This window comes from Phyllobacterium sp. 22229, assembly GCF_052056495.1.
Lineage (GTDB): Bacteria > Pseudomonadota > Alphaproteobacteria > Rhizobiales > Rhizobiaceae > Phyllobacterium > Phyllobacterium myrsinacearum.
This window is the reverse complement of sequence record NZ_JBQEPA010000024.1, coordinates 1-56330: the sequence shown is the minus strand read 5'-3', so window position 1 is coordinate 56330 and position 56330 is coordinate 1. Positions and strand designations below refer to the sequence as shown.

The window sequence follows — 56330 nt, the reverse complement described above, 5'->3', positions numbered from 1 at the left end:
GTGCATATGCTGCTGAGGATATCAACAGCCCGCGGCATCCGATGCGGATTGCCATCGTGCGTGAGGCTGAACATCAATGCGATATATGCATTTGGTTCAATTGAACCCATGACACCTGCGTTCCTGGAGGGACAAGGCGAATTGCGAGCCCGTACAATTATTTGGGCCTCCACAAACCATTCAAGCCAAATCAGAATGTCGAGAAGGCTGTTGCGCGGGTTAAGCCTATGCTCAAAGATTTCTTTTCTGAAATGAACGTTGATCCGACCATCGTTGATCTTGCATATGCATCGACGAAAACGACCGATCTGACATCAAAACAAGCTACGGATTTTCGTTTGGTCACAGAGCCGGGTGACGTGTTCAACCTGATGGCGGTTGATGTTTGCAAGCAAGTGCCTTTGCCGGAGAATTGCACTACTCGTACCGGTAAATGATTTTCAAATGCCACGCTCAGGCTAAAGTTATGATGCCGTAAACTCGGTGCTGCAGTTCTATGGCCTTTTACACATGATGACGGTCATGTGAGCGTATGGTTTGGACAAATCTTGTCGTCGCCCGGTTAAGCGCAGTCAAGTTGTGTTAAGTTGGGTAAAATTCCACTGCCTGCGCGCGTTTGCGCCTTATGGGTGGTCGGCATGAATGACGGATGGAGTGTCATGAACAAGGTCCTCCTCATCGACGATGATGTTGAGTTGACGACGCTGCTCCAGGAATACCTGGTGGAAGAGGGGTATGACGTCGTGACAGGCACGGATGCTGGCACAGCGATTGCTGCCGCCGCGCGCAACTCGGTTGACCTGATCGTGCTCGATATCATGATGCCCCGGATGACCGGGATCGAGATCCTGCAACGGATCAGAAGGCTGAGCCAGGTCCCCGTGCTGATGCTGACGGCGAGAGGCGACGACGTCGACCGGATATCGGGCCTGAACCTCGGTGCCGACGACTATGTGACGAAGCCCTGTTCGCCAGGAGAACTCGCGGCCAGGGTGCGCGCGATCCTTCGTCGTGCGAACCAGCGTGCGGCCTGTGCGGCCACCGATACGTTAAGAGCCGGGCGGTTGGTGGTTCATCCAGGCAGCAGAACCGCCGAATGGAAGGGGCAGCCGCTGGTGCTTACCGGCACGGAGTTCGGCCTGCTTGAAGTTCTCGCTCGCAATGCCGGCCAGTTGGTATCGAAGCAAGAGATTTCGAAACGGGCTTTTGGAAAACCGCTGACCCCGTTCGATCGCCGCATCGACGTCCACATCAGCAGCGTCCGTCAGAAGCTTGGCCTAAGGGAAGACGGACAGTCATGTATCCAGTCTGTCCGCGGCCAAGGCTATCAACTCCTTTTGGATTGACATGCCCCGGCTGTTTAACAAGTTCTTTCTGATAATCTGGCTGACGCTCGCCACGTCTGTCGCAATCATAATTCTGACGCTCAACTTCTTTGAGACGCTTCCTTCCGCTTCGAAACTGGAACGTCAGAAGCAGGAAGTCGTCCTCAAATTGACTGAAAGCCTACTTGTTAATGACGGTGAAGATGCAGCCCGGGGGCTAGCTCGCGCAAGCGAGGGTGCGGTACCGGTCGGCCTCACGATCTCCAAGATCGCGAATCCCGGCGCTTGCGCCGATAAGAGCGCGGCGGAGACAAGAACAGTCCTGAAGGACGGGATTTGCTACCAGATATCATTGCCGCAGCAATACAGTGTTATTCCAGACACACTTGGTCCGCTCGTACCAGCGCTCGGTATTCTGATTTCGAGTGCGCTATCGGCGGCTGCACTCGCCCGATATTTGGTTCGCCCTGTTGTGCATCTTCGCGATGGCCTGAGCGCGCTCGCCCAAGGCCGTTTCGATGTCCGCATCGGACATAAGATGGCGGGTCGGAAGGATGAGGTTTCAGCACTCGCGCACAATTTTGATTCCAGCGCCGCTCTGTTGCAGGAATTGCAGGATGCACAGCAGAGACTTTTCCACGACGTGTCCCATGAATTGCGCTCCCCGCTGTCACGTCTGCAGGCTGTTGGGGGTGTCCTTCGGCAGAATCCGGCGAAACTCAACGCCATGCTGGACCGCATGGACCGGGAGATCGAACGGCTCGATGTGCTGGTGGGCGAAGTGCTGACTCTCGCTAGGCTAACAGCCAGTTCCCGTCTCCCGTTGAAGACACAAACGCTGGACGTGATTGATCTCCTGAACGAAATTCTGGGTGACGCAGCGTTCGAAGCTCAGAAACGCGAGGTTTTGATCACCACCAGTGTTGACGATAGTTTCCTTGCCGAGGTCGAAGGCGAGCTGATCTACCGGGCGCTGGAAAATGTCATTCGCAACGCCGTCAAATACACAGCCGAACATTCGCAAATTACCGTGCAATGCGCAACGACAGACGATCTCCTGAAGGTGTGCGTCGCAGATCAGGGGCAGGGTGTCGGGCGTGACGAACTCGAACAAATCTTCCAGCCATTCTCCCGCGGGAACGACGCGGTGGCGAAGGGCGGGTACGGTCTTGGTCTTGCGATTGCCAGGCAGGCCATCGAGCGTCACGGCGGGCGAGTCTACGCGTCGCTACCGGACGTCGGTGGCTTGGCCATCATGATGGAGATCCCCCGGCAGCCGGCAATGTACAGTCTGGGGAACGCCCTCGGCTGATCGCAAGTTTTACGCAACTTTACACTGCCTTTACCGCCATTAACGCTGGCATTGCTAAAGCTGAATCGTGATTCCGGTTCTTCAAATGCGAGAGAGTGGACCAATGTCAGTAACCACGGCGGTGTTTCAGCAAGGCAAGAGGGTGCGGTTCCTCTGGCTGGCCCTGCCAATGCTCTTGACGCCAATCCTATTGTCGCAGAGCGCTTGGCCACCAGAGACTGTTCTTCGCCAGGGCATAGAATTTATGGGCTCCTCATTTATCATCATATGTATCGCCGGGCGCTGCTGGGCATCGCTGTACGTAGGCGGACGCAAGAATAGACAACTCATTACGGACGGCCCTTATCAATTCACCCGCAATCCGTTGTACTTCTTTTCTTCGCTGGGGCTTGCCGGCATTGGCCTGACTTTCGGGTCATTCGCGATTGCGGCCTTCTATTTCCTGTTTGGGTATCTGGTATTTGCTTATGTCTCAGCTCGCGAATCGGTCGCTCTGGACGGGCTTTTCGGCGACGCTTACCGGGAATATCGCCACAAGGTTCCCGCCTTCTTCCCTCGCCTCAGACGAAGCGCCTGCAATGTCGCGCATCAGTTGCCTATGACCTTCAACCCTGTTGCACTGAAGCGTACGGCTATCGACAGTTCGTGCTTTCTCCTGGCAATCCCCGCGTCCAAGCTTATAGAGTCATTGCAATTGGCAAGACTCCTTAAGCCGGTATTGCATCTCTTTTGATAGCTGCTGTCCGCCTGGTGAAACAGTTTCGTTGAGCCTGCGTGCGGTTGTTGCCGCGCCATCAGGCCGGCGCTTCGGGACAGCCGGCGCTGTACACGCCGGCTGAAGACCGAGACAGACCGCAGGGTTTACCGAACTTTACACTGCCTTCACCGCCAATAACGCTGAAGCCGTTAAAGCTTGGGCCCGTGATCCCGGTTCAGGCGATTTGACAATGATCTTGAAGCTTCGACAACTTGCAAGGCGGCGGCGGGCAGCGCTCTGCGTGGCCCTATTCTCATGGTTGTCCGCTTGTACAAGTGTTCCTTTGCCCGAGGGAAACTCTCTCAGTTCCCATGCAGGAATGAGCCCATCGCGCGGTACCCTCATGCCAGCAAAATTGCGCGTGGATTCGACGGCGGTGCTTACCGCACAGACGGTGCGCATCGTACCGACCTCGACACAGATCGACAGTCGTGCCTTCGATCCCAACGACCTGGCGCTCGTCACCAATGCGATCGACCGCGCACTCTGCACTGATCTTAGCGATCGTTTCAAGATTGTGGCCATAAACCAGCCGGCGGACCTCATCGTCCACGCGACGGTTACAAACATCGTTGCGACGAACCGGTCAGCAGCGGCGACTTCCACCGTTGCTTCGCTTGGTGGTTCGGCAGCGCTCGGGATTCCGATTCCACGCCTTCCCATCGGCCTCGGCGGCCTGGCCATCGAGGCCGAGGCGGTCGGCGAGGATGGTTTGCAGAGGGCGGCAATGCTCTGGTCGCGCGGCGCTAACATGATCACGACAAGGGCCCGGGTGTCTGCTGTCGGGGACGCATACTCCCTCTCCTCAGCCTTCGCCACCGCCTTCAGCCGCATGCTTGTCACGGGCAAGGACCCGTTCAATAGAATGCTGGCGATACCGTCGATGCAAAGATTGCGGGCCTCGCTCGGCGGCGATCCGAAATACGATGCCTGCAAGGCGTTCGGAACGGCTCCCGGCATCCCGGGAATCGTCGCCGCCCGATTTGGTCTGCCACCCGCCTGGACCGACAAGGGTGCGGGATTACCCTCGCGGCGTGGCGCAGCGCATTGAGGTTGCCCCTGTTGCGCGCGCCTATCGGACAACTTCCGTTCTGCAACCGATTCCAATCTGGATTTTGAGGTCTTCGTTAGGGATGCCTGAAGCGAACAGGCACTACGAACCATCCTGGCCACTCCGCGCACGCAGCAGACGATTTTTGCCGCCGTGGCGGTGCATGCCCCCGGAAACCGGTCTACTGCATGGATAGTTGGGGATACTTGCGCTTCCGGCGCGGGTCGGTTAATACTGAACTATATGGTTCTGTATTTAAGTTCTACCCTCGATCTATCGTTTGCGGCGCTGTCCGATGCAACCCGCCGCGGCATCATCGATCAGCTGGGGCGAGGGGACGCGTCGATCACCAGTCTTGCGGATAAGTTCCAGATGACGCTGACCGGCATGAAGAAGCACGTCCAGGTTCTCGAGCGGGCGGGGCTCGTCGTCACGCAGAAGGTCGGACGGGTGAGAACCTGCAAGCTTGGGAACCACGGTCTCAAGGCGGAGGCCGAGTGGATCGAGGCGCATCGCAGGCTCTTCGAAATCCGCTTCGAAGCACTGGATGAAATCATCGGCGAAATGAAACGGGAGGACAGCGATGAACCAGAAAATTAGCAGTGCAGATGGTGTGCAGAACCGCACGACAGTCGAGCGCCGAGGTGATCGCGAACTCGTCGTAACGCGGATATTCAATGCGCCGCCGAGCATAGTTTACAGGGCGTGGAGCCAGCCCGGGCTGTTCCAGCGCTGGTGGGTGCCAAAATCGGTATCCGGCGTTTCGCTCGTATCGTGTGAAATGGACGTCTGTACCGGCGGCAGATATCGGCTGGAATTCGGTGCCGGTGGTTCGGACACCATGGCCTTCTACGGGAAGTATCTGGAGGTGGTACCGAATGAGCGCATCGTCTGGACCAACGATGAGGGCGAAGAGGGCGCGATCACGACCGTGACCTTCGAGGACCAGGGCGGGAAGACACTGCTGAATTTCCACGAAGTCTATCCATCCAAGGAGGCGCTTGAGGAAGCGCTACAGGGTTCGGCGGCCGCATTGCCGGAGCAGTTGGAACAGCTCGACCAATTGCTTTCCAGTATAGGCGGATAGCGCAGGTCGGGGGAAACTGGCCTTGAGGGAACACCCGCTTTTGGGAAGTGACTTCCCCAGCCTTTCTGGCCGGAGTGGGAGGCAAACCCCCAGATAGCCGCCAATCACCAACTATTTTCAATCGAACAATGGTAAGTTGCCCGTTCCGGTTGTTCGCGTCGAGGATTGGTGGGATCGCGTGCCGCTCATCGGAACTCGCCCCCGTGTCAACCGGTGAAGAGCATCAATCTTCGCCGCGCGCTTTCCAGCGCGTAAGCGCCTGTTCCGTCGCATCGCCGATCATCCCGTAGAATTCGGCCATTTCGGCGATGCGTCCTCGCGGGCCACCCTGTTCTGAGCGCTTGCGGAGAAGGTCGGCCAAGGCAGTGACCAGCCTGATCTGGCCGGTCATTATCCCTTCGTAATTGTCAGATGCTTCATAAAGGGCACGCTTGCTGCCCGCTTCGCCCCGGCGGCGCGCGAGGGTATATTGCTCGAGAAGACGTGCGGCGACGCTGGCACTGCTCTTGCTCATCCCAAGTTCGGCGGCGATGCAATCGAGGCTCGCCGGTTCGGGACGCAACAGCAGGTAACCATAGAGGCGCGCGGCGGTCTGCGGCACGCCCCAGGGAACGAGCAATCCGGCCACATCCTCGATGAAGGTATGATCGCGGTCAGCCAGACCTTTGTTTGACATATTCGACATATTTCGAATATAAAGAATACGCAGGATGGGGTCCAGACGAAATTTGCGGGCGCTGACATATCTATGCCCATCCGTTGCCGAGGCGTCGACAGGAGCAAGGCATGATCCGCTATGTGTTGCAGCTTCTGGCCTGGATGGTCTTCATGGCTGCCGTGATATTGTGGCCGGCGGGCACGCTCAATTATCCCGCCGCGTGGGTTCTGATCGCGATCTTCACGCTCGGCGGCGCGGCGATGGTTCTCTGGCTGGGCAAGCATGATCCGAAGTTGCTGCGCGAGCGCATGGCGTCGCCTGTGCAACGCGGGCAAAAGCCGTGGGACCGCATCTGGCTAACGCTCTTCATGCTCGGCTTCTGCATCTGGCTGCCACTCAGCAGCTGGGATGCGGCGCGCTCCGGTTTCACGGCGGTTCCTTTCTGGTTGCAGGCGCTCGGCGCCGTCTTCATTCTGATCGAGGGCGCCGGCATCTGGTGGACCTTTCGCGAGAACAGCTTCGCGGCGCCGGTAGTGAAGCTGCAAGAGGGGCAGCGAACGATCGATACAGGTCCCTACGCCATCGTCCGCCACCCAATGTATGCAAGCGCCTTGTTTCTGTTCCTGGGGGTACCACTGCTGCTCGGTTCGTGGCTGGGACTGGTGTTTGCAACTCTCTTTGTCTTCGCGATTGCATGGCGCGCCGTGCATGAAGAAATGGCGCTCCGCGCCGAACTCGACGGCTACGAGGCCTATGCAAAGCGCGTGCGCTATCGGCTTCTGCCGGGCGTCTGGTGATAACCACGCTTCGACCTACCACGCCGCGATACCCAGCAGTGTGGCGCCCACGGTCCGGACCGGATACTCCGCTGTCTTGATCGGGTTTCGATCTTCGCATTGCGAGGGATCAACTTGGGACCAGCCAGGGTTCGATGGCAAGCTCCCCCGCGCGGCAGCCATGTTCGTCCACCAGTTTCCAGTGCGCCAATGGAGCTGCGTTGTCGCCGCGCGTTGCAACTACTTGCTGTTACCCACACCGCCAGTGATTACAGGTGCTGGACTTCTTTCCCGCATTGCAGCCTTGGCTCGTTGGCATGCAAGCTTGTCGCAGCACGCATTGTTGGACTATTCATGCAAGAAACCCTGATCCTAGACTAAGGAATCATGGTGATACGTTACTATTGATCGCATTCGGTGCAAGCGTGAGCGCTCGATCGAAGAATGCCGGGACTTCTTCGCCGAGTTGCTTCAGAAATTCGGCGCGATCGAAGCCGGGCGGATTGGCGCTGATGTCGCCATCCAATGTCGGGATCGGTGCGCTGGCGGGATTCATGAATGCGAAGTGCCCGGCATTGGCGACAATGCGATAGGTTGCGCCAGGAAGGTTCTGCCCGATCCATGCCGCGTGAAAGCGTGGCGGCAGCCAGCGGTCCCTTTCCGCGGCATAGATCAGTGCCGGAACGGTGATGGTCTTCAGGGATTGCTCCGTGAACATGACGCCAACGGGTGCCATGGCAACGATTGCGCGGACACGCGGATCGGTGGTCGACTCGAGTACAAGCGGCGTATGCATGTGGTGAACGTCGCGGACCATGCTGCAAGAGATCGGGTCCTGCGCGGCGTCTTTCGCGCAATGCGTGCCCATCCGGGATAGATCGACCCGCCCTCCCGCCAAGGCAACCACCGTGTAGCCGCCGGCCGAATGCCCGGCGGCACCGATCCGCGGACCTTTGGCATCGGTCGCGATGCGGTCCTTCCATTCGGGATCCGCAAGCAGCGCATCAATCAGGCGCGAGACCTGGCGGGGCCGCTCTGTGAAGTAGGCGCCCAGTGGTTTTTGCCACAGCGAACCGTCTTGGTAATTGTCGCCCGGGTGACGCAGCGCCGCCACCAGATAGCCGTCCCGCGCGAGAGCTTCGGCCAAGCTGCTTTGGCCGAATTCCGAACCGCCTGTTCCGTGGCTGATCACGATGAGGCCTTTGGTCTTTGCCTCGGGAGCAGCCATGGGGGTCGCGTGGATCGTGAACGACCCCACCATGATTGAGCGCATGGGCTCCTGGGTCGGGTAGAACAGAGCGACCGGGATCTTCTCGGCGTTGATGTTGGAGGGCGGGACCTCGTAGAGCCGCCAGCCTGCCTCGGCGGCGCTCGCAGCGCCAAAGAGCAGACCCATTACCACCTGTGTGCTGCAGAACAGCAAGGCGGCCGAGTGGAGCCGCTTGGAAAACGCGAATGTCATTGATGCACCTCCTATGAACCGCTATCCTGTTAGCTAAGGGCAACCGAGCAGGTCGAGCCCGTTTTCGCGAACGGTAGGGTTTATTCGCCAGTGACCATTCCCGGCATCCTCCCGGCGGGTGCGCCCCTTCAATGGCACCGTCCCGCCGCCCTCTTGCTCCCGCTCGTCGTCGCGACGGCGCTCGCCGTAACGGGTGCGTTCGGCACCTATGTCAGCATGACGCTTGCGCTCCGCTTGTTGCATTTCGTCGGGGTTGCCATTGCCATCTACGCGATCGTCTTTGCGCTCTGCGAAATTGTTCAGCGATTTTGGTTCGGCGGCACATTGCCGTTTTGGGCGATGCTCGCCATTGGCGTCATCACGGCTCCGGCTGGCGGCTGGATCGTTCTCGAAGCCTTGGGCTTATCGGCGCCGCGCGCGCTTTCGCACGTCACCTATCCTGAGCTGACCACTCAGGTGCTGGTGTCCAACCTCGCGATCGGAAGCCTCGTCTGGACCTTGCTCCGGCAATCCCGCACACGGAGTGCCGCATGCGAGGCGCAGCGTCAGCCGCGTTCGAATTCCGGCCAAGCGTTGCGCGTGAAGCTTCCGCTCGGAATCCGCAACGCTGCTATCCTCGCCCTCAGCGCCGAGGACCATTACGTGAGAGTACGGACCGACCGTGGCGATGCCCTGATCCTGATGAATCTCGCGGCCGCGATTGCAGCACTCGGCAAGGAGGCTGGCGTGCGTATCCATCGCTCGCATTGGGTGTCGCGCCAGTTCGCTGAAAAGGCGTCGATGCGAGGCCGCCTGCGCGGCGTCCGCCTCAATGACGATACGGTGCTGCCGGTCAGCCGTTCGGGCCGGAAGCTTTTGAACGAGGTCTGGACGAGCTAGTGGACTCCGGCTGGAGTTACGGCGCTCTTTTGAGCATCGTCCTTGCGAGCGGCTGGAACGGGGAACCGGCATGCAATCGCTTGACATAATTTCGGTTCGTGCCAATTTACTATGCATGGGGATTGCGATCTCCCCACGAGGCGTCAGCCCAAGTATCGCGTCCAATAAACCCGACTTTAACGGAAGGACGCGACATGTCTTCGACCACAACTATTGCACATGACAAATTGGCACGGCTGATTGGAACACCCGGCTGCCCGGTACTCATTGACGTGCGGATCGATGAGGATTTTGACCTCGATCCGCGATTGATCCCCGGCGCGCGCAGGCGATCCCACAGGGATGTTGACGTCTGGGCAAATGAGCTTCACGGCAAACGATCAGTCATCATCTGCCAGCAGGGCAAGAAATTGAGCGAGGGCACCGCTGCCCTGTTGCGGTATCATGGCGTCGCCGCTGAAAATCTGGTCGGCGGCCATGAAGCCTGGAGCAATGCCGGGCTTCCCGCCGTTCCCCTGGCAAAACTCCCCGCTCTCAATCCTCTGGGAAGGACGGTATGGGTCACACGGGCACGGCCGAAGGTGGACCGGATTGCCTGCCCCTGGCTGATCCGCCGCTTTATTGATCCGGATGCGGTCTTCCTGTTCGTCACGCCTGCAGAAGTAGAAGCGGTTGCCGACCGGTTCAACGCGGCAGCCTTTGACATTGAGAATGTCTTCTGGAGCCATCGCGGCGCGCTTTGCACCTTCGACGTGATGATCGAAGAATTTGGGCTCAACACGGAGCCGCTGTCTCGGCTGGCGGCCATTGTGCGGGGGGCAGATACGGCCCGTCCCGATCTTGCACCGGAAGCACCGGGGTTGCTGGCAGCTTCACTTGGTCTGTCGCGCCTTTTCTCCTACGATCTGGAGCAGCTTGAAGCCGGCATGATACTCTACGACGCATTCTACCGGTGGTGCCGGGATGCCACCGACGAAACGCACAACTGGCCCAACAGAAGGCCGGGAGCGTGAGATGGTCCAGATTGTCGGTGCCGAAAGGGAGGTTGCTTCTGCAACCTCCCGAGACCACGATATTTCCTTTGCTGAAGCGGTCCGTGTCTGGGTGCGCATTGCCGCGTTGAGCTTTGGCGGACCGGCCGGGCAGATAGCGATGATGCATCGCATCCTCGTTGATGAGAAACGATGGATCGGCGAGGGCCGGTTTCTGCATGCGCTCAATTATTGCATGCTGCTACCCGGACCTGAAGCCCATCAACTTGCCATCTACATCGGATGGCTTCTGCACAAGACCAAAGGCGGACTTGTCGCAGGCATTCTATTTGTCCTGCCGGGCTTTCTGTCGATACTTGCCCTAAGCTACATCTATGTCATCTTTGGCAATGTCGGTGTCATCGAAGGATTGTTCTTCGGCCTGAAAGCGGCTGTCCTTGCCGTCGTGTTGCAGGCGGTCGCGAGGATCGGCAGGCGGGCACTCAAGAATGAAGTGATGGTGCTTATTGCCGTCGCGGCGTTTTTGGCAATATTCGCATTCCGTGTGCCGTTCCCGCTTATCATTCTGGCGGCTGCAATCATCGGTTATTTTGGCGGCCGCTCGGGATCACAATGGTTTCAGCTGGGCGGCGGACATGGACGTTCGGGTCCCGGACTTGCGGACCGGGATTCTGTCCTTGGCGAAGAGACACCGGCACATGCGCGCCCAAACCTTCTCTGGTCGTTGAAGATATCGGCCGCCTTTTTGCTCCTCTGGCTCATCCCCGTGGCAGCTCTTCTATTGATCCTCGGGCCGGACAATGTGTTCAGCCAGATCAGTATCTTTTTCAGCAAGATGGCGATGGTGACGTTCGGCGGCGCTTATGCGGTGCTGTCCTATGTGGCACAGGAAGCTGTTCAGAACTATGGCTGGCTCAAGCCGGGCGAAATGCTCGATGGTCTTGGTATGGCCGAAACCACGCCGGGGCCGTTGATACAGGTCGTGCAATTTGTCGGATTCATGGGCGCATTCAGGAACCCGGGGACGTTATCACCACTGATGGCTGCAACCTTCGCTTCCGTCCTGACGACGTGGGTGACCTTTGTTCCGTGCTTTCTCTGGATATTTCTTGGGGCACCCTTCATCGAAGGCTTGCGCGACAACAAGGCGTTGACGGGAGCCATGTCAGCAATCACGGCAGCAGTTGTTGGTGTGATCATGAACCTGGCAATCTGGTTTGCCCTTCACCTGCTGTTCAACAAACTCATCCACTGGCAGGCATATGGTATCGAGCTGGACGTTCCCGTAGCAAATTCAATCCATGTACCGTCACTGCTGCTGACACTTGCCTCCATCGTTGCGATCTTCCGCTTCAAGCTCGGGATGATCCCGGTGCTGCTGATGTCGTCATGTGCCGGAATCATCTGGAACGCAGTGACGTGAAATATCTGAGGTTGAGTGTGGAGAGGCCAGGGCCTGGCCGGGTGCCGCTGCATCGCTTTTACAACAAATGGGGCTGCGTGCGGCAGCTTCCGGCTTGAAGTTCGGATCAAGCATCCCCACGTGATTCATAAGTGAAATCAGCGCGTTTGCTGGTTTTACAGACAACGACCGAAACGCAGAAAGGAGCGAGACGGTGCGTATGAAACGACGGGCTGTCATCCTTCCGGTATACTGAGCGCAACAACGCGCCTGCTGCCGGATCGGGTTCGGCCAGGAGGTGCGTTATGAAGCGCATTCACATCCACAGAACGATTATATCCGTGCTTGCGGCAATGTTGATTACTGCGAGCGGTACCATTGCCAATGCACAGGACATCGTCTGTGCAAAGCATGCCCTGATTGTCGAGTATTTGAAGGGTGAGTTCCAGGAACTTCAAAGGGCTTTCGGGCTGGTTGGAGACAAGGCAATCCTTGAGCTGTTTCTTTCACCCCATGGGGCCACCTGGACCATCGTTATCACAGATGTTTCAGGCAGGAGCTGCATTCTTGCAGCCGGCGATTCCTGGGAGCAGAGGCTTGAGGTTCCGGAATTGAAGACGTGAGGGTGGCCGCTGAAACCTATGACAGGTTTGTCCAGGGAGCGTGCGCATATGATTGATCCGTTTGAAAAGCGGCCCGATGGGTTATCGCACTTCTCCATATAATCCGATCACTTCCGTGATAGGTGGATTGTCAAAGGATATTGACGATCTGTGCGCGCCGACGGAGTGATAATGGCTGCTGAATTTCCACACTATTGTCAGGCGGTGATACGCATCCATGTCTAAGAGAACGATAATCAACATTGCGATTGCGTGTCTCACTCTTTCGCCCGCATTGCCCGTATCCGCCGATACGGTCAAAGGCCCCGCCCGTTGGATTGGCAGAACAGATATTGCTTCAAAGCGTTTTGCTTGGCCGGGCAGCGGTGTTGAACTGCGCTTTATTGGAACAAGGGCCGAGATCACGCTTATCGATGATGGCAACAACAGCGTTATGGTCGAGCTCGATGGTCAGGCGAACCGGCTCGATCTCGCCAATGGGCGCAAGACATATGTGCTGGCAGAAAACCTTGAACAACGCGCGCATACTATCAGGCTCACACGGCGCACTGAGGGGCAATTGGGACCGACGCAGTTCGTCGATGCAATCACTGATGGTACTTTTGTCGGGGCAGGGACACCTGAAAAGCAGATTGTCGTCATCGGCGATTCCATCTCGGCAGGCTATGGTATCGAAGGCAAGAGCCACACATGCGCATTTTCGCCTGATACTGAAAACCAGTATCTTACCTATGCTGCGATTGCGGCGCGCAGTTTTGGTGCGGAAATTACAACGCTCGCTGCCTCTGGCCGCGGTGCAAGTATCAATGCCGACGGCACGTTAAATGGCACTTTACCACAACTGATGGACCGGACGATGCCTTTCGATGACGCCCCATTGGCTAACGCCGAAGAGGCTGGCAGGCCCGATGTAATTGTCGTGCATCTCGGCACGAACGATTTTGGTAACAAAAGGCGGCCAAGAACTTTTGAGAAAGACTATGGGTACCTGTTGACCAAGCTTCGCGCAGCACACCCTGATGTGATCATTTATGCTGCCATTGGCCCCATGCTGGATCAATATGATTTTCCGATTGCGCGCGATTCAATCGCCGAAATTGTATCGGCACGGGTCAATTCGGGAGACAAATCACTTCACAAGCTCGTCTTTGAACCTGGCATTGGTGGGATTGGTTGCGACTGGCATCCTGACACGGAAGCAAACATAGAGATGGCCAGGCAACTTGAGGCAGCTATCATCAGGGACCTCGGTTGGAATATCCGATGATTTTACCCAGCTTGACAGGCCAGGAGCTTTCGAAACTCTTGCCCTTCCTGACGCGAATACTCCGGGCCATCCAATATTAATATGGATCGACTTACCACTTACACGCGATTAAACAGGAGCTAGCACCAAGCTGGGGGATAGCGTGAACAACAAACCAATGCAGCTGAAATCATTGCAACAGGGCCGTGGGTTAGCGGCGATGGCGGTCGTTGCCTTTCATCTTTCCTTGTTGCTGCAGGAACCCCGATACCTCGGCAAAGCAATCCTTCTCGACTTTACCCATCGTGGCAATCTGGGGGTCGACTTCTTCTTCGTTTTGTCGGGCTTCATAATCGTCTTCGCCCACCAAGGAGATATCGATCACCCCCGGCGGGTCGCCGACTATTTAATGAAACGCTTGATCCGCCTTTTTCCGGTGTATTGGCTTTACACGGCAATTTTCTGCACATTGGTAGGACTTGGATTTGGAAGCGCGGCAATTTTTCCGGAAACGTCCGGCAACTGGATTTCGACGATCTTTCTGATCCGTCTCGACAGTTTTGAATTACCCATCACGCCAGCATGGACACTGATCCATGAGGCAGCCTTCTATCTTGTCTTTGCCACTCTGATATTCAATCGAAAACTGGGTGTTCTGGTTATGGTTGCGTGGATCATTGCCGGCGGCATCGTATTCCAGTATCCAAATGAGGGTTTTAGATCGCCGTTAACGACATATTTCTCGCCCCTGAATTTCAATTTCATAATCGGCATGGCCGCATTCTATCTCTGGAAAACGTCGCGATACCAAGCCCTCAAAATCGCCTTTCCAGCAGGACTGGCGCTCTTGGTCATAACTTATGTCATTGAAAGTAACTGGCTTCCCTACGAATACGTCCAGATCGCTTATGCTGTATCGTTCGGTCTGCTGATTGCAGGCGCTGCAGCATGGGAGGCAAATGGCTTTCCGGCTTCCCGTTTTCGCCTACTCAGCTTGATTGGCGATGCTTCCTACACAATTTATCTCACCCATCTCGCCTTTCTCGGGCTCATAGCCAAGTTTCTGACCAAAGTATCAGGCCTTGTCCCGATAAATTCATATGTTTTCTATTTCGTCGCATTCGTAGCCGCGGTTTTCAGCGGCTGCATTCTCTACCTTTTTGTAGAGCGTCCATTGCTGAAGGCCTGCAGAAAATATTTACTTGGCGACAAGCCAGCACCGTCCCTTGCAACCAAAGTTGTCTCGCCCAACTCTCCTTGCGCGCGTTAGCGCAATGGATATGGATTGATTGTTGCTTCCCATTACATGAAATATTGCGACGTATGGCATAGTGATACTAGTCAGGCTTTGACACTATTTGCACGCGGGCCTGCAGCCGCAAACCAAATACAGAAAACATAAGGGCAAACCACAAAGGGCTACCGCTCTGGAAAAACAGGCTTTCCACACAGGCCGTATAAATAGCATAGAGCCAAATTCGGACGAACAATCTTGTAACATCAGGGTTATTCGAGGAGGCATAAGCTTTCGAAACATCGATCAAAGGAAGAAGCCAAAGCCATAAAAGCGTCAAGACCAGCCCAGGCACCCCCGCCGAAAGAAGTGTTTCCACGTAAGCATTGTGAGCACTGGTTGCGTTGACTGCCCATGTTTCCAGCCGCCCTCCACTGTAGACTAGGTCGGACGTTTGCCAGAACGCCTGAAGGCCATAACCGGTGATCGGCTTCTTGGCGATGGCCGAGATTGCGAACTCCCATATGTCCGACCTATTGGTGAACGTCGTGTCCACGCCTAATGATTTGACGAAAGAACGGATTGGTTCGTTGACAACAGAACCAAGGGTGACGGCGTTGACTGCGACAATCCCTCCCACAGCGATTGGTATCCGGCTCCATCGCCATTTTTCAAACCACCATGCAATTATCAGGATCGCGGGCAAGGCCGCGCTGGATGTTTTACCGCCGGTATTGAAGAGGAATATCGCGGACAGCAGAACGACAGCAATGCCAAGCAAACGCATTCCGGAACTGTAGACAAACAGCCCAAAAAACACCCCTACAACCATTATCGCAGCGGCTGCATTCTTGTGAATAAATTGGCCGCGCCAGAAGCCCGCCAACATTGGTTCTCGTATATCCGAGGCCTGATGGATACCAATGTTCGGGATAAAGATAACCCCGAAATAGGCAACGACAAGCATGATAAGCGCACCAGCTCCAAGCAGCTTAGCAAAGTGAGCATCAGACCGCGGAAGGAGCAAAATAACACCTGCATTTATGCATGTCATGAAGGCCAGGACAACGCGCTTGACGGCGATATCTGAATGCGCGGAGAGAACTGACACGATCAGGTACCAAGAGAAGAGCAAACACAGCAGAATGCGTGGTTGCAGAATGGTAGAGCGCAAAGGACTGCGAAGACCAACAATCAGCAAACTGCCGGAGAGCAATAATGTGACGATCTGGTTGATTAAGTTGGAATTGCCCGCGAGAGGATCGGCGCTCGACGTGTTCAGCGATACTGAATAAGGGCTTGTCGTAACCCAAAAGAAAAGGAATAGGGCGATGAACAGAAAAGCGCTTGTTTTTCCTGGTTGCTCTACGCTTTCGTAGGTCTCATTTCCAAATGTAGACAAACATACCGCCTGATGTGCCCCCCAGAAATACATTGGCGCAAGGGGTTTACCCGTCAATGCAATGAGAACAAGATAAGCCGCAATTTTATATCCATTTATCAATGATGATCATTGATAAATGGATTTTGAGCCACATTAAAGCCCCCCAAACTGGACCATGCGCGTTTGTAAGACCAAGCCAACCGCTTGGCAAGTTGAGCTTCAAACCTGTTCCGCACAAAAGAGCCCGCGGCAACCCAGGCCGTCCAATGGGCGCTGTTATCTTGTCTTGGGTTGAACGAATTGTTGCAACTGATCAGGGGGTGAAACAGCGCATTGCCGCAACGTTCGAGATGCTGGACGCCAGCGATGCGATAACGCTTTCTCATGGAGCCATGCAATGTACTTATTTGCTGTCATGCCCGGGTCAAAGTACCGTTTTGCACCGGCCAATGCTCACTCAGTCCAAGTCGAGGCCGTGATAACAATCAAGGGGAGAGGCGGAAATGAAGCATCGCTTAACAGGTCGCATACTGACTTTGTCGCTGGTGGCGCTTGCGCTGCTTTGTTCGAATGCTGTGCGAGCGCAAGATGCGCTTTCGGTCATGAGTTTTGGTGGCGCTTACCAGGAGGCGCAACGCAAGGCGGTGTTCGAATCCTATACCGCCGAGACCGGGGTCAAGATCGACGAGCAGGAGTACGGCGGCGAGATCGCCAAGATCAAGGCGATGATCGAATCCGGCAACACCACCATCGATGTCGTGGATGTCGACGCGCCAACGCTTCTGCAGGGATGTGACGAAGGGATTTTCGAAAAGATCGACTGGGCGAAAATCGGACCGCAGGACGATTGGATCAAAGGCACAACGTCGGAATGCGGTGTCGGCACGATCGTCTATGCGACGGCCATTGCCTATGATGGCGCCAAACTGCCGGACGGCCCAAAGACGATCAAGGACTTGTTCGACATCAAGAAATTTCCGGGAAAGCGCGGCCTCTGGAAAAATCCGGCAACCAACCTGGAATTCGCATTGCTTGCTGACGGCGTGTCGCCTGATCAGGTCTACGAAATACTGTCGACACCGGCGGGCGTGGACCGGGCCTTTGCCAAACTCGACACGATCAAGCACAGCATTGTGTGGTGGGAAGCTGGCGCCCAGGCCCCCCAGTTGCTCGCTTCGGGTGAGGTGACGATGACGACCGCGTGGAATGGCCGCATCTACAATGCCAACAAAGAAGGCAGAGATTTCCGGATCGTCTGGGACAACCAGATCCTCGATTCCAATTATTGGGTCATCCCCAAAGGCGCTAAGAATGCCGATGGATCTCTGGCATTTATTAAGTACGCTGTTGAGCCCAAGGTGCTCGCGGGTATAACCAAATATATTCCTTACGGCCCGGTCCGGAAATCGGCGGCCCAGTTCGTGGCGCCGCAGGACGCGAAGAATCTGCCAACCAGCCCACAGAACCTGACGGTTTCCCTGACCCTCAACAATGGCTTTTGGGCTGATAACGGAGACGAAATACGCAAGCGGTTCACCACCTGGCTCGCGCAGTAGTGAAGATTTCCGGAGGAGAGCATTGATGAACTTTTCCCAGCGAATGTCACTTGCAACGGACAGGCCAGTTGATGCTCTCGTTCGGTTTGAGGATGTAAAAAAATCCTACGACGGCATCAACTTCGTCGTGAAGGATCTTAACCTCGACGTCTTCCGCGGCGAGTTCCTGACCATGCTGGGACCTTCCGGCTCCGGCAAGACCACGACGCTGATGATGCTGGGCGGTTTCGAGCAGCCTACGCTTGGCCATATCTTGCTCGATGGCAAGCCTGTCGAGCGCTTGCCGCCGGAGAAGCGCAACATTGGCTTTGTGTTCCAGAACTATGCGCTGTTTCCACACATGACAGTGGCGGAAAATGTTGCGTTTCCACTACGCTATCGTGGCATCACGGGCGCTGCCGCCAAGGAAAAGGTCCGCCAAGCCCTTGGCCGTGTCAGCCTCGAAGCGCTGGGCGACCGTCGTCCAGCGCAGCTTTCTGGCGGCCAACAGCAACGGGTCGCGTTGGCCCGCTCTTTGGTGTTCGAGCCTGCATTGGTGCTGATGGACGAGCCGCTCGGCGCGCTCGACAAGCAATTGCGTGAACGCATGCAGATCGAAATCAAGCAACTGCAGACCTCGCTCGGCATCACCATGGTCTACGTTACGCATGACCAGTCCGAAGCATTGACCATGTCGGACCGTATCGCTGTGTTCCATGACGGGCGCATCCAGCAGCTTGCAGATCCGGAAACGCTGTACAACGCGCCAGCCAATCGCTTCGTTGCCTCCTTTATCGGCGAGAACAACTCGCTGCCATGCACGTTGCTCGGGTGGGAAGGGGGACTGGCCGTCGTGCGCATGGCCGACGGCACGACGCTCAAGGCAGCCGGTGCCAATGTGTCCGGCATGGGCGTAGACATGAGTATATCCATACGACCGGAGAATATTTCGCTGGCAGGCCAGCGGCCCCATGCCGGGTTCAACCGCTTTTCGGGCATGGCACGCGATGTCTTCTTCCTCGGCGACCACATGCGGTTGTCGATCGAGGCATTTGGCGGCCAGCTTGTCACCGCGCGCATACCGGCGCTGCAAGCGCGGCATTTCGCATTAGGCACGGATGTCGCCTTTGAGTGCAGCATTTCCGAATGCCGTTTGCTGGAGGAGTGAGCCATGACCGCAGTGGAAGTAGACCGCATAAATGTCTTCATGGCCGTGCGCAGAGCCCAGAGACCCGCCCGGCGTGCCGCGCTTTCGCTAGCCCTGCCGCTGATCGTCTTCTTGGCGATCGCCTTTGTAGCTCCAATCCTTTACCTGCTTGTCACGGCGGTAGGCAATCCGGAGACACGTGAGGTGTTGCCGCAGACATTGCGGGCCCTCGAAAGCTGGGATGGTATTTCGACACCGGACGAGCCAGTCTACGCCGCGTTCGCTAACGACTTGAAGGTCGCCAAGGACAAAAGCACGGCCGCCTTGCTCGGCAAGCGTCTCAACTATGAGATTTCCGGCATGCGTAGCCGCGTGCTGGCGGCTGCGCGGATGGTCGAAAAACTGGATACTGGTCCGTATAAGGAGAAGTTCCTCGAACTCAACAAGGATTGGGACTCGCGCGAAACCTGGGAGATCATCAAGCGCAACGGTGCTTCCTTCACTCCCTACTATATGCTGACCGCGCTCGACCTCCAGCAAGCTAACGGGTCGATCAAACGCGTGCAAGGTGACCAGGCGATCTTCCTTGACGTGCTGGCTCGTACGTTGTTTGTCGCTGGGCTGGTAACCCTGTTCACCCTCATCCTGGGCTATCCCGTCGCCTATGTGCTGACCATAGCGCCCAAGGCAATTGCCGGCTTCATGATGCTGATGGTGCTGCTTCCATTGTGGACGTCGCTGCTGGTACGCACGACCGCATGGGTCGTGCTGTTGCAGTCGGATGGCATCATCAACGACGTGCTGACGGCCTTGCATCTGACAAGCGAGCGGCTTCAGCTGATCTTCACACGCACCGGAACGGTCATCGCAATGACGCACATCCAATTGCCCTTCACCATCCTGCCGATCTACAGTGTCATGCGCTCGATTCCCGCTACGCAGCTCAGGGCGGCTCGCTCGCTCGGGGCTCCGCCATCTTCGGCCTTTTGGCGAATCTATGCGCCGCAGACGCTGCCTGGCGTCGTTGCCGGATGTTTGATGACCTTCATCCTGTCACTTGGCTACTACATAACGCCAGCGCTTGTCGGCGGGCCGCGCGACCAGATGGTGTCCAACTTCATCTCGGTTTACATCAATCGCGATCTCAATTGGGGTTTGGCGGCCGCTCTCGGCGTGGTCCTGCTTGTTGTGACGCTGGCAATTTACCTGTTGTTCCTGCGCCTCGTTGGCGCGGACAAGATCAAGCTGGGGTGACGCCATGTGGCTGCCTTCTTACACGACGCCATCCGAACGCCTGATGCGCACGCTGGTATTGGCGTTCGCCGTTGCAGTGCTTCTGTTCTTGATTGCGCCGCTGTTCATCATTGTGCCGCTGTCCTTCTCGAAGGACCCATTCTTCACCTTGCCCGTACGGGAGTATTCCCTGCGCTGGTATGCCGATTTCTTTGGCAATACGCGCTGGATGAATGCCATCTTCAACAGCGCGGTTGTCGCGGTGATGACGACGGTCCTGGCGACCACGCTTGGCACGTTGGCGGCACTCGGCATCTCGCGCGCCGATTTCCCAGCCCGGCGGCTGATCATGGCCCTGCTGATCGCGCCGATGATCGTACCGATCGTCATTGTGGCTGTCGGCAGCTATCTCTTCTTTGGCCAGTTCGGTCTGACGAACACGCGTATAGGACTCGTCCTGGCGCATACTGCTCTGGCGACGCCTTTCGTGGTCATCACGGTAACGGCGACGCTCTCCACCTATGACACAAATCTGACGCGTGCGGCATTGAGCCTCGGCGCATCGCCGTCGTCGGCGTTCTTTCACGTAACGTTGCCAAACATCATGCCGGGTGTGGTGTCCGGCGCGATCTTCGCCTTTGCGACCTCGTTCGACGAGGTGGTCGTCGCGCTGTTCATGACGGCGGCAGAACAGCGAACGCTTCCCGTGCAGATGTTTTCTGGCATCCGCGACCAGATCAATCCAACCATCATGGCCGCCGCGACTCTGTTGCTTGCGTTGTCGATCATCCTCTTCACGATACTGGCTCTCATGACCCGGCGTCGGGTGAAGTAGTCAGTTATGGTCTCTCTTCGGCGCGGGTGCCAAAGTCGTTCTCAATCGACCTTGGCTGTACCTTCGCCGGCGACGAACATATCGGCGAATCGTGCAGCAAAACTCTGCGCTACAGTCGACCGCTTGCGGTCAGGACTGACATAGATGCCGACCACGACATCGGCAAGCCGGGGCAGGTGGCCCGACGGTTCGACGATCCTGAGTTTCGCGGGAATAATCCGACGCGCCAGTACCGTCAGGCCGAAGTCTGCGCCCACAGCGGCCTCGAGGCCGGCGAGACTTGGGCTCGTATAGACGATCTCGAAATTGCGACCATCGCGCTGCAGCGCGGTCAGCATGTTGCGGCGATAGAGGCATCCTTCGGGATAGCAGACGATGCGCAGTTCGCTTTGTCTTGCGATCTCCTCCGACAGTTTTGGGGACTGCGCTCCGCAAACCCAGGCTAGTGTCTCCTTCCAGGTCATGAATGCGCCTTCGGAAGGCCCGTCCGCGGTCATCGCCACGACAATGTCAAAGAGACCATTGCGCAAGCCTTGCAGCAAATTGTGCGACAGATCGCATACGACGTCGAAGGTCAGGTCGCCGCCATCATGCGCTAGGCTAGCCATCAGCTTGGGCAGGAAATGATCGGCGTAGTCGTTGGGAATGCCGAGCCGAAGCCGGCCCTTGCTATCACGCTTGGAGAGCTTCAGCATCATGTCGTCGTTGAGAGCCAGGATCTGGCGCGCATAGCCGGCAACGAGTTCGCCCTGTTCTGTGGTCTGTGCGCTGCCTTCCTTGGCAAAGAGCGAGACCCCAAGCAGCTCTTGAAGGCGCTTCATCTGCAGGCTGATGGCTGGCTGCGTGCGGCCAAGCTTTTCCCCTGCTCGCGTATAGCCACGCAGGTCGATAACGGTGATGAAGGCGCGGAGAAGGTCGGTTGGGATGCTGCGCATGGTTAACTCCACATTTACCGATTAGATCACGGCGCTCCAAACACACGCAAACGGGCCCTCCTATCCAGGAAGACCCGTCAGGATTCACGCTCGTCGACGATCACGCCTTGACGATGTTATGCTCCGGACCAAACGGGAACTTGGTAATGTTTTCCGCGCCGTCGTCGAGCATAACCAGAATGTCGTGCTCGCGATAGCCGCCGGCGCCCGGCAACCCTTCCGGGATAGTCAGCATCGGTTCCATCGAGACAACCATACCTGGTTGCAGCACGGTATTGATGTCCTCACGCAGTTCAACGCCTGCTTCCCGGCCGTAATAATGTGACAGCACGCCGAAGGAGTGACCGTATCCGAACGAGCGGTAACCGAGCAGATTGTGACTGCGGTAGATTTCGTTCAGCTCCGTAGCGACGTCGCCGCAGCGTGCACCAGGCTTCAGAAGTTCCAGACCGCGACGGTGAACATCGCAGTTGATCTCCCAGATTCGCAAGTGCTCATCGCTGGCATGGTCGAGGAACAGCGTACGCTCAAGCGCGGTGTAATAGCCCGAAATCATGGGAAAGCAATTGAGTGAAAGGATATCGCCTTTCTGGATCTTGCGTGATGTCACCGGGTTGTGAGCGCCGTCAGTGTTGATTCCCGATTGGAACCAGACCCAAGTGTCCATCAGTTCTGCATGCGGAAAGGTTTCGGCTATATGCCGGACCATGGACTGTGTGCCGGCCAACGCGATCTCATACTCGGGCACGTTCTCGCGGATAGCCTTGTAGATCGCCGCGCCGCCGATGTCGGCGGTACGCGCACCTTCCTTTATCAGAACGATTTCTTCTGCCGACTTGATAGTGCGCAGCCACATGGTCGGCGCGCCAATGTCGACGAACTCGACGTTTGGGAAAGCGTCCTGCAAAAGCTTCCGGAATTCGAGGTTGACGTGGTCGAATTCGATGCCGATGCGTTTTACGCCCGGCAGTGTCTTTTGCAGAGCGTGGAAATAGTTGTCGCGTTGCCAGTCCGTGTAAGTGATGTTGTCACCGAAGGTGCGGCGCCAAGGCTGGCCTGCATCAATGCCCGCCGAAACCGACAAGGCTTTCTCGGCGGTGACTACGAAGGCATAGCGGCGACCGAAATAGCAGAACATGAAGTCCGAGAAATAGCAGATGTTATGGTAGGAGGTCAGTACTGCCGCGTCGAGTTTCAATTCGGCCAGAATACTGCGCAGCCCATCCTGACGGCGCGTCATCTCGGCGGCGCTGAAGGTGGCGATGGCCTTCTCGCCATTATGCATCTTCTGCAGACGCAACAGTTCATTGGGCATACCCGTGGCGTAGACGTTCATTCTTTCCTCCGCATCCAAATCGGCTCAGGTTGGAAGCGGACTATAAAAATTTGTCCGTGCTGCAGGAAATGAGAAGTCGATATCAAGCGATTAGTGTTCTTAATCGCCGAGCAAAGTTACAAACAGGCCTGCCCTCGGGATCAATGACATGCAAGCTTCAGCAATGGGTGAGGCGTTCATTGACGCTACCATGTCAATCGGCTGGAGAGTGCCTGGATCCAGATCTTATGGTGTGTCAATTCGAGCCACATCTTTTCGGGAAAACAGCAGACTAATTTTACGCGTTGCTTCTAAACATCATGGTTGCATTCCGCGTACGGATGCTCTGACTTGAGTGGGGGTCTGGCCGTATATCCGCTTGAAAGATCGCGCGAAGTGAGACGCATCACCGAAACCCACATCGAGTGCTATGTCAATCATTGGTGATTTGGTTTGCATCAGCAGTTTCTTTGCCCATTCCATTCTAATTTTAATATAGGCCTGCCCCGGGGACATCCCCGCCTTTTGGTGAAAGAGGCGTTCGAGCTGGCGGCGGGACAAGCCAACGGAGGCCGCCAGACCATCAAGAGATATCTCGCGATCAAGTTTCTGTTCCATCATGATGAGGGCGGTCTTAACTCGATCATCATCGCAGTCGAGGTGAAGCGGTCGCCTGGGTTGGACGTCGTGACCAAAACGGACATTTTCAATCTGTAGAACCTCTAATGCGTTGCGCTCTGCGGCCTTACCAATGTATTGCCTGACCAGTGAAGCAGCCAGATCGGCACTGCTGGTACCTCCTGCACATGACCCCCTGGATTTGTCCAAAGCAAAGATTCTGTCCGATCGGACTTCATGGTCCGGAAATCGCTCGTGAAATGCTTGAAAGTGCAGCCAGCTCACGCAAGTCTCGTGATTTTTCATAAGCCCAGCGTCTGCCAAAATGAAGGAACCGGTACAAAGACCGATCAAACAGATGTTCTTAGCGTCGGCTTCCTTAAGAAAGGCAATTGTCTGTCGGTCGATAGGCTCTTCAACCGATAACAGCCCCCCAACCACGACAATGCAGTCAAATTTTGCGGGGTCGGTGAGATTGGATGTTGGGGCGACCTGGATTCCGCAACTTGCGGTAATGAGGTGTTGCGTGCTGGCGAGAACTTGCCAATCTGCCGATACGCGACCTGAGCGATCCAGCTCATCGCTGGCTAGCCTCAACGTGTCGGTGAACAATGCGAAGGCAGATAGGGTGAATGATCTTGCGAGTATGAAGCCAATCTTCAACCTGTTTGCTTTTACAATTGAGCGCTGCACGCGTTACCCTTCCCACAACATGATCAGTTCTTCGAAAGCGCCCGAGCTTTTGGTGAGCAGCTTTAAGCCCGCCACGCATAACAGATTTACGCCCGGCCTCGTGCAGCCGAATATGCCTGCAGCAGCAGCGCCGTTTTAATCCAGGAATGCCTTAGCCATCGCTGCGGGAGGTAGACTGTGCCGCTCCCGTAGCAGGCAAAATAGTCAATATGGTCCTCAAGAGAAACAAGATCGACTTTCCTGCAGCATTCAAAAATCATTCTGACTGCCAGCATATTCTGGGCATTGTCGGATTCAACGTAAATCGGTGTGAAGAAGAAGTCTAGTTCGGCTTTGTCACGTTGCCTGTAGCCTAATCGTCGTCTGCCGGGCGCATCTCAACAGCGAGACGCCGACCTCGGCCGCCAACCGCTTCCTCGATCTCGTTCTTTCCAATAAATGGCCGCGGCGTGCTGGAATTTGTTTTTGCCTGAGGCTCTGTCGGGACAGCTCTCGCGCTCATGAGGAGGCGAGTGTCGCAATGGGGCTAGACCTTCGGTGCGGTTGTTGTTATCCGCAAGACTTGTTGCGATGCTGAAGACGTCGCCGAAACATCTGCGTAGACACCTAGGGCTCCGTAAAGTGAAAAAAGTAACACGTGGTTTTGCCATCGAGTACAAATCGAGGCGGCGAAAATCGGAACCCAAATCGAACGCGATTTGGGGAAATCTAGATCTTAAGACTGTTATTCAAGACCTGCAGAACGAGGCAATGCCCCTTTTGCAAACAGACGCTCAGGATAGTAATCTCGATGACGATTTATTTTTGTCCGAAGAACAGGTGGGGTCATTATTGACACCGCCGGTCGGACAGCCGACAACTGCGCAAGATTTACAGGAGACAAAAATGACCGACGAAGAAAACACGACGCTTGATGTTGGAGCTCCAGCCGCTGCGGGAGCCGATATACCTAAGAAGCCGCGGAAACCTCGCGCCAAGAAGGTAATCGGTGAAACGCTGTCCGGCGAAGTTGCTACAGCGTTGGCAGATGGAAAGCAGAAGAGGGGACGTAAGCCTAAGTCTGACCAAGGTGGGAGCCACGCCAAACAAGTACGTAGCAAACGTGCTTCGAACGCGGTGCAAACAACAACGGCATCGTCGACAAATGAGATCGCCGATCTTCAGAAACTTGACGAGGAGAACCAAAGACTGCGCAAGCTGCTGGCTGATAAGCTCCGTGCTGAAAATGCCGATCTCCGAAAGCGGCTCAACCTCGGCTGATCGGCAGAACGCGGTCAAGCGTTTGTCTCATTTTTGCGCTTACCAAGATATGCATTCAGCAAGAGTGCCGGATAAAGAGAAGGATCTGCCTAAGTCGAGTTCTCTTCGATCAAAAGGCTGCTACTTTGACGTCTCTCGGCACCACTCTTGAAACGATTGCGGCTCGCTATGCTAACGAAACTGCAGATCCGGTTACACGGCTACTTGAATATGCGCGTGGAGAATAGGGCTTTGTTGCAAACTTTCAGTAAGGCGATATGAACCACTGTGACTTGAACGCCTGCTTGATTGATTCAGCTGCCGCCGCTTTTCAATCCATAGTCGGCAAGGGAGTCATCTTCGGCCTTGAAGCCGAGTCGCTCGAAGAAGGCCTGGCTGCGATCAGGCTCGGTCGCATGGCGGTTCCTCCGGAAGCGGCGCTATCGGCACTGGCTTCCAACATAATGCAAGCCACGAATATCGTGTAGTCGGGAAGTAGGCCTGGAAGCCCGGAAATGGAGATACATGCAGCCCCTTTACCTGTTTGTATGTCTCGTCGAAATTCCAGTTGCGGGTAATAATGCGCGTCCTGCGATTGAACCGTTCGAGCAATTTAGGACTGACATAAATCGCCCAGCGATGGATCGTGAAATATTCGATTAAAATGACGGCCCTTGAACATCACCATTCGGCAAAAGAGCCGTCTTTATGCCGCCAGATCGGGTTGCGCCAGCGATGTCCTTCCCTGGCGCGTTCGATGACATATTCCTCATCGATCTCGATGCCGAGGCCGGGACCTTCCGGAATTGTCACATAGCCATCCTCGTAGTGAAAGACGGATTTGTCCTTGGCGTAGTCGAGCAGATCATTGGTGCTGTTGTAGTGGATACCGAGGCTCTGTTCCTGGATGAAGGCGTTGTAACTGACGGCATCAAGCTGCAGACAAGCTGCCAGTGCAATCGGGCCAAGCGGGCAATGGGGTGCCAGAGCCACGTCGTAGGCTTCGGCCATGGCTGCGATCTTGCGGCATTCCGTAATGCCGCCCGCGTGGGACAGATCCGGCTGGATGATATCAACGGCCCCTTGCTCAAGAACGCTCTTGAAATCCCAGCGGCTGTAAAGGCGTTCGCCCAGTGCAATCGGCGCGGAGGAAAATGCTGCAATTTCCTTGAGCGCCTCACGGTTTTCGCTCAAGACAGGTTCTTCGATGAACATCAGGCGGTAGGGATCAAGTTCCTTGACCAAGGCCCGGGCCATCGGCCGGTGGACACGGCCGTGAAAATCGACCGCAATGCCGATGTTCGGTCCCACTGCTTCACGGACAGTCGCGACACGTTCGATGACGGCATCGATCTTGTCATGGCTATCGACGATCTGCAGTTCTTCCGTCCCGTTCATTTTGAGCGCGGTGAAACCCCGGCTGGTGACGTCAAGCGCACCGGCGGCGATGTCAGCCGGCCGGTCACCGCCGATCCAGGAATATACCTTGATACGGTCGCGCAGTTTGCCGCCGAGAAGTGCATGGACAGGCACGCCCAGCGCCTTGCCCTTGATGTCCCAAAGCGCCTGATCGACACCGGCGATCGCACTCATCAGGATGGGGCCGCCGCGATAGAAGGCGCCGCGATACATCACCGTCCAGTGGTCCTCGATCAGACGCGGATCCTTGCCGATCAGATAATCGGCAAGTTCTGTGATTGCAGTTTCAACTGTATGCGCCCGGCCTTCGACAACGGGTTCGCCCCAGCCGCTGACACCTTCGTCGGTTTCAATTTTCAGAAAGAGCCAGCGCGGGGGAACAATGAATGTCTTGAGTGCGGTGATTTTCATCGTCTGTCTGACCTTTAACCGGTTTTGCCTGTATTGATGGATTTTGCCGCGGCAAGATCGCGGGCGGCGAGGTCCAGGATGTCACTGGCGGCCTGGCGTGCAGCGGCAGCGTCGCGCATCCGCAATGCCTCGACCATGGCGCGGTGCGCCTTGATCGCTTCGCTTCTCTGGTCGTTGGACGTGGTGGCAGTGGTTTCGAGAACGAATTTCAGTGCCGCGTCGATCAGCCCGCCAATCTGACGGAACACCGGATTGTGGCTTGCCGCATACAGAATCTGGTGGAACGCTATGTCAGAACGCGAGAACTGTTCCACGTCGTTCGCAGCGTCGGCCATGCCCTGCCAGGCAAGTTCGAGATCGGCGACTTCCTGCAGCGTGGCCCTGCTCGCGGCAAGTTCCGCAACCAGTGGTTCTATGGCGCGGCGTGTTTCAAGGATGGCGTCAAACAGGCGGTCGTCCAGGAGGTGCGGCGCATGCCATTCCAGTACCTGGGGGTCGATGATGTTCCAGTTATCCGGATCACATACGGTTGTTCCGATGCGCGGACGGCTGCTGACCAATCCCTTGGCAGCCAAAACCTTCAGCGCCTCCCGAATAACCGTCCGGCTAACGCCATAGGCGTCGCCGAGGTCGCTTTCCCGCGGCAAAAGGCTGCCGCTTGGGTAACGTCCGGCAAATATGTCACGTGCAAGCGCACGCACCACATCCGGCATCACGCGGGGGCGGCGTGTTTTCTGCGCGTCTGCAATCGACGGATCAGTGGCCTGGCTCATCATTTCTTCCCCTCTGTGACGCGACGGCGTCACAGCCTTATCGATCATCGTGCCGAGAATTCCAATCCCTCGAGCAATAGACTATTTATCATACCAGAGCAATTGACGGGTATGATAAAAATGATTAATTGTACCACCACGATCGGAAAACGGGATCGTGCTTTTGGGAGGAATGACAATGAATTTAATCAAAACGGCGATTCTCGCCGGCGCACTCGCAACGATGTCTGTCGTGTCCATGGTTCCTGCCAGCGCGCAGGATGCCAAGATCGGATTCATCGTGAAACAGCCGGAGGAGCCCTGGTTCCAGGATGAGTGGAAATTTGCCGACCAGGCAGCCAAGGAGAAGGGATTTACTCTCGTCAAGATTGGCGCCGAGGATGGCGAGAAGCTGATGTCGGCAATCGACAATCTTGGCGCGCAAGGCGCTCAGGGCTTTGTCGTCTGCACGCCCGATGTGAAGCTCGGACCGGGCATTGTGGCCAAGGCGGCTGCGAACAATCTCAAGATGATGACGGTCGATGACCGTTTGGTCGATGCCGCCGGCAAACCGCTTGAGGACGTGCCGCATATGGGCATTTCCGCCACCAAGATCGGCGAAGCCGTCGGGCAGGGCATCGTTGACGAGATGAAGGCGCGCGGCTGGAAGCCGGAAGAGGTGGGGGCCATTCGCGTTTCCTACGATCAGCTGCCGACCGCCGTTGACCGTGTCGAGGGTGCTATTTCGGTGCTGAAGGCAAACGGCTTCAAGGCTGAGAATATCTTTCCGGCCCCACAGGCAAAGACGGATACCGAAGCTGCTCTGAATGCTGCGACCGTGGTGTTGAATGCCCATGCCGGTATCAAGAAATGGGTGGCTTTCGGCCTCAACGACGAGGCGGTGCTCGGTGCCGTGCGCGCGACGGAGAGCGTGGGTATTCCGGCAGATGGTGTGATCGGCGTCGGCATCGGTGGCGCGGACTCGGCGATCAACGAGTTCAAGAAGCCGACCGCGACCGGTTTTGTCGGGACTGTCATCATTTCCCCCAAGCGTCACGGCTATGAAACGGCCACCAACATGTATGAGTGGGTGGCGAACGGCAAGCAGCCGGAAAAGCTTACCCTGACATCGGGCGCTCTTGCCAAGCGGGACACCTTCCAGCAGGTGCGCAAGGAACTCGGTATCGAGTAATCCTCGCCGTATATTGAAATCCCTGGCGGCGGTTCGTTCCGCCGCCAAGCTGAAGGGGAAGCCACGTGTCGTTTTTACAATTCTCAAATCTCACGAAGACCTATCCTGGCGTGAAAGCGCTGTCCGGCATCAGTTTCGATGTGCGCAAGGGTGCCGTGCACGGATTGATGGGTGAGAACGGTGCCGGTAAATCAACCCTCATTCGTATTCTGTCCGGAGATCAGCATGCCAATGAGGGCGAAATACGCATTGACGGCGACGTTCAGGCATATGGCTCTTCAAGAGACGCCTTCGAACATGGTGTAATCGTCATCCACCAGGAGCTGCAGCTCGTGCCCGAGTTGACCGTGGCGGAAAACCTGTATCTTGGCCGGTTTCCGGCAAAGGCGGGTGTGGTTGCTTCCGCAAAAATGTTCGCTGATGTCACCGAAAAACTAAAGATTGCAGGAATCGATATCGATCCGCGCCAGAAGGTAAAGACGCTGTCCATCGGTGAACGGCAGATGGTGGAAATCGCCAAGGCAGTGATGCTCGATGCACGGGTGATTGCTCTTGATGAGCCGACCTCGTCGCTTTCTTCCCGCGAAAGTGAAATTCTTTTCACACTGATTGACCGCTTGCGGGCCGAAGGCAAGGTCATCCTCTACGTTTCGCATCGGCTGGATGAGGTTTTCAGGCTTTGCGACAGTCTGACGGTTTTGCGCGATGGCAAGCTCGCGGCACACCATGAGACGTTGCAAGGTGTTACGCGTGATCAGATCGTTGCCGAAATGGTCGGGCGGGAAATCAACGATATCTGGGGCTGGCGTGGCCGTGAGGCAGGCGCCGTGCGTCTGAAGGTGGAGAATGTTTCCGGAGAACGCCTGCCGGAGCCTGCGAGCTTTGATGTGCGCGCCGGCGAGATTGTCGGCTTCTTTGGCCTTATCGGTGCGGGCCGTTCCGAACTGATGCGACTGGTCTTCGGAGCCGATCCGCAGTTTTCCGGGGCAACCTCGATCGATGGCGTCCGGGTGAAAGCCGGGAGCCCGCGCCAGGCGATCCGGTCGGGGATTGTTCTGTGCTCGGAGGACCGCAAGCATGATGGTATTCTCCAGGGACGCTCGATCGAAGAGAACATCAATGTTTCGTCACGGCGCCATTACAGCCCGTTCGGATTGCTTGACCGGAAGAGGGAGGTGGAGGTTGCGGAAACCTTCATCAAGCGCTTGAAGGTACGCACCCCTTCGCGCAAGCAGGACATCGTCAACCTCTCCGGTGGCAATCAGCAGAAAGTCATATTGGGCCGCTGGCTGGCGGAGCAGGGTGTGAAGATCCTGATCGTCGATGAACCGACGCGCGGGATCGATGTCGGCGCCAAGTCCGAAATCTACGAGATTCTCTACGAACTTGCCGAAAGCGGGATGGGCATCGTCGTGGTTTCGAGCGAGCTGCCCGAAGTAATGGGTATCTGCGACCGTATCCTTGTCATGTGCGCCGGGAAAATCGCGGCCGGGTTAAACCGTGACCAGTTTGAAGAAAATGCGATCCTGGCAGCGGCGCTTCCGGACGTGAAGCAGCCAACAGAAATTGCGTATTGAGGACACAGGCATGACCAATCAGTTGAAGAAGATTTTGCTGGGGGACCAGGGCATTGTCCTGATCTTCATCGTGGCCTTCACGATCGTGGCATTGCTGGTTCCCAATTTCCTGACAGAGCGCAATATGCTGGGCCTGCTGCAGTCGGTGGTTACGGTGGGGATTGTCGCCTGCACCATGATGTTTTGTCTCGCAGCGCGGGACTTCGATCTCTCGGTCGGCTCGACGGCCGCGTTCACAGGGATGGTGGCTGTCATGGCGTCGAATACCACCGGATCAATACTGGTCGGGATCGGCGCGGCACTTCTGTGCGGTGCGTTCGTCGGGTTCGTCAACGGCTTCGTCATTGCAAAGTTCAGGATCAATGCGCTCATCACCACACTGGCGACCATGCAGATTGTGCGTGGTCTTGCGCTGATATCGTCGGATGGGCGCGCCATAGGTATCAATGATCCGGGTTTCTATCAGTTGGCGCTCTCGAAATTGTTCGGTATCCCGACTCCGGTCTGGATACTTGCTGGCCTCTTCGTGATCTTTGGCTTTGTCTTGAACCGCACGGTTTTCGGCAAGAATACCCTGGCCATTGGCGGCAATCCGGAGGCGTCGCGCCTTGCCGGCGTCAATGTCGACAAGACCAGAATCTGGATTTTTGCCTTGCAAGGTGTGGTCTGTGCCGTGGCGGGGATACTGCTCGCGTCCCGTATTACCTCAGGCCAACCCAATGCAGCCGTCGGCCTTGAACTTTCAGTCATATCCGCCTGTGTTCTCGGCGGCGTATCGCTTGCGGGCGGACGAGCCACGATGGCAGGTGTTATTGTGGGCGTGATGATCATGGGCATTGCGGAGAACGTCATGAACCTTATGAACATTCCCGCCTTTTATCAGTATATCGTGCGCGGCCTTATCCTGCTCTTGGCGGTGATGCTCGACAATCTGCGGTCCAGCGCATTCATCAGGCGATAGAATGCCATCCGGGAAACAGTCAGTTCCAGTGGATTTTCTGGTCCTGCACAATGCGCGTATGACTGTCCGCGTCGCCTCAAAGGGCGGTGCTGTGGTGGATGGCAAAACGTCGGATGGCCGTTTCTTTCTGCGTCCCTACATCGGGACGGAACAGGAATTGACGGTGCAACGGGCGGCATGTTTTCCGCTTGTCCCAATCGGCAACCGGGTCGCCGGCAACGGTTTCCACTTTACCGGTAGGCGTCGATCATTCGTTCCGAATACGCAGGAAAGCCTTTATCTCCACGGCGATGGCTGGCTTGGCGACTGGAATGTGCTGGAGGCATCTGTTGAAGCAGTGACAATGGCGTTCAGCAGGAAGGCGGATGAAAATTCCCCTTATGCTTACAGGGCAACGCAAACAATCCGGCTCACAGGCGCCACGCTCGACATGCAGCTTTCCATAACCAATAGCGGTGATGAGATACTGCCGTTTGGTATGGGATTTCATCCCTTTTTTCCGCGAACGCCCAAAACGGCCTTGAAGGCATCGGCAGTCCGTTGGTGGACGGAGGCGCCATCGCATCTTCCGCATACCCTTGAAGCGCCGCCTGAGGATATGGTTTTTGCACGTTCGACACCGCTACCGGATCGCTGGATCAACAATGCATTCGAGGGTTGGGACGGCAAGGCCACCATTGCATGGCCGGAGCACAATCTTTCTCTCAGCGTGGAAGCCACGGAAGTCTTCGCGCGGTTCATGCTCTTTGCGCCAGACACTGACCGCAGTTTCTTCTGCTTCGAGCCGATGAGCCATACGCCGAATGCGCTGGCCTCTGTCGAAACCGATCCCATGGGGCTCGCACTGCTGGCTCCGGGGGAGGAAATCAGCGGCAGACTATTACTGACAATTCTTGATGGGAGTGAAGTGCCATGACGAACCGACTTGCCGGAAAAAGGATAGTCATCACAGGCGCTGCGCAGGGGATTGGTCTGGCAATCACCGAGGCGTGTCTGGCGGAAGGTGCCCGGCTTTTTCTCATCGATCGGGACCGTGCATTGCTCGAAAGCGCGGTGGATGAATTGCGGGCGAGGGCAATTTCAGTCGGATTTGCCGTTGTCGATATCAGCGATGGCGTGGCTGTTAACGCTGCAGTCAATCAGGCTGCATCTGAAATCGGTGCAATCAACGCCCTGATCAACAATGCCGGCATCAATGTGTTCTCCACCCCTCTTGAAACCTCCGAAGAGCAGTGGAACCGTAACTTTGATGTGAATGTCAAAGGCGCATGGAACTGCAGCAAAGCCGTACTACCTTCAATGCTGGAGCAGGGCGGCGGCGTCATCCTCAACATCGCCTCGACACACAGCTTTACGATCATACCGCAGACCTTTCCCTATCCGGTCGCCAAACATGCCCTGCTTGGCCTGACAAAATCGCTTGCACTCGAATATGCGGGTGAAGGCGTGCGGGTGAACGCGCTGGCACCTGGTTATGTGGAAACGCAGAAGGTGCTCGACTACTGGAACAGCTTTGAAGACCCGGCTGCAGCGCGCGCCAAGACACTTGCTCTTCATCCCGGCGGGCGCATCGCCTCGCCGAAGGAGATCGCGCAGGCGGCTGTGTTCATGATTTCCGATGAGTGCCCGTTCATGAACGCCGCCTGCCTTGTCGTGGACGGCGGACTCAGCCAGCAGCAACACCCGAATAATTAGCAAAGACAGAGCATCAATCATGACGAAGAGACGATCCCAGCATTGGTTTGGCGGCAACGGTAAGGATGCATTCATCCATCGCAGCTGGATGAAAAATGGCGGGTTGCCGGATGATGCCTTTGACGGACGTCCGGTGATCGGCATTTGCAATACATTTTCTGAATTCACGCCGTGCAATGCGCATTTCCGCGGTCTCGTCGAACATATCAAGGCGGGCGTGCTGGAGGCGGGCGGGTTGCCGCTGGAATTCCCCGTCTTCTCCTGCGGCGAATCCAATCTGCGGCCAACGGCGATGCTGTTTCGCAATCTGGCGTCGATGGACGTCGAGGAATCGATCCGGGGCAATCCCATGGACGGCGTGGTCCTCATGGCAGGCTGCGACAAGACCACGCCATCCCTGGTCATGGGCGCGGCATCCTGCGACCTGCCGTCCATCGTCATATCGGGCGGCCCCATGCTGAACGGCCGCTTCAAGGGAAAGCAGATCGGTTCGGGAACGGATGTGTGGAAATTCTCGGAGGATGTCCGGGCCGGCGTCATGAGCGAACAGGAGTTTGCCAATGCTGAAAGTGCCATGTCCCGGTCGCCGGGTCATTGCATGACCATGGGCACCGCATCGACAATGGCATCGATGGTTGAGGCATTGGGAATTGCCCTGCCGGGAAATGCCGCCTATCCAGCGGTCGATGCCCATCGCGCACGCCTTGCCCGCATGACCGGGCGCCGCATCGTTGAGATGGTGCATGAAGACTTGCGGCTTTCGGCGATCTTGAAGCGCGAAGCTTTCGCCAATGCCATCCGGATAAACGGGGCTATCGGGGGCTCGACCAATGCGGTTGTTCATCTGCTGGCCATTGCCGGACGGATCGGCTGCGAATTGTCGCTGGACGATTGGGACAGGTTCGGGCGTGACATTCCCACGATCCTCGACCTCATGCCATCGGGGCGTTTCCTGATGGAGGATTTCTGTTACGCAGGCGGGCTTCCGGCCGTCATGAAAGAGATTGCCGGCCTGATCGAGCTTGATGCAATGACCGTCACCGGCAGAACTGTGGGCGAAAACATTGCGCAGGCGGAAAATTTCGACCCGGAAGTCATCCGCCCGACGGAAAAAGCCTTGACGGCGCAAGGCGGCATTGCCGTGTTACGCGGCAATCTAGCGCCCTCGGGTGCGATCATAAAGCCGTCCGCTGCATCGCCTGGACTCATGCGCCATCGCGGACGTGCCGTGGTTTTTGAAGACATCGACCACTACAAGGCCGTCATTGACGATCCGGCGCTGGATATTGACGAAACCTGCATCATGGTGCTGAAGAATTGTGGCCCCAAGGGTTATCCCGGGATGGCCGAGGTCGGCAATATGGCTCTGCCACAGAAGTTGCTGCAGAAGGGCGTGCGGGACATGGTGCGTATCTCCGACGCCCGTATGTCAGGGACGGCTTTCGGGACGGTTGTCCTCCACGTCGCCCCGGAAGCGGCTGTCGGCGGTCCGCTGGCCCTGGTGCGCAATGGCGACTTCATCGAACTCGACGTTGACGCGCGAAAACTTCATCTGGATGTGTCTGATGCCGAACTGGACCTGCGCCGTCAGTTCTGGCAGGCTCCTGTTCCGGCAATGGATGGCGGGTACCAGCATCTTTATACAGAGCGCGTTCTTCAGGCTGACCGCGGGGCTGACCTTGATTTCCTGGTGGGATGTCGCGGTGCCGGGATACCGCGTGAGAGCCATTAGAGCTTCGCCAGCTTCAACGGACGGACTGCAGAAACCGCGTGGTATGCTGCAGGACCTTCTCCATATTGGCGCGTGCGGCTTCGGGATCGCCGCGCGCTATCGCATCGGCAACCTTGCCGTGATTGTCGAGGTTGTGGGTGAATGTGCCAACCGTATGGGGAAAAACGGCATCCAGAATGGACTCGATTGTCTGGCGCAGGCTCTGCAGAACAGGGTTGTGTGTTGCGTCCAGAATCGCAAGATGGAACTGCTTGTCCGCGAGTATGGCCTCCTGCGGTGATGCGTGGCCTGTCTTCATCCGTTCATAGGCTGCGACAATCTCCAGGCGCTGTTTCTGTGTTGCCCGCAGAGCGGCAAGAGCTGCAGCGCCTGGCTCGATGATCTGCCGTGCCTCGGCGAATGCCAGAAGATCGCTCTTAGCGGCTTTGCCGTTTGCCAGCCAGCTGATGAGCTCGCCATCCATCCACATCCACTGCTCACGCGGGTTGACATGGGTTCCATGTCGTTGGCGGACGGTCACAAGGCCCTTGGCCGACAGGATCTTGGTGGCTTCGCGAATGACGGTACGGCTGACCTCGTATTCTTGCTCAAGCACCGTCTCCGAGGGCAGGAGTGCCCCGGGCTCAAACTCGCCGCTTGCGATGCGGGCGCCGAGCGCTACCACGACAATCCGGGTTCGGTTTGGCTTCCGGATTCTCATGGCTTTTACCTCATCGAACAATTGTTGTGTGCTTCATCACCCATACACAATCGGGGTGGAACTCCAAAAAAGTTTCTTGCCTATCAAACATCATATGTTAAACGTATGATGTTTGATAGGCCGCTTGGGAGAGCGGTTCTGGGGAGGAATAAATGACTGCTTACAACACGTCCGACGCGATCAGGCGCGTCAATCGACGCATTTTGCCCTTTGTGATGCTGCTCTATCTGGTCGCCTATATTGACCGGTCGAACATCTCCGTTGCGGCGTTGGGGATGAACGCGGAATTGCAACTGACGGAGCGCATGTACGGGATTGCGGCTGGTCTGTTCTTTGCCACCTACATCGTCTTCGAAATTCCCAGCAATGTCGCGCTGACACGATTTGGCGCACGCCGGTGGATCGCCCGCATCATGGTGACATGGGGAATCATCGCCGCAGGCATGGCGCTGGTAACAAGCGCTTATCAGCTTTACGGCATGCGGCTTCTGCTGGGCGCAGCGGAAGCCGGATTTACACCGGGGATCATCTACTACCTTGCCAGATGGTATCCATCGAGGGATCGCGCTCATGCCATGTCATTCTTCTATATCGGCGCCGCTCTTGCTTCCGTTATCGGCTTGCCTCTTTCGGGATTGCTGTTGAATGCCCACGGTGTGCTGGGCGTTTCGGGGTGGCGGTGGGTTTTCCTCATCGAGGGCTTGCCGGCAGTCCTGTTGGGTTTCCTGGTCCTTTGGTTCCTGCCGGACCGGCCTGCCGATGCACGCTGGCTGACGCCGGAGCAACAGAGCGGTCTGGAACAGGCGATCGAGAGCGAGCAGACGGCGGCGGCTGTATCGCACAAGGCCTCGTGGGTTGCAGCGTTTGCTGATGTGCACATCTGGTTGCTGGCGGTGTTCTGGCTGCTGCAGGCCTTCGGCACAATCGGGTTGACACTTTTCATGCCTTTGATCGTCAAAGATCTGTCTGGCAGCAACAATCTGATCGTCAGTCTGCTTTCAGCAGTGCCATTTGTTGCAGCCTGCATTTTCATGTTTCTCAATGGCCGGCATTCCGATGCGACCGGCGAAAGAGCTCTGCATCTCGGCCTTCCTCTTGTCGCATCCGGCGTTGCAATTATCGCGGCCGTCTTTTCCGGTGATATCTATGTCCGCTACGCCTTGCTCGTCCTTTCCGTTGGACTGAACTGGGCGGTCATTCCGATATTCTGGGCTGTCACCACGGAATATGTATCCGGCGTTGCCGCTGCTGTCTCCATTGCTTTGATCAACGCCCTTGCGAATGTCGCCGGTCTTGCACTGCCACCGGTTATCGGCGGCATCCGGCAGGCGACAGGCAACTATAATGTGGCGTTGGGCCTCGTTGCTGCTGCGCTTGTCATCGGAGGAATATTGGGCATTGCCCTTGCGCGCCGTGCTCGTTCCAATCTGCCATTGCCTGTTCTGAGGAAACAATTTTGAACGCTACATCCAATGATTTTTCCGGCATCCACGCCATTTTGTACGCCTTCTTCGACCGGGACGAAAAACTCGATCGTCAAGCCATGCGCAAACAGACAGAGATTGCCATTTCGACCGGTGTGCAGGGTATCGCTGCGCTTGGGTTGGCGACGGAAGTCGCCAAACTGACCGAACATGAGAGGCGGACAGTCATGGATTGGCTGGCCGAGGACAATGCCGGCCGTCTGCCGCTGGCCTTTACGATCTTCGGCACGTCTGTTGCCGAACAGGTCGCGCAGGTGCGCCATGCCGAACAGGTGGGCGCGAACTGGGTTATCCTCCAGCCGCCCATTGCCGGAAGCTTCAATGCGCAGGAATACATAGCCTTTTTCGGACGGGTGGCCGATGCCACGTCACTGCCCGTTGCTATACAAAATGCACCGGCATTTCTGGGCCGCGGCCTCGGGGCAGCGGATATGACGGCTCTTACCACTCATCACCCCAATATCCGCCTGCTGAAAGCCGAGGCATCGGCTGTGGATGTCGAAACCCTCATCCGGGCGATAGGCAGCAGCGTTCCGGTGTTCAATGGACGCGGCGGACTTGAACTGATCGATGGGCTCAATGGAGGCTGCGCCGGCTATATCCTTGCGCCGGATATCATCGATTATGCCGTACGGGCCTATAAGGATTACAGGTCAGGCAATCTGGCATCGGCGGAAGACACCTATGCGCAGATGCTACCCGCCGTGGCGTTTGTCATGCAGGGAATCGAGCATCTGATGTGTTACGGCAAACGCCTTTTCGCCGCACGGGCTGGGATTAAGGTTTTCGATCGAGCCCCGGCGATGCGCCCGACCGCTTTCGGTGAGCGGCTGGTGCAGCTGCACGCCGCGCGCCTCGGCCGGTTCGCAGACACATCAGTAACAGGCACCCAGCAACGGCCGTCCTGATGGATTCGGCCGCTTCACCCACAATGCCTCTTGGAGAATATCATGGTCGTAGAAAAACAGCTGATAAGCAAGATATCGTGGCGATTGATGCCATTTCTCGGCATCCTCTATCTGATCGCCTATATCGATCGGCAAAATGTCAGCTTTGCCAAACTGCAGATGGTCGATGCTCTCGGCATGAGCGAGTATGCCTATGGGCTTGGAGCGTCGCTGTTTTTTATCGGCTATTTCATCTTTGAAGTCCCAAGCAACCTGTTTCTGGAAAAATTCGGTGCGAGCCGATGGTTCGCGCGAATTCTCGTCTCGTGGGGCCTGGTGACCATAGCACTGGCATTCACGCAGAGCGCCGGCATGTTTTACATGCTTCGTTTTCTGCTGGGTGTGTGTGAGGCCGGCTTTTTCCCCGGCGTGCTTTATCTCATGACGTTGTGGTATCCGGCGCGTTATCGCGGCGCAATGGTCGGTCTCTTCATGATATTCAGCGCCGTGGCCAATGCGATCGGAGCGCCGCTTGGCGGATCGTTGTTGGCCATGGATGGCCTTCTTGGCCTCAAAGGCTGGGAATGGGTATTTCTTGTTACCGGCGTTCCTGCTGTGATTGCCGGGATCGTGACGTGGTTCTATCTGGACGACCGGCCGGAAAAGGCAACATTCCTGACAGCAGCGGAAAAGGATTGGCTGAAAAAGCGCATCGACGACGAGAATTCAAATCTCGGAACGGAAGGCGGCCATGCATTCAAGGCGCTCCTTGACCCGCGTGTCCTGCTCATGTCGGTATGTTTCATCGGCTTTCCGCTCTCGGCCTATGGTTTGAGCTATTGGTTGCCAACCGTTCTGAAAAGCTTTGGCATTGGCAATGTTGCCAACGGTTTTCTGAACATCATTCCCTGGGTGGTGGTGTCTGTGGCGCTTTATGCCGTGCCGCGTATGGCGGCGCGGGCACGCTGGCAGACGCCCTACATCGTCATACCAGCCTTTTTGGGCGCGATCTGCCTGGTCTTATCTGCAGTGATTTCCAATCAGACGCTGCAGTTTGCTTTTCTTTGCCTTGCTGCCGGTGGAATATTCGCCGGACAACCCGTGTTCTGGAGCATGCCCTCGCGGTTTCTCAGAGGCGCCGGCGCGGCGGCGGGGTTGGCCGCGATCAATTCGGTGGGCAATCTGGGCGGGTTCATTGCTCAAAACGTCGTGCCGTGGATAAAGGATGCGACGGGCAGCACGATTGCACCGATGTTCTTCCTCGCGGCATGTTTGACGGTGGCGGGATGCCTTGTATTCATCGTCGAGCGGCTGATTTCCCGGGGCGAAGAGCAGTCGTAAGAAAACGGAAAAATTTCATGAAGCGGGTTCGAACCTTGGTTCGACGCCCGCAGGTGGTCAATGAAGATCGGTTCTGTCGACAGCATTAGCACATTAACTTCAGGCAGCCGCAGCACTGACAAACCAACAGTTCCTGTTTTGCTTGGGGCGATATGCTGTTGTCGTGGATGGATGCGGCTGGACCCGTCTCCGAGAGATCACTAGTCTGTCCATGTTCGCCATAGCGGATTCCATTTGATTGACCACTGTGGACGCAATAACGCAATGCGAATGAAAGGGAGACTTCATGAGACTGGGATTCATCGGATCCGGCGCGATAACCGAAGCGGTCGTGACCGGCCTAATGAAATCAAGATCCGATGTCGAAACCCTTGTTGTCTCGCCGCGCAGTTCAAGCGTGTCTTCCCGACTTGACGAGATGTTTCCGATCGTGCGCGTCGGAAAAGACAACCAGGATGTGGTTGACTGCGCCGACATCGTGTTTCTTGCGGTAAGACCGCAAATTGCCAAGGAAGTGATAGGGGAACTCAGATTTCGCGAAGATCAACATGTGGTGAGCTTTATTGCCGCTATCCAAATCGAAGCGCTTGCCAAGTGGATTGACGTGCCCGTCACGATTACCCGGGCAATTCCTCTTCCTTTCGTGGCTGATTTAAAGGGAGCCACAGCCATATATCCACCTCATGATCTGATAGCCGATCTGTTTTCTTCGTTGGGAACCACAGTTCAGGCAAAAGATATCAAGCAGTACGATCTTTTTGGCGCAGCGAGTGCGCTGATGGGTACATATTTCGGCCTGTTAGAAACAAGCGCCCGCTGGCTTGAAGTGGAAGGAATGTCCTACGACCAAGCGAGCACCTATTTGAGGCAGCTGTTTGGGGGCCTGTCCCACGCAACGGGCGCATCGGAGGCGCGATCGTTTGAGGCGATGGCGTCCGATTTTTCGACAAAGGGAGGTCTGAATGAGCAGGTCTTCACGGAGTTTACCGGAAACGGTGGCACAAAGGCTCTGACACTGGCTCTCGAATCCGTACTCAAACGCATAGAGCAACGATAATGTGTGCCGAACAGCTGCCACAGGCAAAGTGGCGTTGCAGCAGCAGAACCTTCTCAACTCGCTCTATTTTCGACAAGAGTTTTCTATGGTCTTGTCTGTCGCTTTTTGGCCGGATTAACCGGCAGGCCTGAATACGGAAGACCAGGGGCCGTGGCTGGCGTTCGGCCCGAACGCCGGTGCCTTAATTGTGTTTGTGGAAACCCGTCACCAGGCTTGTCTCATCCTGATTTTGAGATCATCAAGCACAGGGACGATCGCCAATATGAGAAGGATGGCTGCAAGGGCAAGCGATGCGGCAAAGCCGAGATGCTTGAAACCGATTGCGCCGGCGATACCGCCGACAAGAAACAGTGCGACAAGGGACGCCAGCAGCTTGAGTTTTTTGCGGTCAGCCTTGACGGAAGGCATATCGAGGCTGCTTGGTGGCGAATTCCAATAGAAGAGCTTACCCAGCTCGATGCCCATGTCTGTCACGAGACCCGTAACATGGGTTGTTCGTATGCGCGCGCCGGAGAGTTTGGTGATGATGGCGTTCTGCAAGCCCATGATGAAACACAAGAGCATGACTGTAGCCGGCACGAACAGCCATTCACGGTGCTCCAGGTTGCGGCCGAGCAGCCCAAAGCAGATCAGCAACATGGCTTCAACCATAAGCGGCAGAGCGTATTGGCTCTGAAGCTTTTTCCGCCGTGCCCAATTGACGAGTATCGCTGAACAGGCGGCTCCGGCCACAAAGGAAAAAAAGGCAGCAAGGCCTGCAAGCACAAGGCTAATGTCGCCGAGCACCAGATTGTCAGCCATGGCCGAGACAATACCGGACATATGAGAGGTATATTGGTGAACCGCCAGAAAGCCTCCGGCATTTGCAGCTCCAGCCACAAAAGTCAGGAATCGCGCAAGATGCCGGTCGGTCTTTTCGAACCGTTCTCTTCCGGTGATCTTGCGCAAATAGGAGATCATCAATCAACAGTGAAGGGCATCGAGTTGCACGGGTATGTCATGAAGGTCCTGCCGCTGCACAATGCATCCCACGGCATCTGCATTTAATTGAGCTTTTGCGACGGTTGACGGTACCTTACACCTCTGCCACCCGTTTCGCTGCGCGCATGTTCGCCAATCAGTTCAATACCTGCGCGGTCAAGGGCGTTGACGACCTTCATCAGGCTGTCGACGATGCCGCGCACATCGCCTTCACTGGCTTCCATCCGTTGAATGGTCGGCAGGGAAACACCGGACATCTCCGCGAGGGCTTTCTGATCGATGCCTAGCAGCGCTCGCGCTGCCCGCATTTGGTTTGCAGTAATCACAATCGTATCCACTTTTATCATTGAGTAGTGATCTGCATCACCTTATCACTGATGTTTAAAACATCAATATGAAACGATAAAATATGCGCGCCCTCTTGGCAGGAATGAAAGTGGGCGTTATTCTCATCTTTATGACTCAACGTTACAAACCACAGCAAGATCTTAACGATACCTGGACGGTCATCGACGCGCGCACGGCACGAGCCGCCGAGATGGGCAGCCGTACCATTATTGGCATGAACCGGCGGGATGCCGAGGAACTGGCGGAACTTTTGAATAAATTGGAAGCGCAAAAGCCGGTAGCTCAGCCTGATCAGAGCTGACGCAATTTGCTTCTTTGATGAAAAGCGAACGACAGGATTGTGATGAAACCGCAAAAGAAACCGTTTGTCGTTGAAATCAAGCACGGCCGCCGGGGCCAAAAATCGCCCGTTGCGTCGATATGGGGTGACATTGACATGTCCACCTATGGTCTTTCCGAGGATAACCGGCCGCGTGCATCTGAAGTTTCCCCGCGGATCAATGCAGCGGACGCCACTGATGGAGATGACCATGGCGATCAATGAAACACCGGTCGAGGTCAAAACCTCCGTAGCCTCGTCCGTGAGCATCGTAGTCGCGACGGGGCTTCACTACGTACAGGTCAATGACCGCGGCGTAAGGCACGAACTGATTGGGCCGTTTCGAACCCGTGAACACGCGCAGGCTGAAGTCGCAAAATGGACTGATCGCTTCAGCGCGGAACGACAACTACAATCTTATTGATCGCAATCGGCCGATGCGCGTCTCCGCTCGACTTTCGCTGTGCGTAAAAATCAGGCCAAGAGTGTGTTCACTGAGCAATCTGGCGCTCACGCCGCTTTGATGCGCTTGCTCATATTGATGCCGGTCGTGCGGAATCCCCCGGCCTTGTAGATGTGCTGAGCCCGCATATTGTCTGCGGCGACGCGCAGACGGATCTGCTCAAATCCTTCCCTGGCAAGCGCAATTTCCAGAGCCAGCAATGCTTGCTTGCCATAGCCGTTACCCTGGCAGGCGGGAAGAATATGAAAATCACTGATGAACGCTGTTCTGGAATCCGTATCGGCGCGGTACCAAAGATAGCCGATGGTTTCGGCATTTTCTTTTTCGCTATCCGTTATGCAGAGCAAGACCTGTCCGGATGTATCTGGACCATTGGGCAGGTCCTCCGCAATTTCGCGTTTCGCCTGTACCACGGCTTCTGGACTGGACAGGCCGTAGTTTGCTGATATCTCGGCAGCATAGTCAGGGATGAAATAATCGAGATAGCTCGAAAACTCGCCCTGGCGCATGGGCCTGAAACCAATCATCGGCAGTATTCCTTTTGTGGCATTTGCATCTTCTGGATACGACATTATTTGGATTTTGCCGAGCGGTCGATCTGCCCTTCGGCTGCGTTGTGCTTGTATTGGAGCGCAATCAGAATTCCCTTCATTGTGCGCAACGCTGTCAGGCACAGGATGAGCGCCAGGGGTATCCATAGAATGAAATGTAGCCACAATGGCGGGGCCAGCGTTACCTCTGTCCAAAGGGCGAGGCCAACAACAATGAAGCCGACGAGCAGCATCACCAGGACTGCGGGCCCTTCGCCCGTGTCGACAAAGGAATAATCGAGGCCACAATTCGTGCAGTGTTTGGGCAGTTTAATGAAGCCGTCAAACATTTTGCCCTGTCCGCAGCGTGGACAGCGGCCCTTGATCCCTGCGGAGACGGGATCGACTGGCGGAGAGAGCGCTTTGTCTTCACTCATGATGTGTCCTTGCTGTTTTTCAAACGGCACCGAGGTTTCTGCACCTATGCTACACCCGCGCAGTTTATCCAAGATGGTAATTGATGTTTGCCAGTTGCAGCGTATATATAAACGTTTTATAGTCAACTAGTGATGTTTTATACATCATAATTGATTCCAGGTGTTGAGATCAGATTGTTTGAATGAATTGACACATGCGCGGGGTCTCCGGCCGAGGCCGGTCGATGCACAAATTTACTGAGGTCGACTGCACAATGATACGGCTGGCGAAATTTCATTCCGAATTTGGTAAAATTGAAGTGCTTCGCGCCAAGAACACCGGTTCCGTCATTTACCGCCAGGGCGGTTTCTACCAATCCGAAAGCGATATAAATGGGGTAAGCGTTGCCCCCTATATTCATGCGATTTTTGGCCTTCTTGCTCAAACACAGGTCAGGGATGTTCTGATGATCGGCTGTGGCGGCGGCAGCTTGGGTACGATGCTCGACAAGACGGGTGTTCGGGTGACGATCGTTGACATCAATCCCACCGCCTTTTTCATCGCCCGGAAATATTTCGGATTACCCCATCACATCGAATGTTACGTCGAGGATGGTTTGAACTTTCTGCATGCTGTTCGCCATCGCTACGATGCGATCATTCTGGATGCCTATACGGGAGGGGACATCCCTGACCATCTGTGCACGGAAACATTTTTTGAACTCGCGCACGCACGTCTTGACGAAACCAACGGTTGTTTGATCAGCAATATCTGGGCGCACAATGATCGCGACCAGTTTCCCAAAGAGATGGCGGAAAAGCTCAGCAATATCTGGACTGATGTGCGTCTTCTGGATACGCCGGGCCTGTGGGACCGAAACACCCTGCTCGTGGCGGGGGAGGTTGAACATTTCAACGCGCCAACGCTTTTGATGCCGCCAACGGATGTGGCAGATGATGTTGCGCGCGATCTCGAACGCTTCAGGTTCATCCCTTGGCGGCGGTCCGAACAGCTGGTGTAGAAATTGAGGTTATCTCATCCAGCAAATGCAATGAGGACTTCATTGAGAGGCGGAAAACAAGTCGTGGCAGCGTCAGCCGTCGTCGCGCGCCTGAAAGGTACCGGCCCGTAAATCTTATATCTGATCGGCTCGCATAGCGGTTACAAGCCGATCAAGGGGCGCTCTCTTTTCGAGGTGTTGTCGCCGATAAAAGCAGCGCCCTTGCATCTGCAATTGTTGCAGCATAGGCAACATGGGGTGGGCGTACACCGTGAGCACGCAACATGCGTCGCACAGCCGGCGATGCACCGGTAATATAGAACTTGACGCCGGCACGCTCTGCCTTGCGGGCAGAGGCCTCAATGACATTTGCTGCGGTGGAGTCAAGCAAAGGTACCGCTGTACAGTCCAAAATGAAGTTATGCCGTTGATCGGCGATGCGATCAAGGATTGTGCCAACGGTTGAAGCCGCGCCGAAGAAGAAGGCGCCGGTCAAGCGGTAGACAACCGTATCGGGATCGGTGCTGGTTGCTGCGTTGTATTCGCCGCGATCGCCATTGGAAGCGTCAGCCACGTCATCAACGGCAAAAGGTTCATGGACTTCCAGTGCTACGTTCTTCGCCATGCGGTCGATGAATAAAATTGCACCGAGCGCAAAGCCAACGACAATTCCCTCGGTAAGATCGCGAAAGATCACCAGCCCAAATGTAACAAGAAGCACCAAGGCATCGCCGCGTGATGAACGAAGGAGCGCGCGGAATGCCTCCTTCTCGATCATGTTATAGGAAACGACGGCGAGAACGCCTGCGAGTGCGGCGAGGGGAATATAGCTTGCAAGTGGTGCAGCGACGAGCATGAAGACCAATAAGAAGGCTGAATGCAGGATGCCGGAGATGGGACTATAAGCGCCGGCGCGGATATTGGTTGCCGTGCGGGCGATTGTGCCGGTGACACAGATGCCACCGAAGAGCCCCGATCCGATATTGGCAAAGCCTTGAGCAACCAGTTCGCAGTTCGATCGATGTCGTCTTCCCGTCATGCCGTCCGCGACCACCGCCGACAACAAGGATTCGATTGCGCCGAGCAGTGCGAAACTGATGGCATCCGGCAGCACCGCAATCGCAAGCTCCGGCGTAAACACAGGAAGAGCAGGCATGGGCAGGGTACGCGGTATCCCGCCAAAGCGTGTGCCGAGCGTTTCAACGGGAAGGCTGAAGGCTGCGGCTGTCAACGAGGCAAGGCAGACCGCGATGAGCAAGCCCGGCCATGACGGTCGCCAGCGTTTGAGCGCGACGATGGTTGCAATGGTCAGCAGAGAAATTGTGACGGCGGCAAGATTGACGGTTCCTGCAGCTTCACCAAGCGCCATGATTTTCGGCAGAAGATCTCCCGGTTCCTTGCCCGCAAGATCAAGACCAAACAATTCCTTCAACTGGCTGGCAAAAATGATGACGGCAATCCCGGCGGTAAAGCCGACAGTGACGGGGTAGGGGATAAACTTGATGTAGGTTCCAAGTCTAAGATAACCGGTGATCGCAAGGAAGACGCCAGCCATCATCGTGGCAAGGATCAAGCCGTTAATACCGTGATGGCTCACAGTCGCCGCAACGAGGACGATGAAGGCACCGGCTGGGCCGCCAATTTGGAATCGGCTGCCACCCAGTGCTGATACGATCACGCCGCCGACGACCGCCGTGAACAGCCCCCGGTCGGGCGTAACCCCGGACGCTATGGCAATTGCCATCGATAGCGGCAAGGCAACGATTGCAACCGTGAGCCCGGCCATCATGTCAGCCTGAAATTTACTCCGGCTATAGCCTTCCCGCAAAACCGTTATCAGCTTTGGGGTGAAAAGCTCGGCAAAGCTTGGTGCTGTCTGCTGTGATTGCGACCGATGGGCTGTATCCAATTCAAACCCCTCTCAGGTGAGAGCGGCGGGATCGTCGGCATCCAACGTCGGCGGTCGCCGTCGCGACAACGACGACACGCTGATCGTCTCAGCGTGAGTATACCGCCTCCGTGTTTAATGAACAGTGGAGCCCGGATCAGAGGCCACTTTTGGTTTTGCCTTGTTCAACATACAATCGACGCGATACCACTCTGAGTGGCTGCCACCTGTAATACGCCAGGAATGTCGCAATCCTGCGACTGGCTCACAAGTGGGAGTATTGTCGTTGCTTACGCTCAGAATGCGGCACGTGTTAAGACGCGCGGGAAGGGAAAGAACGGGCGAATACGTTTAAGCTTAGAACAAGAGCCTTACCCATGTTTTATCTGGCATGGTTCACGTTTCGTCCAAAGTCCCGTACAACTTCGCGATGACCTTGTCACGACCCGGCCCCAAACCCGACGCCGCTCCGATCCGCATCGTTGGCTGATACAGGCGTAATTTATGCCAAGCCTCTAGGGTGTCTCGCTTTTGCAATCCGAGAGGTTCTGACCTTTTATGCCAGCCGCGACCTCGCCAGCGACCTGCTTAAGCTCTTCGCGGGAGGCGCCATCGCGTGCCTGAACTGAAAGACCCTGCAGGATGGTGACGAGGTAGCGGGACAGCGACACGGCACGATCCCGATCCACCCATGGTTGGAGTTTGAGCATAATGCTGTCCCGCATCAAACCTCGGCGCTCCGCCAGTTCGCGGGCCAGGTCGGCGTGGTCTTCGCCGCACTGGATCATGCCGCTCGAAATCATGCAGCCGCGTTCCTCGCCAGGCTCAGTGACGGCTTCGATGGCGTTCTTGAGGAGGGTTTCCACAGTTTCGCAAAGACTGGTCGTCTGACCAAGATTGTTCAGTGCCGTTGGCAGGCCGGAATATCGATCGAGCGCCTCACGATAAAGGCCAGCCTTGCTGCCGAACGCTGCATAGAGGCTCGGCGGCGCGATGCCGATCGCCGCCGTCAGATCATTCAACGAGACGCCCTCATACCCATGGCGCCAGAACAGGCGCATGGCGGTATCAACCGCGTGGTCCCTATCGAAGGTCCGCGGCCCGCCCCGACGTTTTTTAACGAGCTTATCCATAGCGATCACTAAAGACAACTTGACAGCACAATGCAAGCCTTTATCTTGTAGTGATCGCTAAATATAAGGATGAATATTGTGAATAATCGGATGTTGACGATGCAGAGTGAAGAGCCGCCGATCGGACTAGGCGTCTGCGGGGCGAGGCGTGCCAGCCGTGTCTTTATGGTGTGGGCGCTATGGATAGCCCTGATGATGATTATGCCTTCGGTCGCAATGGCATGGCAGAAGGATTACATTGTGAAGTCGCCGGACGGTGTCGACATCGCGGTTCAGGAGGCTGGCAATCCTGCCGGGCGGCCCATTGTCTTCATCCACGGATTGCTCGGGAGCCATATCGACTGGGAGAGCCAGTTGCACAGTCCTGACCTTTTACGTTACCGGCTGATCACATTCGATCTTCGCGGCCATGGACTTTCGGGGAAGCCACAGGATGCGCAGGCCTATGGTGACGGACGCCGCTGGGCTGATGACCTGCGCGCCGTGCTCGATGTGACAAAAGCCGAAAATCCGGTTCTTGTCGGCTGGTCGTTGGGCGGAGTAGTCGTTTCCAACTATGTTGCAGCTTACGGCGATGATGAGATCGGGGGCCTGGTTTACGTGGGCGGTGTCATTGAACTGAAAGCCGAGCTTTTAAAGCCGCATCCCGAAGTCTATGCGGGCCTTGCTTCGGACGACCTGAAGGTCCACCTCGATGCAATGCGCGACTTTCTGGCGCTGTGTTTTGCGACGCAGCCGGATCAGGTAACGTTCGAGCGGCTGTTGTCCAATGCGGCCATGGCATCGTGGATCATGACCCGAACAGTGCCTTCCATGACAGTCTTTGCGGCGGAAGGGCTGCCCAGGATCAAGGCTCCTATGCTGATGCTTTACGGCGAAAAGGATGCACTGGTCATGGCGCGCCCGAGCCTTGAGCGGGCGAGGGCCCTCAACCCGGCGGTTCGCTCGCAGATTTATGCCGATTCCGGACACGCGCCATTCGTGGAGGAAGCGCAGCGGTTCAATCGCGACCTGGCCGATTTTCGCGATTCTGTTTCAACGCGCTGAAGACGACGGCGAGAGCGGCGGGGTATGCATGGCAACCGCATGGCGCAGGGGGATCGGTTGCCGTCGCCAGGCTTCTGGGCTGACTTCTGGCGTGGAGCCTTTTGAAGCCTGCGTCGTTGGTTTCAAAAGTTGCGGCTGTGATCGTCATGGGAGCGGCAATAGCGGATACCTGTGTCAAGGACATTCACGGTTTGCCGCTTTTGGTGGGCGCCTTGGCGGGTGCGCTTCTCCTGAAGAGAACATCTCCCGTTGGACCGATGTAGCGGGCAGTAAAGCAGGCCATGTTTCAAACAGGAGCCATTGATCGGCCTTGCGGGTATACCGCTCCAATTAACGGGCCGTTATCAACGTCAGTAGTGAGGGCGAGAACAAGATGGGGTGCCTGCCGCCTTCCCAGACAGCATCGCGTTGTGTTGATCTTGTCATGATCTCCGCGCACATGGTATCTTGGGCTTGAAGCGGCGGCTTGGAATGCGATGACGGGTGCTGTAGGTGCAAATTGTCGATTCCCTGCGCTGCTGTTGGCGGGATTTTTCTTTGCGCCGCCGGCAAACGCTTTCACACCAAGCGATATTTATGCAGTCGTGAGCGTTGTAACCGGTCAAGGCGTAGAAAATCGTGCAAAGGGCTTCGTGGATTGCCTGGATAAGGTTCTTCCTCGGGTGTCGGGCAGTTCGCGGTTGAGTGAGGGCGCCGAGATGCAAACTGTCCGCAAGCATGCCTCGGACTATATCTAGAGTTTTTCCTATCACGACAGGCTGGCAGGCCGCCCGATTCATGATGAGCAGGGAACCCATGATCGGCCCCACGATCTCACATGCCATTTTCGCAAGGACAGTATCGATGATCTGCTCGGGCGGCTCGGAGTTCGTCCATGGCTAGACAAACGGCCCGTGCTCGGAGTGCTATTGAAGGTGCGTCGCGGCCAAGCGAGCTATCAGGTAGCGGCCGGTAATAGCCGCGATCTGGCCATGCGAGAGGCATTCGCCGCCGCATCCGATCTCACAGGCATCGATGTGGTTTTCCCGTCCGGCGAGTGTACCGGCTTACGATCGGTAGAGGGTACCATGCCTTTGTCGGGTGAGTTGGACTGGAGCGATAGCGAGGGCGGCTGGATCGCAACATGGGAACTGGACGTTCAACCGAGTGCAAACAAACTCCACGAAGCGAGGTGGCAGGTGCGGGGCGTCAGCTTTGACGACGCCTTCAGAAATGCCCTTAAGGGAGCCGCACAGATTCTGTCTGGCAATGGCAAACCTGTCGGCGCGTTGACTCACGCCGAGAAATGACGGTCTTTTCCCGCACTAGCCTATATGTCAGATGATGACGCGAATCTTGGCCCAAAACCCATCACCGGCACTTCGAAAGAAACCGTTTGTGCGTTTCAAGACGCGTTTGCCGGACAAGCCTCAAAGCTATCTTCTAAACGTTTCGCTTCACCGGGGCGAGCATGATCTTTCGTTGAAGGTCTTGCCGCACCGCTTTAACGGGCTTGACATATCTTTGGATACGCCAATAGGGTTTGGCCCGCGTCTCTGCAGAACTGCAGAGGATGCGCATCAAGCCACAGTTCTTAGCTTATAGAGGTTCCAATGCGCCGACTCATTTCTCACGAAAATCACATACGAAATTCTGAGAAGTTGAGGGTTCATGCGCACTTTGAATCTGGGCATCCTGGCCCATGTGGATGCAGGAAAGACTAGCCTTACCGAACGACTGCTTTTTGACGCGGGGATGATAGACAAGCTCGGCAGCGTCGATAGCGGCAATACGCAGACAGATAGCCTCGAACTCGAACGGCAACGTGGCATCACGATCAGGGCTGCCGTCGTGTCGTTTACCATTGGCGATACGGTGGTGAACCTCATCGACACGCCCGGTCACCCCGACTTCATCGCTGAAGTCGAGCGCGTGCTTGGACTATTGGATGCCGCAGTCGTCGTTGTTTCAGCGGTTGAAGGGGTGCAAGCCCAGACGCGCATACTGGTGCGTGCGCTGCGCCGTCTTGGCGTTCCTTTCATATTCTTCATCAACAAGGTTGATCGCCTCGGCGCGCGATATGATGAGGTGCTGAGGGATATTCCGGTTCAGCTGCCGGTCCGGCCCATTGCCATGTCGACCGTCGTCAATGGGGGCTGCAAACTTACCCAGGTTGAGGCATCCGACCCGGCGCACGAGCCGCTTTTCACGATCTTGTGTGAAACGCTGGCGGAGAATGACGACATGCTGCTGAGCGACTACGTGCAGAGCCCCGATAGCCTGACGGTCGAAAGGCTCGAACGCTCTTTGGCCGATCAGGTTGCCAAGGGTCTGGTGCACCCGGCATTTGGCGGAGCCGCAACGACTGGTGTTGGCATACCAGCCTTGAGTTCGGCCATTGCGACGATGCTACCCTCGCGCCGCCTTAATGCGGATGGCTCAGTTGCCGGCAAAATATTCAAGATCGAGCACGGATGGGGAGGTGAAAAGCTCGCCTACATGTACCTGACATCCGGCACGGTCCATCTGCGGCAATATTTAAATCTACCGAAGGGGCCGGCAAGGGTGACCGGAATCCATGTTTTCAGGGAGGGCCGAATTCACAATGTCGGCAGTTTCAGCGCCGGTCAGATCGCGCGTGTCAGTGGTTTCAGCAGTGCCCGGATCGGGGATGCGGTAGGCTCACATATCCTCCCTGGAGGTCAGCATCACTTTGCCTTGCCGACCCTTGAAACCCGCATCCTGGCCCGGCGGCCTTTCGATAAGGCGGCACTCTGGCTGGCGTTGAACCAGCTGGCCGAACAGGACCCGCTGATCAATCTGCGCAGGAACGATGTTGAAGGCGAAGTCTTCGTTTCATTGTATGGCGAGGTGCAAAAGGAGGTCATCCAGTCGACCTTGCTAACGGACTTCGGTCTTGAAGCAATGTTCGAGGAGAGCACGGTCATCTGTGCGGAGAGGCTTGTTGGAATCGGTTCCGGTCTCGAAATCATGTTTAAGGAGCCAAATCCATTTATAGCAACCGTTGGATTACGCGTCGAACCGCGGCCGGAAGGGGCGGGCAACAGCTTCGTATTGGAAGTGCCGATAGGCCAGATGCCCGCAAGTTTCTATCGAGCGGTCGAGGAAACCGTATTCGAGACGCTGAAACAGGGCATTTTCGGCTGGCAGGTCATCGATTGCCACGTGGCAATGACTGCGGCCCGGCACAGCTCCCCGACGAGCACGGCCGCTGACTTCCGGCAGTTGACCCCTTTGGTGCTGGCCACCGCCCTATCATCCGCCCAAACCGTCATATGTGAACCGATCGACCGCTTTCACCTCGAAGCGCCGACAGAGGCATTGAATGGGGTGCTCACCTTGCTTGCCAGATCCGGTGCAACAGCAGCGGATTCCGTGATTGCCAATGGCTCGGTCCGGCTGGAAGGCACCATAGCATCCAAGATGGTTCAAAATGTTCAGCAACAATTGCCGGGACTGACGAGCGGTATGGGGACTATGGAATCGTCCTTTGATCATTATGCTCCCATGGCTGGTTCACAGCGTTCGCGCCAGCGATCTGATGCCAATCCGTTCAATCGGATCGAATATCTGCGGCGCCTGCGCCGAGACCTCTCTTGATCGGCGCGGCCGCCCCCGCGTGCCTGGTGCCCAAGGTGAGGGTTTTCATCGCTTGGCTCGTTTCACGGTTTGGACCGGGACCCTACTGGGATCAGGGATCAAAACCCATCGAGCCAGGCTGCGAGGCCGTCCAGTGTCTGCAGTCCGTATTCCACCGCGCCGAAGCCAATGACCACCTGACGCCGCTCGCGGCTGGGATGGAGCTGGCGCATGGTCAGCACCGTCTTGCCGTCAGTCTGCTCGTCGAAGGTCACTGTGGCGCGGAAACGGTCGGGGTCGTCAGGATCTGGCGTGCCATAATCCATCACGATCCGCTCGTTCGGCACGATCTCCAGAAAGCGCATGAGGCTTGGGAAGCGCTGCTGCTCGCCCTCGAATACGCCCACCATATCGAACCGCCAGACGCCGCCCTCGCGGATATCGGCTTCGTGGGTCTCGATGCTGAAGCCGGCCGGGCCGTACCATTCGCCAAGTGCCTTGGGGTCCATCCAGGCGGCAAAGACCTTGTCGCGAGGGTGGTTGAGCAGCTTCACCAGCACGATTTCGCGGTCGAGCGACCATGTCTCAAACAGGTTTGCCATGTCCTTCATTCTCCTCTTCCGCTTTATCCAGATAGACTTCCAGCCGATCCAGCCGCTCAGTCCAGCGCCGGCGCTCGGCTTCCATCCAGTCAGCCGCCTCGTCGAAGCGCGCATGCACCAGCCGGCACCAGCGGCTGCGCCCGCGCTTTTCGCTGGCGATCAGCCCGCAATCTTCCAACACCTTGAGATGTTGGGCGAAGGAGGGCAGTGCCATGTCGAAAGGCTTGGCCAGGGCACTGACCGGCAACTCGCCCTCGACCAACCGCGATACCACAGCGCGGCGGGTCGGGTCGCTCAGGGCGTGAAAGGCGAGGTCGAGCGGGGTCGAATGGTAAGGCATATTTATCCGTAAAGTGATCGGGCGCGCCGGTCAAGGATAAAAAGGTACTTGCCTTAGTATCTGACTTCGAATAGAAAGGCACATGCCTTACTATTAGGCCTGGAATATTGGGGCCGTTGAGCGGCAACCCTTTACAAGGAGGACTCCAATGGCAGTTCGTGTCGATCTCATTATCTCGCTCGATGGTTTCGCGACAACGACGGACCAGACGCCCGAAGCCCCGTTCGGTGAGGACTGGCCGCGTCTCGTCGGCGCATATGTGGCAACGCAAACGTTCCGTGAGCGCGTGCTGAAGGATACCACGGGAGCAGGGACCACAGGCATCGATGATGATTACGCGAAGGAATACTTCACGAATGTGGGTGCCGAGATTATGGGTGCCGGCATGTTCGGGCTCCACAATTTTCCCGACGATCCGAACTGGCGTGGCTGGTGGGGCGACGAGCCGCCATTCCGGGTTCCGGTCTTCGTCCTCACCCACAACCCGCGGCCGTCCATGGAGATGGCCGGTGGCACCACTTTCCACTTCCTCAATACCACGCCGGTTGATGCGCTCCAGCAGGCAGTTCGTGCGGCGCGCGGCAAAGATGTGCGGGTTGGCGGTGGTCCTACTGTCGTTCGCGCCTTCCTCAAGGCGGGCCTTGTCGATCGGCTTCATGTTGCGATCGCTCCGATTTTGCTCGGGCGCGGCATCCGCCTGTGGGACGATCTGCGCGGTCTGGAAGCGGGCTACACAACCAAGGCAGAAACGGCACAGAGCGGCACGATCCACCTCACTTTCCGCCGCTAGCCGGTGGCCCGTGACTTGAAGCCATCATCGGCTGTATAAATCGGGACGGCCGCCCTATAGAGATGGAAAGGAGTGCATCCTGATCGATACGGGAGCGTCGAATTCTTGGGAGGCGGCGATGGGCCTGACCGCGCTGGACCGCCAAAGCAACATCATGCCGGCATAAGGAATTCACAGTTGAGATTTCTCGGTTTCTTACTCGGCGCCTACGCCGCACTTTTGGCTCCGGCTTGGTCTGCGGAAAACGTCACGATCCCAGCCTACGCGCCAGCGCCCGGTGTAGAGCATGTCTATCGCGTTCAGATGGCAAGCGAGACCGACATGTCTTTCTGGTTCGACAACCCGGGCGCGTCGTCCGTTGCGATGCGCGGCGCGTATCGCCGGCGCATGATCATCTTATCGCGGGATGAGAAGAGCATGCGCGTTCGCTGGTCCCTTGATTCCGCTTTGCCGGAAGGTGTTTCCGGCGCCGCGTCCACCTATCAGCTCAACCCGCTCTATCAGAATTCTCTGCTGGCCTATGGCGTAAACCAGTTGGAGTTCGAAACAAATTTGAGCGGAATCCCCTCCAATGTGCTCGGTGCCGATGCGATTGTGGCCAACATGCAGAAAATGGCTGCAAATGGGCCAGGAGGAATATCAGCTGCGCCGGAAAGCGGCGTCAGTAACATCATAGAAGCGGTGCGTGCAAATCCACTCCAGATCGTCACCGCCCTGATACCGGAGGCGCTGGTGTTGGCCAATGGGCAAGGCGCCAGCGAAGAGACCCTTGAGATAGCGCAGGCCTATACGTCGTCGGGAACTGAAAACATTAGTGGTGTCGATGTGCGTGCCGAGATCATCTGGACCCTGGAATCGACGGATACGGTCAGGCACACGGCAACTCTGTCTTTCTCTCAAATCGATGACCCCATTGCACTCAGCCAATCGCAGCAGGCGGCGACTGCCAAGATGATGACTGCCTTTCCCGAGCGGGCAAAGGCTCTGACAAGCGATCAACTTGCCGAGGTCAAACGCGCAAGCAAGAACCGAACCTCCCGCTTTGTCGTATCTCTGGATGATGGTTCGGTCCTGGAAGCATTGGAAACGGTGGCGGTTCGGTCGGGAGGCATGACCGTTCGCACGTTCACTCATGTGCGGCGCGAACAGGTGCCAGCCAGTCTACCCATTCCCGCTATTCTGACATCTGCCACTTTGCTGACACCGGATCTGCGCGTCGAACCGCTGCCGTCAACCACAGCCACGCCAGCACGCGTCAACGATGATATTCAGGCATCCGCCCCTCATGGCGGAACGTCACAGGCCCATGTGGCGGCTGCCGGGAATGAAAACAAGAACACGGTCATAGCGCCCATCTCGCTTCAGGTGAAAAGCGCGATACTGGGCGCGTCCCCCGTCCATCATGATATTGGTCTGAATATTGACCTCACGCCGGACAGCGCCGCAAAATTCAAGGACTTCACCCAGGCCGCCATAGGACAACAAACCCAAGTGTTGATCGACGACAAGGTTATCATGGAACCCTGGATAAGGGAGCCGATCGTCGATGGTCATATTGTAATAACCGACGCCGATAGGAAGAACTTGCAGATCTTGGCTGAGCGGTTGGCAATACCGGGCGCTTCGATCTTCGTTCGTGTGGTGCCGTGAGAAAACAATCAAAACTGCTCAAGGCACGTTTGCCGATCCCGTGTTCTCCCGCAAGCTCCAGGAGCGCATATGCGGTGGAACCAGAGGTTCCGACCGGATATAGACCTGAATGGAGATCAGCATAGCGTTCGTGACAAATGTGATCATTGCTATGGCTTAGATATTGATGATGAGGTCTGTGATTTCGGTATTGCGGCTGAAGGCGCGCTCGGTGTTCCAACTGAAGGCCGATTGCAGGGATTCGTGATCGATGTGATTGCGGTAGACGGCGGCTGCCTGTGTCCGGTTGTGCACCTT

General features: G+C 56.5%; 55 protein-coding genes and 2 pseudogenes. 38 read left to right on the top strand and 19 right to left on the bottom strand.

Annotated features, from left to right (window positions below; genetic code table 11):
• Positions 1-227 precede the first annotated feature (227 nt).
• The 7 genes from ACTJJ7_RS23665 (at position 228) to ACTJJ7_RS23635 (ending at position 5532) form a co-directional block, all read left to right on the top strand.
• Positions 228-437, top strand: a complete 210-nt coding sequence (locus ACTJJ7_RS23665) for a hypothetical protein (RefSeq protein WP_130273027.1) — start codon at positions 228-230, stop codon at positions 435-437.
• Positions 438-659: 222 nt separating this feature from the next.
• Positions 660-1346, top strand: a complete 687-nt coding sequence (locus tag ACTJJ7_RS23660) for a response regulator (protein WP_440969020.1) — start codon at positions 660-662, stop codon at positions 1344-1346.
• Between the two features lies 1 nt (position 1347).
• The gene (locus ACTJJ7_RS23655; protein ID WP_440969019.1) at positions 1348-2637 is read left to right on the top strand and encodes a HAMP domain-containing sensor histidine kinase; all 1290 of its coding nucleotides are present in this window, start codon (positions 1348-1350) and stop codon (positions 2635-2637) included.
• Between the two features lie 103 nt (positions 2638-2740).
• Positions 2741-3370 (top strand): methyltransferase family protein, encoded by a 630-nt coding sequence (locus tag ACTJJ7_RS23650; protein ID WP_440969018.1) that lies wholly within the window; start codon positions 2741-2743, stop codon positions 3368-3370.
• Positions 3371-3584: 214 nt separating this feature from the next.
• Positions 3585-4445: a DUF3313 domain-containing protein gene (locus ACTJJ7_RS23645; protein WP_440969017.1), complete on the top strand. Its 861-nt coding sequence runs from the start codon at positions 3585-3587 to the stop codon at positions 4443-4445.
• 243 nt (positions 4446-4688) lie between these two features.
• Positions 4689-5045, top strand: a complete 357-nt coding sequence (locus tag ACTJJ7_RS23640) for an ArsR/SmtB family transcription factor (RefSeq protein ID WP_105734689.1) — start codon at positions 4689-4691, stop codon at positions 5043-5045.
• The gene (locus ACTJJ7_RS23635; RefSeq protein ID WP_440969016.1) at positions 5029-5532 is read left to right on the top strand and encodes an SRPBCC family protein; all 504 of its coding nucleotides are present in this window, start codon (positions 5029-5031) and stop codon (positions 5530-5532) included. The genes ACTJJ7_RS23640 and ACTJJ7_RS23635 overlap by 17 nt, the downstream gene beginning before the upstream one ends.
• Positions 5533-5755: 223 nt before the next feature.
• Here the strand turns inward: ACTJJ7_RS23635 and ACTJJ7_RS23630 are convergent, their stop codons facing one another.
• Positions 5756-6208, bottom strand: coding sequence for a GbsR/MarR family transcriptional regulator (locus ACTJJ7_RS23630; RefSeq protein ID WP_440969015.1), 453 nt, complete (start codon positions 6206-6208; stop codon positions 5756-5758).
• Between the two features lie 110 nt (positions 6209-6318).
• Here ACTJJ7_RS23630 and ACTJJ7_RS23625 point away from each other — a divergent pair, with 110 nt between their 5' ends.
• Entirely contained in the window at positions 6319-6987 is a 669-nt protein-coding gene (locus ACTJJ7_RS23625; protein ID WP_105734691.1) for a methyltransferase family protein, read from the top strand.
• A gap of 364 nt (positions 6988-7351) precedes the next feature.
• Here ACTJJ7_RS23625 and ACTJJ7_RS23620 read toward each other — a convergent pair whose 3' ends face one another.
• Positions 7352-8428: an alpha/beta hydrolase family protein gene (locus tag ACTJJ7_RS23620; RefSeq protein WP_440969014.1), complete on the bottom strand. Its 1077-nt coding sequence runs from the start codon at positions 8426-8428 to the stop codon at positions 7352-7354.
• Between the two features lie 90 nt (positions 8429-8518).
• On the opposite strand from ACTJJ7_RS23620, the gene ACTJJ7_RS23615 reads away from it, so the two are divergent.
• The 6 genes from ACTJJ7_RS23615 to ACTJJ7_RS23590 all read left to right on the top strand — a co-directional run bounded on the left by ACTJJ7_RS23615 (position 8519) and on the right by ACTJJ7_RS23590 (position 14840).
• Positions 8519-9307 carry a LytTR family transcriptional regulator DNA-binding domain-containing protein gene (locus tag ACTJJ7_RS23615; RefSeq protein WP_440969013.1) on the top strand — a complete coding sequence of 263 codons (789 nt, stop codon included), beginning with the start codon at positions 8519-8521 and terminating at the stop codon, positions 9305-9307.
• Positions 9308-9501: 194 nt separating this feature from the next.
• Positions 9502-10320, top strand: a complete 819-nt coding sequence (locus tag ACTJJ7_RS23610; RefSeq protein ID WP_440969012.1) for a chromate resistance protein ChrB domain-containing protein — start codon at positions 9502-9504, stop codon at positions 10318-10320.
• A 1-nt stretch (position 10321) separates the two neighbouring features.
• The gene (gene chrA, locus ACTJJ7_RS23605) at positions 10322-11722 is read left to right on the top strand and encodes a chromate efflux transporter (RefSeq protein ID WP_440969011.1); all 1401 of its coding nucleotides are present in this window, start codon (positions 10322-10324) and stop codon (positions 11720-11722) included.
• Positions 11723-12006: 284 nt separating this feature from the next.
• Positions 12007-12324, top strand: a complete 318-nt coding sequence (locus ACTJJ7_RS23600; protein ID WP_440969010.1) for a hypothetical protein — start codon at positions 12007-12009, stop codon at positions 12322-12324.
• 217 nt (positions 12325-12541) lie between these two features.
• Complete coding sequence (locus ACTJJ7_RS23595; protein ID WP_440969009.1) at positions 12542-13591, top strand: SGNH/GDSL hydrolase family protein; 1050 nt, start codon at positions 12542-12544, stop codon at positions 13589-13591.
• A gap of 142 nt (positions 13592-13733) precedes the next feature.
• Positions 13734-14840, top strand: a complete 1107-nt coding sequence (locus ACTJJ7_RS23590; protein WP_440969008.1) for an acyltransferase family protein — start codon at positions 13734-13736, stop codon at positions 14838-14840.
• Positions 14841-14907: 67 nt separating this feature from the next.
• Here the strand turns inward: ACTJJ7_RS23590 and ACTJJ7_RS23585 are convergent, their stop codons facing one another.
• On the bottom strand, positions 14908-16308 hold the full coding sequence (locus tag ACTJJ7_RS23585) for an O-antigen ligase family protein (protein ID WP_440969007.1): 1401 nt from the start codon (positions 16306-16308) through the stop codon (positions 14908-14910).
• Complete coding sequence (locus ACTJJ7_RS23580) at positions 16305-16574, bottom strand: hypothetical protein (RefSeq protein WP_440969006.1); 270 nt, start codon at positions 16572-16574, stop codon at positions 16305-16307. Before ACTJJ7_RS23580 ends, ACTJJ7_RS23585 begins: the two co-directional genes overlap by 4 nt.
• A gap of 117 nt (positions 16575-16691) precedes the next feature.
• On the opposite strand from ACTJJ7_RS23580, the gene ACTJJ7_RS23575 reads away from it, so the two are divergent.
• The 4 genes from ACTJJ7_RS23575 to ACTJJ7_RS23560 are packed head-to-tail and all read left to right on the top strand — an operon-like array spanning position 16692 to position 20938.
• Positions 16692-17744: an ABC transporter substrate-binding protein gene (locus tag ACTJJ7_RS23575; protein WP_440969005.1), complete on the top strand. Its 1053-nt coding sequence runs from the start codon at positions 16692-16694 to the stop codon at positions 17742-17744.
• Positions 17745-17769: 25 nt separating this feature from the next.
• A complete protein-coding gene (locus tag ACTJJ7_RS23570) occupies positions 17770-18891 on the top strand; it encodes an ABC transporter ATP-binding protein (RefSeq protein WP_440969004.1) in 1122 nt (373 codons plus the stop codon).
• Between the two features lie 3 nt (positions 18892-18894).
• The gene (locus ACTJJ7_RS23565; protein WP_440969003.1) at positions 18895-20124 is read left to right on the top strand and encodes an ABC transporter permease; all 1230 of its coding nucleotides are present in this window, start codon (positions 18895-18897) and stop codon (positions 20122-20124) included.
• Positions 20125-20128: 4 nt separating this feature from the next.
• Complete coding sequence (locus tag ACTJJ7_RS23560) at positions 20129-20938, top strand: ABC transporter permease (RefSeq protein WP_440969002.1); 810 nt, start codon at positions 20129-20131, stop codon at positions 20936-20938.
• A 41-nt stretch (positions 20939-20979) separates the two neighbouring features.
• Here the strand turns inward: ACTJJ7_RS23560 and ACTJJ7_RS23555 are convergent, their stop codons facing one another.
• The 3 genes from ACTJJ7_RS23555 to ACTJJ7_RS23545 form a co-directional block, all read right to left on the bottom strand.
• On the bottom strand, positions 20980-21873 hold the full coding sequence (locus ACTJJ7_RS23555) for a LysR substrate-binding domain-containing protein (protein WP_440969001.1): 894 nt from the start codon (positions 21871-21873) through the stop codon (positions 20980-20982).
• 100 nt (positions 21874-21973) lie between these two features.
• The gene (locus tag ACTJJ7_RS23550) at positions 21974-23188 is read right to left on the bottom strand and encodes a M24 family metallopeptidase (protein ID WP_440969046.1); all 1215 of its coding nucleotides are present in this window, start codon (positions 23186-23188) and stop codon (positions 21974-21976) included.
• A gap of 318 nt (positions 23189-23506) precedes the next feature.
• On the bottom strand, positions 23507-24499 hold the full coding sequence (locus ACTJJ7_RS23545) for a GlxA family transcriptional regulator (protein WP_105734705.1): 993 nt from the start codon (positions 24497-24499) through the stop codon (positions 23507-23509).
• A gap of 621 nt (positions 24500-25120) precedes the next feature.
• On the opposite strand from ACTJJ7_RS23545, the gene ACTJJ7_RS23540 reads away from it, so the two are divergent.
• Positions 25121-25759: a transcriptional regulator gene (locus tag ACTJJ7_RS23540; protein WP_440969000.1), complete on the top strand. Its 639-nt coding sequence runs from the start codon at positions 25121-25123 to the stop codon at positions 25757-25759.
• A gap of 257 nt (positions 25760-26016) precedes the next feature.
• The gene (locus tag ACTJJ7_RS23535; protein ID WP_440968999.1) at positions 26017-26226 is read left to right on the top strand and encodes a hypothetical protein; all 210 of its coding nucleotides are present in this window, start codon (positions 26017-26019) and stop codon (positions 26224-26226) included.
• A gap of 193 nt (positions 26227-26419) precedes the next feature.
• Here ACTJJ7_RS23535 and dgoD read toward each other — a convergent pair whose 3' ends face one another.
• Together dgoD and ACTJJ7_RS23525 are read right to left on the bottom strand one after the other, a co-directional pair.
• Positions 26420-27568: a galactonate dehydratase gene (dgoD, locus tag ACTJJ7_RS23530; protein WP_105734707.1), complete on the bottom strand. Its 1149-nt coding sequence runs from the start codon at positions 27566-27568 to the stop codon at positions 26420-26422.
• A 14-nt stretch (positions 27569-27582) separates the two neighbouring features.
• Complete coding sequence (locus tag ACTJJ7_RS23525; RefSeq protein ID WP_440968998.1) at positions 27583-28341, bottom strand: FadR/GntR family transcriptional regulator; 759 nt, start codon at positions 28339-28341, stop codon at positions 27583-27585.
• Positions 28342-28519: 178 nt separating this feature from the next.
• Here ACTJJ7_RS23525 and ACTJJ7_RS23520 point away from each other — a divergent pair, with 178 nt between their 5' ends.
• From ACTJJ7_RS23520 to ACTJJ7_RS23495, 6 genes are all read left to right on the top strand, one after another.
• Positions 28520-29512 (top strand): arabinose ABC transporter substrate-binding protein, encoded by a 993-nt coding sequence (locus ACTJJ7_RS23520; protein ID WP_105735011.1) that lies wholly within the window; start codon positions 28520-28522, stop codon positions 29510-29512.
• A 65-nt stretch (positions 29513-29577) separates the two neighbouring features.
• Complete coding sequence (araG, locus tag ACTJJ7_RS23515) at positions 29578-31089, top strand: L-arabinose ABC transporter ATP-binding protein AraG (RefSeq protein WP_440968997.1); 1512 nt, start codon at positions 29578-29580, stop codon at positions 31087-31089.
• 10 nt (positions 31090-31099) lie between these two features.
• Positions 31100-32050 carry an L-arabinose ABC transporter permease AraH gene (gene araH / locus ACTJJ7_RS23510; protein ID WP_223615347.1) on the top strand — a complete coding sequence of 317 codons (951 nt, stop codon included), beginning with the start codon at positions 31100-31102 and terminating at the stop codon, positions 32048-32050.
• A 1-nt stretch (position 32051) separates the two neighbouring features.
• Positions 32052-32966 carry an aldose 1-epimerase gene (locus ACTJJ7_RS23505; RefSeq protein WP_440968996.1) on the top strand — a complete coding sequence of 305 codons (915 nt, stop codon included), beginning with the start codon at positions 32052-32054 and terminating at the stop codon, positions 32964-32966.
• Positions 32963-33745, top strand: coding sequence for an SDR family oxidoreductase (locus ACTJJ7_RS23500; protein ID WP_440968995.1), 783 nt, complete (start codon positions 32963-32965; stop codon positions 33743-33745). Before ACTJJ7_RS23505 ends, ACTJJ7_RS23500 begins: the two co-directional genes overlap by 4 nt.
• A 19-nt stretch (positions 33746-33764) precedes the next feature.
• Positions 33765-35477: an IlvD/Edd family dehydratase gene (locus tag ACTJJ7_RS23495; RefSeq protein ID WP_440968994.1), complete on the top strand. Its 1713-nt coding sequence runs from the start codon at positions 33765-33767 to the stop codon at positions 35475-35477.
• Between the two features lie 13 nt (positions 35478-35490).
• Here ACTJJ7_RS23495 and ACTJJ7_RS23490 read toward each other — a convergent pair whose 3' ends face one another.
• Positions 35491-36177, bottom strand: a complete 687-nt coding sequence (locus ACTJJ7_RS23490; protein ID WP_440968993.1) for a FadR/GntR family transcriptional regulator — start codon at positions 36175-36177, stop codon at positions 35491-35493.
• 152 nt (positions 36178-36329) lie between these two features.
• On the opposite strand from ACTJJ7_RS23490, the gene ACTJJ7_RS23485 reads away from it, so the two are divergent.
• The 4 genes from ACTJJ7_RS23485 (at position 36330) to ACTJJ7_RS23470 (ending at position 40946) form a co-directional block, all read left to right on the top strand.
• The gene (locus ACTJJ7_RS23485) at positions 36330-37637 is read left to right on the top strand and encodes an MFS transporter (protein WP_440968992.1); all 1308 of its coding nucleotides are present in this window, start codon (positions 36330-36332) and stop codon (positions 37635-37637) included.
• On the top strand, positions 37634-38569 hold the full coding sequence (locus ACTJJ7_RS23480) for a dihydrodipicolinate synthase family protein (protein WP_440968991.1): 936 nt from the start codon (positions 37634-37636) through the stop codon (positions 38567-38569). Before ACTJJ7_RS23485 ends, ACTJJ7_RS23480 begins: the two co-directional genes overlap by 4 nt.
• A 42-nt stretch (positions 38570-38611) precedes the next feature.
• On the top strand, positions 38612-39889 hold the full coding sequence (locus ACTJJ7_RS23475; RefSeq protein WP_440968990.1) for an MFS transporter: 1278 nt from the start codon (positions 38612-38614) through the stop codon (positions 39887-39889).
• Positions 39890-40175: 286 nt separating this feature from the next.
• Complete coding sequence (locus tag ACTJJ7_RS23470; RefSeq protein ID WP_440968989.1) at positions 40176-40946, top strand: pyrroline-5-carboxylate reductase; 771 nt, start codon at positions 40176-40178, stop codon at positions 40944-40946.
• Between the two features lie 219 nt (positions 40947-41165).
• On the opposite strand, the pseudogene ACTJJ7_RS23465 reads toward ACTJJ7_RS23470, so the two are convergent.
• Positions 41166-41885: pseudogene (locus ACTJJ7_RS23465) on the bottom strand (YoaK family protein); the annotation flags it as partial.
• On the opposite strand from ACTJJ7_RS23465, the gene ACTJJ7_RS23460 reads away from it, so the two are divergent.
• Positions 41781-41993: a hypothetical protein gene (locus ACTJJ7_RS23460; protein ID WP_440969049.1), complete on the top strand. Its 213-nt coding sequence runs from the start codon at positions 41781-41783 to the stop codon at positions 41991-41993. The pseudogene ACTJJ7_RS23465 and the gene ACTJJ7_RS23460 overlap by 105 nt on opposite strands.
• On the opposite strand, the gene ACTJJ7_RS23455 is transcribed toward ACTJJ7_RS23460, so the two are convergent.
• Complete coding sequence (locus ACTJJ7_RS23455) at positions 41990-42253, bottom strand: helix-turn-helix domain-containing protein (RefSeq protein WP_105735012.1); 264 nt, start codon at positions 42251-42253, stop codon at positions 41990-41992. The genes ACTJJ7_RS23460 and ACTJJ7_RS23455 overlap by 4 nt on opposite strands.
• Before the next feature lie 17 nt (positions 42254-42270).
• Entirely contained in the window at positions 42271-42816 is a 546-nt protein-coding gene (locus tag ACTJJ7_RS23450; RefSeq protein WP_440968988.1) for a hypothetical protein, read from the bottom strand.
• Between ACTJJ7_RS23450 and ACTJJ7_RS23445 the strand changes: the two genes are divergently transcribed.
• On the top strand, positions 42806-43018 hold the full coding sequence (locus tag ACTJJ7_RS23445) for a hypothetical protein (RefSeq protein WP_130272999.1): 213 nt from the start codon (positions 42806-42808) through the stop codon (positions 43016-43018). The two genes, ACTJJ7_RS23450 and ACTJJ7_RS23445, sit on opposite strands and share 11 nt — an antisense overlap.
• Before the next feature lie 86 nt (positions 43019-43104).
• Here the strand turns inward: ACTJJ7_RS23445 and ACTJJ7_RS23440 are convergent, their stop codons facing one another.
• Positions 43105-43584 (bottom strand): GNAT family N-acetyltransferase, encoded by a 480-nt coding sequence (locus ACTJJ7_RS23440; protein ID WP_440968987.1) that lies wholly within the window; start codon positions 43582-43584, stop codon positions 43105-43107.
• Between the two features lie 44 nt (positions 43585-43628).
• On the bottom strand, positions 43629-44024 hold the full coding sequence (locus ACTJJ7_RS23435) for a DUF983 domain-containing protein (protein ID WP_440969045.1): 396 nt from the start codon (positions 44022-44024) through the stop codon (positions 43629-43631).
• Between the two features lie 224 nt (positions 44025-44248).
• Between ACTJJ7_RS23435 and ACTJJ7_RS23430 the strand changes: the two genes are divergently transcribed.
• Complete coding sequence (locus tag ACTJJ7_RS23430) at positions 44249-45025, top strand: spermidine synthase (RefSeq protein WP_440968986.1); 777 nt, start codon at positions 44249-44251, stop codon at positions 45023-45025.
• A gap of 151 nt (positions 45026-45176) precedes the next feature.
• On the opposite strand, the gene ACTJJ7_RS23425 is transcribed toward ACTJJ7_RS23430, so the two are convergent.
• Together ACTJJ7_RS23425 and ACTJJ7_RS23420 are read right to left on the bottom strand one after the other, a co-directional pair.
• On the bottom strand, positions 45177-46913 hold the full coding sequence (locus ACTJJ7_RS23425; protein WP_440968985.1) for a SulP family inorganic anion transporter: 1737 nt from the start codon (positions 46911-46913) through the stop codon (positions 45177-45179).
• Between the two features lie 494 nt (positions 46914-47407).
• Positions 47408-48025 carry a TetR/AcrR family transcriptional regulator gene (locus ACTJJ7_RS23420; RefSeq protein ID WP_440968984.1) on the bottom strand — a complete coding sequence of 206 codons (618 nt, stop codon included), beginning with the start codon at positions 48023-48025 and terminating at the stop codon, positions 47408-47410.
• 192 nt (positions 48026-48217) lie between these two features.
• Here ACTJJ7_RS23420 and ACTJJ7_RS23415 point away from each other — a divergent pair, with 192 nt between their 5' ends.
• The 3 genes and pseudogenes from ACTJJ7_RS23415 (at position 48218) to ACTJJ7_RS23405 (ending at position 52672) form a co-directional block, all read left to right on the top strand.
• Complete coding sequence (locus ACTJJ7_RS23415) at positions 48218-49072, top strand: alpha/beta fold hydrolase (protein WP_440968983.1); 855 nt, start codon at positions 48218-48220, stop codon at positions 49070-49072.
• A 476-nt stretch (positions 49073-49548) separates the two neighbouring features.
• Positions 49549-50361 (top strand): annotated as a pseudogene (locus ACTJJ7_RS23410) (DUF2066 domain-containing protein).
• A gap of 361 nt (positions 50362-50722) precedes the next feature.
• Positions 50723-52672: a GTP-binding protein gene (locus ACTJJ7_RS23405; protein ID WP_440968982.1), complete on the top strand. Its 1950-nt coding sequence runs from the start codon at positions 50723-50725 to the stop codon at positions 52670-52672.
• A gap of 98 nt (positions 52673-52770) precedes the next feature.
• On the opposite strand, the gene ACTJJ7_RS23400 is transcribed toward ACTJJ7_RS23405, so the two are convergent.
• Both ACTJJ7_RS23400 and ACTJJ7_RS23395 read right to left on the bottom strand, forming a co-directional pair.
• Positions 52771-53262 carry an SRPBCC family protein gene (locus ACTJJ7_RS23400; RefSeq protein ID WP_207226807.1) on the bottom strand — a complete coding sequence of 164 codons (492 nt, stop codon included), beginning with the start codon at positions 53260-53262 and terminating at the stop codon, positions 52771-52773.
• On the bottom strand, positions 53237-53593 hold the full coding sequence (locus tag ACTJJ7_RS23395) for an ArsR/SmtB family transcription factor (protein WP_105735015.1): 357 nt from the start codon (positions 53591-53593) through the stop codon (positions 53237-53239). Before ACTJJ7_RS23395 ends, ACTJJ7_RS23400 begins: the two co-directional genes overlap by 26 nt.
• 148 nt (positions 53594-53741) lie before the next feature.
• On the opposite strand from ACTJJ7_RS23395, the gene ACTJJ7_RS23390 reads away from it, so the two are divergent.
• Together ACTJJ7_RS23390 and ACTJJ7_RS23385 are read left to right on the top strand one after the other, a co-directional pair.
• Complete coding sequence (locus tag ACTJJ7_RS23390; RefSeq protein WP_105734728.1) at positions 53742-54383, top strand: dihydrofolate reductase family protein; 642 nt, start codon at positions 53742-53744, stop codon at positions 54381-54383.
• A gap of 177 nt (positions 54384-54560) precedes the next feature.
• Entirely contained in the window at positions 54561-56033 is a 1473-nt protein-coding gene (locus ACTJJ7_RS23385) for a SecDF P1 head subdomain-containing protein (RefSeq protein ID WP_440968981.1), read from the top strand.
• Positions 56034-56330: the final 297 nt, after the last annotated feature.

Bases quoted from the DNA above. Each gene is read 5' to 3' on its own strand.
- ACTJJ7_RS23665 (WP_130273027.1), top strand. From the start codon at position 228: ATGCTCAAAGATTTCTTTTCTGAAATGAACGTTGATCCGACCATCGTT.
- ACTJJ7_RS23660 (WP_440969020.1), top strand. From the start codon at position 660: ATGAACAAGGTCCTCCTCATCGACGATGATGTTGAGTTGACGACGCTG.
- ACTJJ7_RS23655 (WP_440969019.1), top strand. From the start codon at position 1,348: ATGCCCCGGCTGTTTAACAAGTTCTTTCTGATAATCTGGCTGACGCTC.
- ACTJJ7_RS23650 (WP_440969018.1), top strand. From the start codon at position 2,741: ATGTCAGTAACCACGGCGGTGTTTCAGCAAGGCAAGAGGGTGCGGTTC.
- ACTJJ7_RS23645 (WP_440969017.1), top strand. From the start codon at position 3,585: ATGATCTTGAAGCTTCGACAACTTGCAAGGCGGCGGCGGGCAGCGCTC.
- ACTJJ7_RS23640 (WP_105734689.1), top strand. From the start codon at position 4,689: ATGGTTCTGTATTTAAGTTCTACCCTCGATCTATCGTTTGCGGCGCTG.
- ACTJJ7_RS23635 (WP_440969016.1), top strand. From the start codon at position 5,029: ATGAACCAGAAAATTAGCAGTGCAGATGGTGTGCAGAACCGCACGACA.
- ACTJJ7_RS23630 (WP_440969015.1), bottom strand. From the start codon at position 6,208: ATGTCAAACAAAGGTCTGGCTGACCGCGATCATACCTTCATCGAGGAT.
- ACTJJ7_RS23625 (WP_105734691.1), top strand. From the start codon at position 6,319: ATGATCCGCTATGTGTTGCAGCTTCTGGCCTGGATGGTCTTCATGGCT.
- ACTJJ7_RS23620 (WP_440969014.1), bottom strand. From the start codon at position 8,428: ATGACATTCGCGTTTTCCAAGCGGCTCCACTCGGCCGCCTTGCTGTTC.
- ACTJJ7_RS23610 (WP_440969012.1), top strand. From the start codon at position 9,502: ATGTCTTCGACCACAACTATTGCACATGACAAATTGGCACGGCTGATT.
- chrA (WP_440969011.1), top strand. From the start codon at position 10,322: ATGGTCCAGATTGTCGGTGCCGAAAGGGAGGTTGCTTCTGCAACCTCC.
- ACTJJ7_RS23600 (WP_440969010.1), top strand. From the start codon at position 12,007: ATGAAGCGCATTCACATCCACAGAACGATTATATCCGTGCTTGCGGCA.
- ACTJJ7_RS23595 (WP_440969009.1), top strand. From the start codon at position 12,542: ATGTCTAAGAGAACGATAATCAACATTGCGATTGCGTGTCTCACTCTT.
- ACTJJ7_RS23580 (WP_440969006.1), bottom strand. From the start codon at position 16,574: ATGAGAAAGCGTTATCGCATCGCTGGCGTCCAGCATCTCGAACGTTGC.
- ACTJJ7_RS23575 (WP_440969005.1), top strand. From the start codon at position 16,692: ATGAAGCATCGCTTAACAGGTCGCATACTGACTTTGTCGCTGGTGGCG.
- ACTJJ7_RS23570 (WP_440969004.1), top strand. From the start codon at position 17,770: ATGAACTTTTCCCAGCGAATGTCACTTGCAACGGACAGGCCAGTTGAT.
- ACTJJ7_RS23565 (WP_440969003.1), top strand. From the start codon at position 18,895: ATGACCGCAGTGGAAGTAGACCGCATAAATGTCTTCATGGCCGTGCGC.
- ACTJJ7_RS23560 (WP_440969002.1), top strand. From the start codon at position 20,129: ATGTGGCTGCCTTCTTACACGACGCCATCCGAACGCCTGATGCGCACG.
- ACTJJ7_RS23555 (WP_440969001.1), bottom strand. From the start codon at position 21,873: ATGCGCAGCATCCCAACCGACCTTCTCCGCGCCTTCATCACCGTTATC.
- ACTJJ7_RS23550 (WP_440969046.1), bottom strand. From the start codon at position 23,188: ATGCCCAATGAACTGTTGCGTCTGCAGAAGATGCATAATGGCGAGAAG.
- ACTJJ7_RS23535 (WP_440968999.1), top strand. From the start codon at position 26,017: ATGAACCACTGTGACTTGAACGCCTGCTTGATTGATTCAGCTGCCGCC.
- dgoD (WP_105734707.1), bottom strand. From the start codon at position 27,568: ATGAAAATCACCGCACTCAAGACATTCATTGTTCCCCCGCGCTGGCTC.
- ACTJJ7_RS23525 (WP_440968998.1), bottom strand. From the start codon at position 28,341: ATGAGCCAGGCCACTGATCCGTCGATTGCAGACGCGCAGAAAACACGC.
- ACTJJ7_RS23520 (WP_105735011.1), top strand. From the start codon at position 28,520: ATGAATTTAATCAAAACGGCGATTCTCGCCGGCGCACTCGCAACGATG.
- araH (WP_223615347.1), top strand. From the start codon at position 31,100: ATGACCAATCAGTTGAAGAAGATTTTGCTGGGGGACCAGGGCATTGTC.
- ACTJJ7_RS23505 (WP_440968996.1), top strand. From the start codon at position 32,052: ATGCCATCCGGGAAACAGTCAGTTCCAGTGGATTTTCTGGTCCTGCAC.
- ACTJJ7_RS23500 (WP_440968995.1), top strand. From the start codon at position 32,963: ATGACGAACCGACTTGCCGGAAAAAGGATAGTCATCACAGGCGCTGCG.
- ACTJJ7_RS23495 (WP_440968994.1), top strand. From the start codon at position 33,765: ATGACGAAGAGACGATCCCAGCATTGGTTTGGCGGCAACGGTAAGGAT.
- ACTJJ7_RS23490 (WP_440968993.1), bottom strand. From the start codon at position 36,177: ATGAGAATCCGGAAGCCAAACCGAACCCGGATTGTCGTGGTAGCGCTC.
- ACTJJ7_RS23485 (WP_440968992.1), top strand. From the start codon at position 36,330: ATGACTGCTTACAACACGTCCGACGCGATCAGGCGCGTCAATCGACGC.
- ACTJJ7_RS23475 (WP_440968990.1), top strand. From the start codon at position 38,612: ATGGTCGTAGAAAAACAGCTGATAAGCAAGATATCGTGGCGATTGATG.
- ACTJJ7_RS23470 (WP_440968989.1), top strand. From the start codon at position 40,176: ATGAGACTGGGATTCATCGGATCCGGCGCGATAACCGAAGCGGTCGTG.
- ACTJJ7_RS23445 (WP_130272999.1), top strand. From the start codon at position 42,806: ATGGCGATCAATGAAACACCGGTCGAGGTCAAAACCTCCGTAGCCTCG.
- ACTJJ7_RS23440 (WP_440968987.1), bottom strand. From the start codon at position 43,584: ATGATTGGTTTCAGGCCCATGCGCCAGGGCGAGTTTTCGAGCTATCTC.
- ACTJJ7_RS23435 (WP_440969045.1), bottom strand. From the start codon at position 44,024: ATGAGTGAAGACAAAGCGCTCTCTCCGCCAGTCGATCCCGTCTCCGCA.
- ACTJJ7_RS23430 (WP_440968986.1), top strand. From the start codon at position 44,249: ATGCACAAATTTACTGAGGTCGACTGCACAATGATACGGCTGGCGAAA.
- ACTJJ7_RS23420 (WP_440968984.1), bottom strand. From the start codon at position 48,025: ATGGATAAGCTCGTTAAAAAACGTCGGGGCGGGCCGCGGACCTTCGAT.
- ACTJJ7_RS23415 (WP_440968983.1), top strand. From the start codon at position 48,218: ATGATGATTATGCCTTCGGTCGCAATGGCATGGCAGAAGGATTACATT.
- ACTJJ7_RS23405 (WP_440968982.1), top strand. From the start codon at position 50,723: ATGCGCACTTTGAATCTGGGCATCCTGGCCCATGTGGATGCAGGAAAG.
- ACTJJ7_RS23400 (WP_207226807.1), bottom strand. From the start codon at position 53,262: ATGAAGGACATGGCAAACCTGTTTGAGACATGGTCGCTCGACCGCGAA.
- ACTJJ7_RS23395 (WP_105735015.1), bottom strand. From the start codon at position 53,593: ATGCCTTACCATTCGACCCCGCTCGACCTCGCCTTTCACGCCCTGAGC.
- ACTJJ7_RS23390 (WP_105734728.1), top strand. From the start codon at position 53,742: ATGGCAGTTCGTGTCGATCTCATTATCTCGCTCGATGGTTTCGCGACA.